We start from the raw sequence: 57,671 nt of genomic DNA, 5'->3' as shown, positions 1-57,671 counted from the left end.
GGCTTAACCACCACCGATCCTGATGGTAAAACTATTCCTGGTATGGCCGAAAGCTGGGAAAGCGCAGATAATAAAGTTTGGACCTTCAAAATTCGCGATGCGAAATGGTCAAATGGTGATCCAGTGACCGCCGAAGACTTTGTTTATAGCTTCCGTCGTTTGGTTGATCCTAACACCGCCTCACCTTATGCCAGCTACCTAGTCGACGCTAAAGTCGCCGGTGCCGATGCCATTTTAGAAGGCAAAGCAGGTACTGACGCCTTGGGCGTAAAAGCGATTGATGACAAAACTTTCCAGGTGACTCTTTCTGAGCCTGTTCCTTATTTCCCAGATACCCTAATCCACACTTCAGTTAAACCAGTTAACCAAAAAGTGGTAGAGCAGTTTGGTGAAAAATGGACGGATCCTGCCAATATCGTGGTGAACGGCCCTTACAAAATCAGTGAATGGAGGGTGAACGACAAAATCGTATTGGAGCGTAACGAAAGCTACTACGATAATGGCAATACCACGTTAAACAAAATCACTATGTTGGCCATTCCTTCAAGCACCACTGACGTGGCCCGTTATCAGTCAGGCGAGATTGATATTACCAATAATGAGATCCCACCAGAGCAGTTTGCTTCTTTAAAAGATCAGTTGGGTGATGAGTTAAGTGTATCGCCAATGCTTTGTACTTATTACTACGAATTTAACACGGTTAAACCGCCATTCAATGATGCTCGCGTTCGCCGTGCTTTAGCTCTTGCCTTAGATCGTGACACCATTACTGATAAAGTGATTGGTCAAGGTCAAACCGCTGCCTATCAATTGACTCCAGTAGCGACCAACGCTATGCAAAATAATTCTCCAGAGTGGGAAAATTGGGATCAAGCCAAGCGAGTAGAAGAGGCCAAAAAACTACTTAAAGAGGCAGGTTACAGTCAAAGTAATCCTCTAAAATTCGAGCTGTTATATAACACCAGTGACAACCACAAGAAGATTGCGGTAGCTGCCAGCTCGCTATGGAAGCAATCATTGGAATTTGTGGATGTGAGCTTGATTAACAAAGAGTGGAAAACTTACTTAGACACACGCCGCAATGGTAACTATCAAGTGGCCCGTGCAGGATGGTGTGGCGACTATAACGAGCCTTCTACTTTCCTAAATATCGTCAAGTCTGGCAACAGCAACAACCAAGGTAAATACTCAAGCGCTAAGTTTGACAGCATAATGGCGCAGACCTTAAAAGCGGGGGTAACGCCAGAGCAACGTGCTGAGCTTTATAAGCAAGCCGAAGCACAGCTTGATGCTGATATGCCTAATATCAACGTTTACCACTACGTTAGCCCTCGTCTAATTAAGCCATACGTAGTCGGTTTCTCAACCAAAGATCCTTTAGATAACTGGCAAGCTAAAGACCTAAAAGTGGCTAAGCACTAAGCTTAAAGCCATAACGTAAAACTATAAATACAAATTAGGTCTGTAAGCCCAAGAAGAAGGCCGCTAAGCAGGGTTGTAAAGCGCCTTCTTCTTATTGGGGCTTAGTGTTTTTTGTTAATACTGCTAAAAGTTAAGCTAGTTACTAGCCGTTAGTTAAATAACTTGTTGTTTATTTTTTATACAAGGACGTCTGTATGATTAAATTCCCGCGTGCTCGTTCGATGGCTCGATGGCCCGTTGCGCTAACTTTGAGCGCTTTATTAGGCTCAACCTTGATGGGCTGTACTGATAAAGAAGCAGTTGATAACAGCAGTAGTAAAGACAATAAGGCCGAAACTGCCCTTGCTGAAGAGCAAAGTATTGTCATCAATAATACTGCCGAACCTGAATCAATCGACCCTCATAAGGTGTCAGCGGTTCCTGAGGGCAATATCATTCGTCAAATGTTCATTGGTCTCGTAGACACCGACCGCGAAGGCAAGACAGTGCCGGGTATGGCTGAAAGCTGGGAGAGTACAGACAACAAAATCTGGATCTTTAAGCTACGTGATGCGAAATGGAGTAACGGAGAACCGGTCAGGCCAGAGGATTTCGTTTACAGTTGGCGTCGTTTGGTCGACCCAAATACCGCGTCTCCTTATGCCAGCTATCTAGCAGACGCTAAGGTGAGTGGGGCAGAGGCCATTATGGCCGGAGAGGCAGGCCTAGAAACTCTAGGTATCAAAGCTGTGGATGATAAGACACTGCAGGTTACCTTAACCGAATCGGTTCCTTATTTTCCAGACATGTTGATTCACACTTCAACCAAGCCAGTGCCCCAAAAAGCGATCGAGCAATTTGGCGATAAATGGACCGATGCCAATAACATTGTAGTCAATGGTCCTTATATCTTGAGTGAGTGGCGAGTTAACGACAAGATTGTGTTAAAGCGCAATCCTCAATATTTTGACGACGCCAATACCACCATAGATACCGTTACCATATTACCCATTTCATCGCCGACCACTGACGTGGCTCGCTATCAAGCCGGTGAGGTGGATGTGAGTGCTGAAGTACCCCCCGAACAATTTGACTCTATCAAAGAGGCTATGGGCAACGAGCTGCGTGTCGCTCCTCGACTATGCACTTACTATTATAAATACAATACCGTAAGACCCCCTTTCAATGATGTCCGCGTTCGCCGTGCCTTAGCGTTAGCCTTTGACCGTGATATTGTGGCAGAAAAAGTGATGGGCCAGGGGCAACAGCCGGCGTATCAGTTAACCCCACCATCTACCAATGGCATGAGCAACTTTACCCCGCAGTGGCAAAGCTGGAGCAAAGAGCAACGGATTAAAGAGGCCAACAGCTTATTACAGCAGGCCGGTTATAGTGCCAGCAATCCACTAAAGTTTGAATTGTTATACAACACCAGTGATAATCACAAAAAAATTGCAGTGGCCTTTAGCTCTATTATCAAAGACGCTTTAGGCGCAGACAAAGTACAAGTAGAGCTGGTCAACAAAGAGTGGAAAACCTATCTTGATACGCGTCGTACCGGTGATTATGACATCGCTCGCTCGAGCTGGTGTGGTGACTATAACGAACCTTCTTCGTTTTTGAACACCTTAAAGACTGATAACACCAATAACCATGGTAAGTATTCAAGTCCAAAGTTTGATGCTCTCTTGGACCAAACCTTATTACAAGGGGTGGATGTCAAACAGCGTGCTGAGCTTTATAAGCAAGCCGAAGCACAGCTAGATGCCGACATGCCAAACTTAAATATGTTCCATTACGTTGGGGTGCGTTTGGTGAAACCTTACGTCATAGGCTTCCCAGACAATGATCCGTTAGATGTGTGGCACATGAAAGACGTGTCGATTGCCAAGCATTAATTGCTGACAGCACTGTCTGTTTATTAACCATATCGTTATTAACCGTCCCATTATGCTAGTAGGATTACTTACAACAGAGGGTTTATGCTAAAGCTTATATTCCGGCGACTATTAGAAGCCATTCCAACTATGTTTATCCTCATTACCGTGTCATTTTTTATGATGCGGTTAGCGCCAGGTAGCCCTTTTAGTGGTGAGCGCAGTTTCTCACCTGCGGTTATGGCCAATATTGAAGCCAAGTATCATTTAAATGACCCCATGTGGCTGCAGTATGTGAACTATCTAAAGCAGATTATGATGGGCGATTTTGGTCCCTCCTTTAAGTATAAGGATTACACCGTTAATGAGCTGTTGGCGCAGGCCCTTCCTGTGTCCATTGAGCTGGGGCTTTATGCCTTTATTTTGGCAGTAGTATTGGGGCTTATCTTCGGAATTGTGGCGGCCTTAAAACAAAACTCTTGGATTGATTATATCGTCATGGCTTTTGCCAATATTGGGGTGGTTATTCCAAGCTTTGTTAAAGCGCCGCTATTGGTGCTTATTTTTGCCATTACCTTAAAGTGGTTACCAGGCGGTGGCTGGAATAATGGGGCAGTGCAAAACCTTATCTTACCGGTAACCGCCCTAGCATTGGCTTATACCGCCAGTATTGCGCGTATTATGCGTGGCTCTATGATTGAAGTGATGAACAGTCAATACATTCGCACCGCGCGCTCTAAGGGCTTGCCGATGCAGCGTATTGTATTAAAGCATGCGCTACGCCCAGCAATGCTGCCGGTTATCTCCTATTTAGGCCCTGCCTTTGTGGGTATTATTACCGGTTCTATTGTGATTGAGACCATCTTTGGTTTACCAGGTATCGGTCAGTTGTTCGTTAATGGGGCATTAAACCGTGACTATGGCATGGTGCTGAGCCTGACCATTTTAGTGGGGGTTTTAACCATTGCTTTTAACGCCATCGTCGATATTTTGTATGCAGTTATTGACCCACAAATTAAGTATTAGCTGTCGCTGAAGTGGTGGCTATAATTGATTATTGCCTCCTGCCCAGACGTGTAACTTAGACTTTCAAATACCCTAATTTAAAGTAACCTATTTAAGAACAAGGATGACTATGACTGTTATCACTGATAAGCCAATCAATTTAGTAACGCCTACGGCAGAAGCCATTAAAGGCCGCAGCCTCTGGCAGGATGCTTGGCGTCGTTTTTATCAAAACAAAGCGGCCATTGCCAGTTTGGTTATCTTGTTTTTGGTCACACTGTTTGTGATATTTGTGCCTATGTTGGCCCCTTTTGGCTATGCCGAAACAGATTGGGGCTATATGCAAGGTGCCCCCTCTTTTGAAAATAAGCACTACTTTGGTACCGACTCCTTAGGCCGCGATTTGTTAGTACGGACTGCCATTGGCGGCCGTATTTCGTTGTTGGTAGGTATTGCTGGAGCCACTGTAGCGGTATTATTCGGTACTGTTTATGGCGCCGCTTCTGGCTACTTAGGCGGTAAGATTGATGCGGTTATGATGCGCTTTTTGGAAATCCTAAACGCCTTTCCGTTTATGTTCTTCGTTATCTTACTAGTGACCATCTTTGGCCGTAACCTAATGCTTATCTTCGTCGCCATTGGTTTGGTGTCTTGGTTGGATGTGGCGCGTATCGTACGTGGTCAAACCTTGAGTTTGAAGAGCAAAGAGTTCATCGAAGCAGCGCACGTCGGCGGCGTCTCGGGCTATAACATTATTATGCGTCACATTGTGCCTAACGTCTTGGGTGTGGTGGTGGTTTATGCCTCACTGTTGGTACCGAGCATGATTTTATTTGAGTCCTTCTTAAGTTTCTTAGGCTTAGGGGTTCAAGAGCCAATGACCAGTTGGGGCGCCTTATTGCAAGAAGGGTCGCAAACCATGCAAGTAGCTCCCTGGCAGATTTTAATTCCTTCAGTATTCTTAGTGGTGACGCTATTTTGTTTTAACTTTATTGGTGATGGTCTGCGTGATGCGTTTGACCCCAAAGACCGTTAATAGCGAGCAATATTTTCAAACCGACAATCCTAATTATCTGATAGCCAGACAGCCAATACAGGTAGACTTATTATGACAGCAGGACACAACAACTTAGCACAAGACCCTCAAGAGGGCCGCGCTGTAACACAAGCGCCAACCTTGTTGCAGGTAAAAGATTTATCTGTGAAATTCAAAACTGAAGATGGAGAGGTTACCGCTGTAAACGGCCTGAACTTTGATTTACACCAAGGAGAAACCTTAGGTATTGTTGGAGAGTCAGGCTCCGGTAAATCGCAGACCGCTTTTGCTATTATGGGATTGTTGGCCAAAAACGGCCGTACTGATGGTTCAGTATTATTCCAAGGTAAAGAGCTACTGGGTCTAAGCGAAAAAGAGCTGAATAAACTACGCGCTGAGCAGGTATCGATGATCTTCCAAGATCCGATGACCTCCTTAAACCCGTATATGAAAATCGGCGATCAGTTGGCCGAAGTACTTATCTTGCATAAAGGCATGAGTAAAAAAGAGGCTTGGGAAGAAGCCATTAAAATGCTCGATGCAGTGAAGATTCCTGAAGCGCGTAAACGTATTGGCATGTATCCGCACGAGTTCTCAGGCGGTATGCGTCAACGGGTAATGATTGCTATGGCGCTGTTGTGTCGTCCCAAATTGCTTATTGCCGATGAGCCGACCACTGCCCTTGATGTGACAGTACAAGCGCAGATCATGACTTTAATGAATGAGCTAAAGCGTGACTTTGGCACCACCATTATTATGATTACCCATGACTTAGGCGTGGTGGCCGGTATCTGTGATCGCGTCTTAGTCATGTATGCCGGACGTACCATGGCGTATGGGGAAACTGAAGATATCTTCTACAACCCCACCCATCCTTATACCAAGGGTCTGCTACGGGCGATTCCGCGTTTGGACAATGAAAGCGGTAAGCTTGAAACCATTCCTGGTAGTCCGCCAAACTTATTGAGCTTGCCCCCAGGCTGTCCGTTCTATGAGCGCTGTCCTTATGCCATGGATATTTGTTATAGCGTGGCGCCACCTTTGGAGTTTTTGCCAAATGACCGTCAACGTGCTTGCCATTGGAAACCTGAGGATGTGGCCAATACAGAGCCGCAGGATGCGCAAGAACAGGTTCAGGAGTTGGGTGAAGAAAATATCATTCAAGACAAAACCATCACTGGGATAAAGGGGTAACTCATGCAACAGTCAAACGATAAAACTCGTAGTACTCGTATCGATGTGGTGAATGATACGCCTTTATTGCAAGTCAGAGAGGTAGTTACTAGCTTCGATATCAAACAAAAAGGCAGCTACTTCTGGCAGAAGCCTGCCACCTTAAAAGCAGTTAATGGGGTTTCTTTTGACCTGTATGCTGGCGAGACCTTAGGAGTGGTAGGAGAGTCGGGCTGTGGTAAATCGACTTTGGCTCGGACCATTATCGGCTTAGTTAAAGCCCGTTCAGGCAGTATTAAGTTTAAGGGTCAAGAAATCATGGGCGCCTCAAAAAAACAGATGCGTCTGACCCGAAAAGACATTCAAATGATTTTCCAAGACCCTTTAGCGTCGTTGAATCCACGTATGACTGTGGGCGATATTATCGCTGAGCCACTGCGCACTTATTATCCAAAAAAACCTAAGGCAGAAGTTGAGCAAGAAGTACGGGCAATGATGACCAAAGTTGGTCTGTTAGCCAACCAGGTAAACCGTTACCCACACGAATTCTCTGGCGGTCAGTGCCAGCGTATTGGTATTGCTCGAGCGCTTATCTTAAGGCCAAAACTTATTATTTGTGATGAGCCGGTGTCTGCCCTAGACGTATCAATTCAGGCTCAGGTAATCAACCTCTTGCAAGAAGTGCAACAAGAAATGGGCTTGGCGTTAATCTTTATTGCCCACGACTTATCGGTGGTTAAGCACATCTCAGATCGGGTAATGGTAATGTACTTGGGTAATGCGGTTGAATTGGGAACGGACAAAGCCATTTATGGTCATCCGACTCATCCTTATACCCAAGCGCTAATGTCCGCGGTACCCATTCCTGATCCACATATTGAGCGCAACAAAACCATTCAGTTATTAGAAGGGGATTTGCCCAGCCCAATAAATCCGCCTTCAGGCTGTGTGTTCCGTACTCGTTGTCCTATCGCTGATGATGGCTGTGCCCAAACCAAGCCTGTGCTAGAGGGCAGGGCAGATCATCAAGTGGCGTGTCTAAAAAACAAAGTCCCCAGTAGCAGGGGTGAAGTAGCCTAGTGGCTAAGTGGCTAGGCTGTAGGGAACTGTTAACGTTCAATAAAAGCAGCCAAATAATATCAAGCTGCGGCATTGAATAAATATAGTCAAGTGAAGAGTAAGCGGTTAAGATAGATGTTAGATTCACTAAATAGCATTAATTTAGAGACTGAATTAAGTATCAAGTTAACCCTAAGCTAGAGGTTAGATTCAGTATTACAGCAGCTTAATCGATACAAGGAAGCTTCTATGAAAAAACTTAGTAAATATCAACAGGGTAGTGTTTTAAGTTCGAGTATGGCAAAGACCGCACTGGGCGCCACAGGTCTAGCGATGCTGCTGCTAACTTCAGGGTGTGCTACTACTGAATTAATGGAATCTAGTAGCAGTCAAAGTAGCCGTAGCTCAGCCAAGCAGGTGTTGGTTGAGGATCAATTGGTGGCCTTCGGTCGTCCGGCTCAAGCGCTGCCTAATATGCCGGCGAGTAGTGTGGTTATTGTCGGTGAAAAAAACAGCTATGTGCTTAGCCAAGGCGGTCCTGAAATGGTCAGTATTTTGACCAACTTGACCCCAAAGAACATCCAAGTGGACAGTGATATGGCTTTCTATTCACCCCGCAACGATGGCTACTTTCAGGGTGAAATGAAAATGTCGTATGCCAAGCTGAAAGATGAGTTTAAGCGCAGTGACTTCCAGTTCTTTTTGCAAAATGGCGGTAAAGAATGTACCGATGCCAGTGACCAGAGAATTGGGGCCCAGCGCTTCTGCTTTACTGTACCTATTAAAGGGGCTGTTTATCCGGCAGTCAGTAATCTAAGTTTGATTCAATCCAAATACAATGCTTTAACTAAGCCATACCCAGTCACTATTTATACCCAGTCCCAAACCGCAGCTCGCGGTGGTAAAAATGCCGCTGAAAAGCTGGTGTTACTGCCTTTCGCCTTAGCTTTTGATGTGGTGACTTTCCCCATTCAGCTTATTGGTGCGATGTCAGAGTAAGTGGTGATTTAGTTTAATAAAAATTAACATCAAGTTTGATGATAAAAATTAGCCTCTTGTGACTCAGTCATAAGGGGCTTTTTTTGATGGGGCGATATTTAACAACTAATTAAATTAGATGCATTTAAGCGGTTAGCGATCTCCTAAGGTTAATAAATCAAACATCAAACTTTCATATTGCTTTATTAATATGAGCGAAGGCACTGCCTTGATTGTGATATCTGAATCGGCAATCCAAAAGCAGGTATCACAATACATAAGGCTTCAACTCAAGCTTAGATTAACAAAGGATAAAGCATGTCTGTTAACCGTCGTGATTTTTTGAAGTTGTCCACTGTTGCAGGGGCGACCGCCATCAGTTCACCGTCCGTATTTGCCATTGGTAAAGATCGTCCTTTAATGCCTTACGGGGTTCAATCTGGGGATATTATGAATGGTAGAGGCATCGTATGGAGTCGGACCAATCGCCCAGCCCGTATGATAGTAGAGTGGTCAACTACCCCCAAATTTGAGAATGTAAAGCGAGTAATGGGGCCAGCAGCATTACCAGAGAACGACTTTACCACGACTGTCGATTTACAAAATCTACCCGCCGGGCAACACATCTTTTATCGAGTCAGTTATCGAGATTTAGCCAGTGTTAACAATGAAAGCCATGCCGTATTAGGTCATTTTAAAACTGCGCCGAACTCAAAGCAGGACATTCGCTTTCAGTGGTCAGGTGATACTGTGGGGCAAGGTTGGGGCATAAATGAAGATATCGGCGGCATGACAATCTATCAGACAATGGCAAAAAGCCGTCCAGACTTCTTTATCCATAGTGGCGATAATATCTATGCTGATGGCCCCATCCAAAGCAAGGTTGAATTAGCGGATGGGAGTGTCTGGCGTAACGTAGTGACAGAAGCAAAAAGTAAAGTGGCTGAAACTCTAGATGAGTATCGCGGCAATTATACCTATAACTTGATGGACAAAAATGTGCGCCACTTTAACTCTCAAGTTCCTATTATCTCGCAGTGGGACGATCACGAAACCGTAAATAACTGGTACCCAAATGAAATATTAGAAAACGATGATCGTTACACAGTAAAAAGTGTGGCGTTATTGGCGGCCCGTGCCAAAAAGGCCTTTATGGAGTATATGCCGATGCGACGCTCGGTAGATGAAAGTGAGCGTATTTATCGTAAGATTCCTTATGGACCCTCATTGGATGTCTTTGTAGTGGATATGAGGAGTTACCGCGGTGATAACTCACCCAATCGTCAAGCTAAGCCCAGTGCCGAAACTGCTTATATGGGGCGTGAGCAAATCGCCTGGCTAAAACAAGGTCTTAAAGACTCAAAGGCTACATGGAAAGTGATAGCGGCTGATATGCCTATCGGACTTATAGTCAGAGATGGGGAGAATTTTGAAAACTCATCGAATGGTGATGGCCCTGTGTTAGGTCGTGAGCATGAGATCGCAGATTTATTGAGTTTTATTAAGCACAATAATGTTAATAATACGGTGTGGCTGACAGCCGATGTGCATTATACGGCCGCCCATTATTACAACCCTGATAAGGCACAATTTAAAGACTTTAATGGTTTTTGGGAGTTTGTTTCAGGGCCATTAAATGCCGGCACATTTGGCCCCAATGAGCTGGATAATACTTTCGGTCCTGAGCTTAGATATGTCAAAGCTCCTAAAGAGGGCGAGTCAAATTTACCACCGAGTGCGGGCATGCAGTTCTATGGTGAGGTAGAAATTGACGGCAGAACTGAGGCGATGAAAGTGATGCTAAAAGATATGTTTGGCCGTACGTTATTTACCCAAAACCTTGATCCCGTAGTTTAATTATTTGTCAGAGCTGTGGGAGTATAAGCGTTATTTCAACCTGATGATTTAATTTAATAAAAATCAATATGACTCAGCACATGAGTCTGGATGACATAGGCACAGAGGTAAGCGCTGGGCCACGCGAAGACAAAGGCCAACTTCCACGAGCTTAGCAGATGGTCAAAGAAAAGATCGGTATAGCCTTCTTTGACCAATATTAGCGCTGCTGAGATAATTAAAGACATGAGTAGCGCCATAAGTCCGGTGAAGATTAGGCGATAAAACTTAATACTCATGCGTATTTTTGCGGGCTTGCGAGCTGTTTTAGTTGACTTTGTCATGGGGCTCTCCCTACAGCGGATTAACTTTGGGCGTTAATTAGGACAATCGCTTTTATGGTAGATTACTCTGAATACTACGCATTATATAACCGTTATTTTAAATACCTGAATTAACTAGATTAGATTGATTCAACTCAAGTCAAATCAAATCTATAGAGGCTACGCAGTCGCCTATGCTGATCTATTGCGTGCTTTCCTCTATCCTCTAACCTCTATGTAATTAACCTCACCGATGCTTTGCCGATTTATAACAGTAATACTAATTAAAAGTGGTACTATTAACCTAATAATTTAATAACTTATTTTACCAAGAGGCAATAATGACATTATTAAAAAAAGGGCTTGCGGCAGTGTTGGCTTTGTCCGTCATCGGCTGTACCACGCCAAACTCGGTAACAGTCGCCACTACCCAAAAGCTAGTACAGTACGAACGCAACAAGGCTGACTTAGCGATTAAATCTCATAAGTTGTCGACAGGTGAGACGTTGGTTTATGCAGAAAATGAAAACACCTCGGGTGAGCCGTTGTTATTGATTCACGGTTTTGGGGCTAATAAAGACAACTTTATCTTTATCGCGAAAGAGTTTAAAGACTATCACGTGATTATCCCTGATTTGCTAGGCTTTGGTGAGTCTGACAAACCTATGGATGCAGATTATCAAGCTAAAGCGCAAGCTGAGCGTTTGCATGAGTTGATGCAAGCCAAAGGTATGGCATCCAACCTACATGTCGGTGGTAACTCAATGGGGGGAACGATCAGTACCGCCTATGCAAGCTTGTATCCAGAAGAAGTTAAAAGCTTATGGTTAATCGACACAGGGGGATTTTTGTCAGTGGGTCTAGCCGATGCTCTGCAAAGTGGTACATTGGATGACAACCCATTATTGGTAAAAGACTATGAAGATTTTGAAAACATGATGCAGTTGGTCATGAATAAACCCCCTTATCTTCCAAAAACATTTAAAGCGATAATGGCACAAGAAAGAATAGACAACCAACAATTAGAGGCCAAAATATTAAAACAAATCGTTGTCGATAGTATGGAAGACGAGGCTAAGATTATCGCGGAACATAACATACCGACCTTAGTCGTATGGGGCGAAAAAGACCAAGTCATTAAACCCGAGACGGCTGATTACATAGCGAAGCTGATCCCACAAGCCAAGGTTATTATGATGCCAGAGATAGGGCATGCGCCGATGGTAGAAGCTGTGAAACAGACAGCCGATGACTATAAAGCCTTTCGAGAGTCGCTAAAGCAAAAGCCAAAGCAGTAATGAAATAAGGCGCATTAAAAGGTAGATTAAGGCTAACAGAAGCGGGTTTCTGTTAGCCTTTTTTGTTTGAGCATACAACGGTTAGATTTTAAGCGGTTAGATTTTAAGCGGTTTAGTCTTAAGACAGTTATCTATCAGTTATTTGCCCTGCAACTATTTAGCTTTCAGCCGTTAACCTTTGTAGCAAAGATTCAGCTGGCTCTTGTCGTACTTGGTTGACCCCTTGCCCTGCCCATAACGATAGATATTCACTATTGCCTTGTTTGCCAGCAGCAGCCCGCATCGGTTTGGTCATGGCATTTAATTGTGGATAGGCGGGTAGGGTATCGTTGTCATATTCTGCATACTTGGTTAGATAGTCGTTGACCAAGCCTCGCGCTTGTTTACCCGAAAATAGACGAGTTAAACGGGTTAGATTACTGCGCTCACCACGGGATACTTTTAATAGCTCAGCTTTGTAAGCAGGGTTGATACCACTCTCAAACGTGGTTAAAAAGGCGGTACCAAGCTGCGCCAATTGAGCACCAGCACTTTGTATCGCTCGAATGTCTTGAGCGTTCATAATCCCACCAGCAGCGATTAAAGGTATCTCAGTAACGGCTTTGGTCTGGCTGATTAAGGTCAATAAGCCGAGCGGATCTTGCTCACTTTGAGGCAACCAACCGCCTCTATGTCCTCCTGCCTCATATCCTTGGACACATACCGCATCGGCGCCGATATCGGCCCAAGCTTTGGCTTCCAGCGGGTGGTTAGCAGTACCGATAACTTTAGTCCCTACTGCCTGTAGTGCCTGTATTTGCTCAGCGCTGATAATACCAAAAGTAAAACTTGCTACCGGTACTGGGTTATCTAACAGCACTTGTAACTGTTGTTTAAAGGACTGAGCCGGCTTATCGGGTAATAGTAGCTCAATACCTTGCTCATCATAATATTGCTGTAACCAATCAGGAACTGGCGTATCGAGGGTGCTGGACTGTTGCTCACTCAGCACCATAAGGTTTACCGCAAAGGCTTTATTGGTTAAAGCTTTGACTTGATTGATTTGTTGATTCAGGGTATCGGGCGCGGTCATACCTGCCCCAAGACTACCTAATCCGCCGAAGTTACTGACTGCTGCGATTAGTTCAGGAGTGGTTGCTCCGCCAGCCATTGGTGCTTGTACTATTGGGCAGGTTAGATTTAGGGTTTTAAGTAGGGTCATGGTGGTGTCCTTTTTATTGTTTTTTAGCTCTTTGTTTGAATCTCTGGGTGAACCACATGACTTACTTTATCAAATAATAGAGGCGGACTTATGTAATGGGGACTATTTAGTTGTTGAATGGGGTAGTTGATTAGGCTGGTTTGGGTATAGACCCTAATATAAAAGGTAGGGGAAGGCGAGCGATGCTTTGTGTGAATAAATTTATAATAAAACTAAGTGTCGGTAATTAATATACAATCATAGAGGATAAAGAAAAGCATTTACTGTGTATCCAAAATACTAGCAACAACGCGCATTAAACCAGTTGGATTAAGCCATGCCACTCAAGAAATTCATGCTAGTTTTTATACCGTATATAGCATTCTATATTGGTTATCTCATCTATGAGGTCACCATTGGCAATAACGTGGATGTCAAAGACTGGTGGCCCTTAGCACTAACCTTCATATTGCTTTTTCATTTTGTGGTCACCGTAGTCTATTGCGTCATTGATAAACTTTATCCGTCGTCTTATCGATATACGGTTATATATGGCTTATTACTTGCCTTACCTTTGGCGATAAGTCTGCTGATTAACGAAGTTTTTTATCCGATTGATTGGTATGCGGTCAATACAGGACAGGTTGAATTGACTGCGCTACAAGCGCTATTTAACAGTGATTTATTGATGCAGATTATGACAGGATTGATTTTATTGAGTCATTTTTTATTTAGGTATTCGCAGCGTTTGAAAAGTGGTCGATAGGATATAGTAAGGATGGAGTTAACATGATTTTTAGTTCAAAAATTGATTTATGGATGCATATAGTCTTCATCGGCACTACGCTTGTTATCACCTCCCTGCCTTATATGTATTACAAGACCAAGAAAGATGTTTCCTTAATTCAAAGTCTATTGGTGATGTTGTTGCCAATGCTGTTTAGCCTGCTGATGCTATTGCCCAGTTATTTATATACTTATTACCAGGTTGATGACCATCAGCTGTTGGTTAAGAGTGGCTTATTTTCATGGAAGATACCCTTATCTGAGATAGAAAGTATCGAGCCGACACATAGCTTTTTGTCAGCGCCAGCTTTATCTCTTGATCGATTGGCTATTCACTATAGTGATGGCAAACGTGTTGTTGTTTCGCCTAAGGATAAACAGGGGTTTATGGAGGCTATCTATCAGCGTGAAGTTGATAATAAATAGTGTGTTTTAACTAATTGTTTTTTAATAATAAATCCTTTACTTGTTCCATAAACTTTTGGTAAGCCTTCCAGTCTGACTATAGATACCTACTTGATCGATAAAGGCTTCGAAGTCGCTGTTTTCTTCAACAATACGATTGACTGACAACCAATCGATATTGGTTCTTTCTCTAGCAGGGATTAAGATTTGACTATCAAACAAAGATTGCTGGTTTAGTAGTAAAACGCCGACGCCATGTAGCCCCGATAGCATTTGCAATTCGGCTTCTACAGCAGAGTCTAAGTTTGCAGTCACTAAGTAAGCGAAGTTTGCCCAACTTGAGTTGGAGACAGCCTGGAAAAAGCTTTTGCGGACATTGCTTCTATTTAAGGTCTTTTTTACCTCGAAAGACCAAAGCCTAAATACCGCATCATTACTCCCTCGAACACAAGCTCGGACAACATCACTCCACCCTTTATCCAGAGTCTCTAATGCAACAATATCAGGATGTAGCCAGTGATTACCCCCTGAGCCGCGCATATTTCTAGATTTACGTTCATCGATTCTACGACAGTTCAGTCCCAAATCTTCTGACAAATAGGAGATGAGCAAAGGATACAAATCATGTTCGGTAAAAGAAGCTAAATTAGAAGGTAGGTTTTCAATAGGTTCGTCGAGATCATCAGACTCTTCCTCAACCATAAAGTGAGGTTGTTCAGGTATCGCTTGCCAATAATACTTTCTAGGTCTGGGTTTATCTTGAGTGGCTACATTAGGGCACAAACGTTTTGCTGTTTCGGTTCGCTCACCGCCAATCTCTGCCGCAAGCTGCACGATGAGGTCCTCTAAGGTTTTATAACGAGGGTTATTTCTCTTTTCCTCTAAGTCTTCAGGGTAGCGCTCGATGAACAGTTCCGCTAGCTCCCTTGCGGTAAATCTTTGGTCTGGATGATCCCGTAAAGTTTCTATTATCATCTGTACACGAGTGGTCATATTATCTTCCTAGTAATGAATCCATAATAGAGTCTATCCACTTATGTTAGCAGAAATTTGTATTTGAGCCATTAAAGACGCTTTGCTTCACGTGCAACCCAGTAAGTAAGATAAATTATATAAATTAGGTTGTAATAAGTTTGAAGTAATTAATAATACGGATGCTAAAAGAATGGTTAATTTATAAAAACTCATAAAAAAAGAGCTATCAAATAAATGATAGCTCTTTTTTAGTTAAGACAATGATACCCCAATCAAGAACGACGAGGAACAACCTCCCGCTCCTCTGAACGCTCCCAAGAAGTAGTGGGAGTAATATCACGACACGACGCACTACAGCTTCCTTGAGCACGGTAGCCTTCAGTGATTTGAGCAGCCTCTTTGGGAGGTAAAACCTTACCTTTGCGCCAGCCACCCTGTAGATACAGCCCTACACCCATTACAGCGGTCGCCACCATGCCCGCTGGAAATGATAGCCAAAGGGCATCGGCACCAAGCTTTGAATAAAACCCGAACGCAAAGCCTAGACGCACCGGATACATAGAGATTACCATAACCATTAAGGGCCAAATCACATAGCCATTTGCCCGCATGGTGCCAAATAGTACCTGTGCTACCCCGAAGAATAAGAAACCCCATGTCGCCATAAGCTGAATATGAGTACCAATAGCTACTGCTGGACTGTCGCTACCAAGGAACAGGCCTAAGGCAGCTTCATCAAAAATGGTTAGAACCCCAATTAGTAATCCGGTCAATATCACATTAAAGATAAGCCCCCAGCGGGTGATCGCTGACACTCTATCCCACTGGTTGGCTCCGATATTCTGGGCCACCATCGCACTGGCTGCAGCACTTAACGCCATAGCTGGCATCTGCACGTAGGTCCAAAGCTGCTGGGTCGCGCTATAAGCGGCTGTGGTCTGGACCCCTTCACGGTTAATTAGCGATAGCATGGTCAAAGCTGCTGAGGAGATGACCACCATTTGTAGTCCCATCGGCAATCCTTTAGAGAACATGGAGGAGAGGATTTTTTTATCGGGTCGTAAAAAGTGCAGCTCTGATTTATTGAGGGTTAAGATAGACCGACGCAGATATAAAGTGATGCCCATGCCAATAAGTGCCACAGTGTTGGCCATCGCTGTTGCAAAGGCTGAGCCAAAGATTCCCCACTCCGGGAAAGGTCCTACCCCAGTAATAAGCATCGGTGTCAAAACCAAATCTATCGCCACCGACAAGGCTATGAACCAAAGCGGAGTCGTAGAGTCGCCCGTTCCGCGCAGGGCCATTGTCATCAAAGTAAAAGTGAGGGTAACTGGCATTGCCAGAAAAATCATGCGCAAATAAGTCAAAGCCAGGTCAAAAGCACTTGTTGGTGTGCCTAAAAGCTCGAGCAACAGCGGTGACGACACCCAGCCCACGGCAGCCAATAACACGGTTATGGGAATGATACTGCCTAACGCGGTTCCTATGGTTCTTTTAACCATAGTATGATCACGTTGTCCCATGGCTTGACCAATCAAAATGGTAGATGCCATACCGAAACCAAAAACGAAAGAGATCAGTATAAACATTAGAATGTTACCATTCGCGGTTGCCGCAAGCGCTTCTTCACCCAAGAATCGACCTACCCAAACGGCATTAATCGAACCGTTTAACGACTGCAGTATCGACGATCCAAGGGTGGGTAGGGCAAATAAGAGCATTGTTTTGGCAATCGACCCTTCGGTCAGGTCACGTTGTTTGCCAGTAGAAGCTGTATCACTCAATGTTTTTCCTCTCGTATCTTTTAGGGGCTAATTGATTCAAAAAGCCTATCATAGACGATAAAGCTTGTAGCGTCTTTATTAGAGCTGTAATCATAGCTACCAACTAAACGGTTTGGGATACAATGGATAATATGTCGGTAATAATACTCAGGGATACGCAGTAGGATTAACTAAAACTATATCAATAAAAAGAGAGCTTACCGGTTTGGGTAAGCTCTCTTTTTTGACAGCAAAAGTATAGGGGCATCATTATTTTGCTACTACTTAATCAGCCTTTTTAAGCGTGGCACTCGAGATATCACTAAAAAGTCGAGTAAGGCAATGGCAACGATGGCAATGATAGCTGTAGGGAAAATCACAGCTACTATTAACAATATTATCACCAAGCCCCATGGGATATTGCCTTTAGCCGGCGGTGGGTTTAAACCTACTTTGCGGGATGAATTAGCGTTAAGTTTACTTGGACGGCGCTGCCACCACATAACATAACCGCTAATACAAATTGCGATAACAGATAAGCAAAATAAAACATTAGCCAATAAGCTCCACAGCCCCAAAGTACCCATATGTAAAGCAATACTCACGGCCATAAACTTACCGAAAGCGTTGTAATCTGCATAGTGAATATCAGCCAAAACATTGCCCGAATAACGGTCTATATGCAGGGTGCGATCTGCGGTCGGACTGGGCATATCATAACTCATAGAGTCTTGGCTAAGTGTCCAAACCCCGGTCTCATCCTGCGGCACATTAAGCTGATAACGTCCCTGAAATCCACTTTCACGAGCGAATTTATCCACTGTATCAATAGTTATAGGAGAAGAGGGACTAATACCCTTGTCGCCTAATGTCGAACCTGATGTAGGCATGGGTGTTAATTCGAGAATCCAAGGCACTTCGTTAACACTGCCACTATTTAAGGCTTCACCATGTGTCGGTGCAATCACCGAGGTTGGCATGGGCCCATTGCCCCATTTACCAGCAGGAAACTGACTCCAGGCTTGCACGATTTTACCACCCCAAATACCGGCCCAAGCCATTCCTGACACACAAAATAGCAGTAATAAAATTGACAACCAGGTGCCTAACGTTGCGTGTAAGGTGACAAAGACTGAGCGTTTATTGGCTTGTTTGCTACTTGGAATCAGCATAGATTTGATTGACTTACGTCTGTACCACCACAGGTAGCAGCCGGTCAATATCAGTAATACAGTCAAAGAAGCCGCGGTTTCTAACAGATAATCGCCTGTTTTTCCCAGCAGTAAATCTGCATGAATATTATTAAAAGTGTGGTAGAGATTGCTATTACTCGGAGCGCTTGTTATTACCTCAGCAGTATAGGGATCGACAGCGACCATATACTCATTATCTGCAGAGCCAACTCTGAACAATGCGACGTTATCCTCACTTTTAGGGGCAATGTATTGCTTGAGCGTGCTATCTGGCAGGGTAGCCAGTGCGCTTTGAGCCTGAACCGATATAGGGGTGGCTGAGCTTTGTTTGGAGACCGTTAGCAGCTCATTATTAGGCCCCACGGTATTTGCTATAAATAACATGCCTAAGGCCGATAATGACAATATGATAAGCAAAGGAGCGATCAATATTCCGGCATAAAAATGCCAACGCCAAATGATTGAGTATTTATTATTATTTATACGATTTTTATCTGATTTATTGTTATTGCCAGTACTGTTTGAAGCAATGTGAGTTTGATTTGACCTATTATTTGCATAGCCCATAGGCAGTTACTCCGATATTCTGCATCATATATAAAAGCTGCTAACTAAAAGTTAGCGTAGCAGAGCGGGCGCTTATTCTACACCTCACAAGCCTATTTTTATCACTTGGATTTAAATTCTCTTCTTTTAGAACAATGCTGTTTGATGATGATCATTCAACAGGATTTATTTGACATCCCTCTTTGATATTCATCTATGACATCCTTGTTCGATATCCATAACTGATATCAAAGCTATCCAGTTGATAAAGCTTAAATAGAGAGGGTCAACTTATAGGCATAAAAATAGGGCTCACATTATATGAACCCTATTGCTGAATTGGTTTTAAGCAGTTTGTGCTTTTAAAAGCTTACATTTTAGGTGGCCAAGGACGATCAGAGTCACTCTCAATCCATTCTGCCACATAGCCTGTGGGCGGCATTTCCCAGTCAGACTTACCCAATGCCTCAAGTACCTTTTGGGTTTCGACTACGCGTCCCCCTTTAGTAATACCGGTACGCAATAAAACGGTAGAGCAAGGTTTACCCTTAACCCACATAGACTGCTCCACATAAATCCAGCGCTCATCAATAGCGGCAATACGGGTCTTAATAGTGACCAGATCGAAGGCACGGATGCGCTTACGGTATTGAATAGTACTGCCGGCGACTACTAGGCCCCAACGGTTTTTGAGTAGTTTTTCACCCAGTCCAGAACGAATGGCAAAATCGGTGCGGCCGAAGTCATATAGGGTTAACACACGACCATTATTCATCTCAAAGAAGTTGTCGATATCGGTTAAGCTACAGCGGAATGTCATCTCTGCGGTATCGGTCAGATCAACCGTATCGCCTTTTTTATGAGCAGAAATCGCTTTGACAATAGACTTGGTATAACGATAAAAAGGGTACATTTCACAGTCTCACAAATTAGATTAGACCATCGATTATGCTGAAAATAGTTTTTATTGCAAAGCAGCAGACGTGCCTAGACCGTCACAGAAAGGCTACGGTTACTCAATTGATTGGCCTTATGACTGGTTTGCTATACCAATAAATTTAAAATAGTTCACTACAGTTTCAGGAATCCAATTAATGTCGAACTTCTTTTGATCTGCCAGATAGCGTAGATAACCAATATGACCACCATGATCGGTGTCGATGAGAGTCACCGACTTGGAGACATCTTCTTTGGTGGCAGTGAAACCAATAAAGGGATCGTCCATGGCACTGATTAATAGCAGCGGTTTTGCCACATCGATTAGATAGGGCAGGGCAGAAGCACGGCGATAATAATCGTTATTTGAGCGGTAGCCATGGCGGGGAGCTGTAAAAATGTGGTCAAAGTCACTGATACGATCGACCTTTTTTATGGCCTCAATTTCTTCATCACTAATTTCATTTTTTAATGCTTTTTTGATAATGGGATTCAGCAAGTAAGGGGTATAAATCTTTTGACCTAAGAAGCTTTGCATGTTCATTGCTGCTGACGACATGTCCACCGGAGAGGAGATGGCCACAGCGCCTTTACAACATACCTCTGTAGCATATTCGCCCATATATTTTGCCAAAGCATTGCCGCCAAGCGATACGCCAACGGTATAGATGTTTTCATATTTTTGGTTTAGCGTTTGTAGCATGTGGTGTACCTCATCGGTATCCCCTGCGTTATAAAATACACGGCCGCTGGCCGGAATTCCGCCACAGCTACGGAAGTGAGCCACCACGAAGTGCCAGCCTTGAGCATGGATTTGATGCGCCAAAGCACGGGCATAGTGGCTGTCACTGCTGCCCTCCATACCATGAAACAGCACTACCAACGGGGTTTGTTCCAGTTGCCCCTGACTGTTGTCTAGCGGATGCGCATCATAGAAGTCATAAGCCACATCGCTTTCATCTAGTGAATCGCGAATAATTTCACGTCTATAAGTCGGTGCTTTTGGGGCAAAAAACTTGGGCAAAATGGTTTGTAGATGGGGATTGGTTAGCCAAAAAGGGGGATTGAAAGGGGTAGGCGTAAAGCTGGCCCCTTCGGTGTTATTTGTGCTGACTTTAGTCTGAGAGTTGGCTTTATTGGTAGTGTTTGAGCTAATTTCAGGGGAGTCAAAGCCAGCTTTTGATTTAGGGGTTAGTTTTTGTTTTAACTGAGACAGCATAAGGAGGCACTCTGAATATTGTTAGGATTAACGTTGTTAGATTAATGCCCTTATGATGGACTCAAAGTAAACAAAAACCAACTATTTTCAGTGAACGGTTGGTTACTGAGATTTGTTGTATTATGCTAATCCTCATTGGTTTCCTTTTCTGGTTCGTCAAGCACCCTGCCGTCCATTCCCAATCTTTCTTTGAGAGTTTCTATTTCAGCTTCAGGCAGGTTAACGGTTAGGGTCACCGCCTTACTGTAAGTAACCTCGCCAATCTCACCGCCCATGTCTTCCACCACATAACGCACTTGTGATTCGTTGGCAAAATCAGCTTCAATCTGCACTTGAGCCATTGGCACATAAGGAGTCAGTACCATTTCATCTACCGCCGCTTGTGCAGAGCCAGCGTAAGCTCTGGTTAAGCCGCCAGCTCCTAATTTAATGCCGCCAAAGTAACGGACTACGATCACAATAACGTTACCGATACTTTTGTGCTGCAACACATTTAAGATAGGGCGCCCTGCAGTGCCATTGGGTTCACCGTCATCATCAAAGCCGGCACTGGTAGTGTTATTGGGGTCACCAATAATATAGGCCCAACAGTGGTGACGCGCATCAGGGTACTTTTCACGCAACTGTTCCACGTGAAACATAGCTTTTTCACGGCTGTGTACCGGATAGGCATAAGTGATAAATTCTGACTTCTTGATGTCAAGTCGGGTAGTAACAGGGGCGGCTAAAGTTTGATAAGTCATAAAGGCTAACTCTTATTAAAAGAGACTGGTATTAAAAGGGAGCGGAATAAAAAGTATGGGATTAAAAAAAGTCATCAATTTTACAGACAGTGGGTGTGGTAAACTGGTCACCATACAATCTACATCTGTAGTAACACAAAAATATTTATAACCCGGTACAGTGTCATTTAAGCAAAGGTATATATAACCAAATTATATCTAGCATAACTATATCAGTTATAAAGCCAAGGATAACATAAATGCGTTTAGACAAATTTATCAGTAAGGCCACCGAGCTGTCGCGTAAAGAAGCCAAAAAAGTGCTGCATGCCAGTGAGATTACGGTCAATGATGAAGTGGTAAAAGATGGTAGTGTGCATGTTGATGTGCTCAACGATGAAGTGATGTGGGCGGGTGAGCCTTTATCCGTTGCCACCGGCAGTCGTTATTTACTGCTGTATAAGCCTGAAGGCTTTGAGTGTACTCTAAAACCGAAAGAGTATCCCATGGTGACCGAGCTTATCGCCATACCTGAGCTGGGTAGCTTGCGAATTGCGGGTCGTTTAGATGTCGATACCACAGGGGCGTTACTGTTAAGCGACGACGGCAGCTGGCTACATCGTGTGACCAGTCCGCGTCATTTGCATGAAAAAGTATATGAGCTGACCCTAGCGGACCCAATGGATGAAGCAGAGCAAGCCCATGCGATTAAGAAAGTAGCTCAAGGTATCTTATTAGATGGGGATTATGAGCCGACTAAGCCGGCGACATTAGAGTTTATCGATGATACTCATGCTCGTCTTATCTTAACCGAAGGCAAATATCATCAGGTAAAACGGATGATGGGTTACTTCGGCAATAAAGTGATTGAGCTACACCGGGCCAGTATTGGCGGCATTACTTTAGAAGGTCTGGAGAAAGGGGAGAGCCGCTTCTTGACCGAAGATGAAGTAAATAGCTTCTAATTGATAGTAAGTTTAGTTAGTTTTTTATTGAAATGGGCGCTTTAGGTGCCCGTTTTTTTGTCTATTATTTGATGCCTTGTATTGATAGTATTGCTATAAACAGCTTAATAAAAAAAGAAAAATAATCATAAATATAGCAAAAAGGAGTAAGGGAGAATGACTTCAATAATTAAACCAATATTGGGTGCCAGTTTTGGTGTTTTTTTATTGGTGAGTTTAATAGGATGCCAGAGTGCAGGCATTGCTGACAGTAGTGAAAATGCGAATTCTCAATTGCCCATAATAAAAACAGAACCATCCAGTTATGGCGATGATTTATTTTACAGCTATCCCTTTAAGACTTCAGACTTGTATCAAGTTAGAACAATGAAAGCACAAGGAGGCAAGCTGGTTTACCGTAATGGTTGTTTGGCATTATTTAATGGTTCTAAATACGTGACTCCGGTCTTTCCCAATGCAGTAACTGTCTTTGATAAACGGAATCAAACCTTAGAGATGCTACAGGTTAAATTTAATATGCAGGACATGATTATGGCAGGTGGCTTTGAGCAGTCGGCTGAAGATTATCTAAAGCAGAATCAGACAGTGACACAAGCCCCTGATCGCTGTTTACTCGATGAGGTGATGGTGTTAGACGGGGTCCCAGACAATTTGGGTAGAGTGTATGATGGGCTAGATGATTAGTGCATTGAGATAGATAGCCGAGATAGATAGTGAGCGTCTAACAAAAAGTAACGAATAGAGTCATCTGAGTAAGATAGATAAGATATTATTATTATATAAATTTCTATAGTTAATTGATGTCTATTTAGGAGCTTTTATGCCACACTTTTCAAATAAGCCAAGTGCAACAAGGAATAAGTTTTTGGCTTTGTCGTTACTGGCGTCTATCACGCTGTCCCCTTTTGCCGTAATGTCCTCGGCTCAGGCTGATATTGAAGTATTTAATAACGCTTATGACAAGATAGCCGCAAACAGCAATACTCCCCTAAAAGCACCAAGTGAGCAGCAAAAGCAGAGCATCAAACAACTGCTTCAGGGGGCAGGCATGACCGCTCCAATCACCTCAATTACGCCCTCAAAACTGCCTTCTATGTATCAAGTTACGCTAGCTCAACCTGCAGGGGCAGAACCACAGCCACCGCTGCATATTACCGCCGATGGCAACTATATCTTGCAGGGTGAGTTAAATGCCAACCCTAGTCCAAAAAAATCTACCCCGCCAAAAGAAGCACCGAGCAAAACACTTAGCGGTATGCCAGTTAGCAAAGAGTTGCGAGCTTCTATATTGGCCAATAGCAGTTTATTAAAAAACATTACTCCTGAGGTAGCGCTATATCACACAGCAGTACCCGGAGTTATTTGGGGCATTACCTTAAAGGGACAACCTTTTATTACCAATAATGAGGCTAGCGTATTTACCAGTGGTGAAATTTCAGTCATCAAAAATGGTCAATTTGCCGGTTTAGATACCGACTTTGAACAAAAGAAAAACCTGCATGTGCTGTCACAATTGGATGAGGATAACTTGGTCATCTATCCTGCTAGCAGCAAAGAGCAAGCGGTGATCTATGTCGCCACCGATATTAACTGTCCCTATTGCCGAGTCATGCACCAAGACATGGCCAATCTAAATGCCAAAGGCATTACGGTAAAGGTTATTGGCTATCCTTATTATGATGAGTCACCAGAGCAAATGCGTCAAATCTGGTGTGAGACTGATAAGAAAGCTCGTCGCCAAGCCTTAGATAAAGCAATGGCAGGGGAGGCGGTAGCTAACACTTGTGCCAATACTACGGTGAATCATATGAAGGATAATCACATGAAAGCGGCCGGCCTTGCGGTGTTTGCGACACCGGCCATTTATCGTGAAGATGGGGTGCAATTCAATGCGCCTTACCAAGATCCTCGTTTTTTACCCTTTTTAGGGGTGCAATAGTCTTTAGAGGCTTAGAAACAAGGTAATTTATCGGCCAGTTAAGCTCATACATGATGGGCTTTTATGGCAATACTACATCGACCACCTTCCAGCCCAGTAACCCTTGACGCTGCATCTCTAACGTCAATGGATATCCCTTTACTTGGCCTGAGATGGTGAAACAGTTCATACCACAATAAGACAGCTGAGGTTTGTCGCTGTCTTTCCCGCTTTCTACATGACTTTGTAGCTCATTCGACTGCTGCTGCATCACCTTTTTTGTCTGGTTCTGGATCACGGCTTGGATATCACCGCGCTGGATAATAAGATCTTGCACTAACAGTTTTAGATCCACTTTGTTGCTAGCAATGGCCCAAGCAGCTGCCAGCTCTTTGGTAGCTTGATTGGCTTGGCCTTGGGTGTCAATTAGAGCGCTTATATTGTCAGCCGTAACCGCTTTATTCACTGACTGAACAATAAAGTCATCCGCAGCCTGAATCAAGGCATCACCGCCCAACTGCGCTACCAAAGGATACTGCTGCAAAGTGTTGCTGAATTTGGTGGTTAGTTGATTTTGAATATTGGGCTGCAGCTGATCAAAATCTATATGGCTGACTAAAGCGGCACCGTCATTGGCATCATAAGCTTTTTTTAGCTGATAAGCCGTGTAATAAGGCGATCCGGCGAACAAGGCGACGGCCACAACGAGCAAAGTAACTAAGAATAATTTTAATGATTTCATAAAGTGAAGTCGCTAACTGTGCCAAATTATAAGGATAATGCAGTGATTTTAGCATAACCGCTTGATAATTGAGGTGTTTGTCACCATTAAACAGGCAAAGTATTATTTAATTTTTTGATTTATTTAAATCCTTAGTGGGTTATAACGAATTTAATGCCATTGGTTACCGTGAATAGATATGTTTCACGTGAAACCTTATGGGCATACTGATAGGAGCCTCCATGAGTAAGCGAGATTTTTACGAAGTTTTGGGCGTTGATAGAAACGCAGATGAGCGAGAGATTAAAAGGGCCTACCGCAAGCTGGCCATGAAGTACCACCCTGACCGTAACCCTGATGATCCAGAGGCTGAAGAGAAGTTCAAAGAAGCCTCAATGGCTTATGAAGTATTGAATGATAAAGACAAACGTGCTGCTTATGATCGTATGGGACACGCAGCGTTTGAGAGTGGTATGGGCGGCGGTGGCTTCGGCGGTGCTGGGGCCGGTAACTTCCAAGACATCTTTGGCGATATCTTCGGTAACTTCGGCGACATCTTTGGTCAGTCTCGTGGGGGCGGTCGTCAACGTCGTGGCTCAGACTTACGTTACGTCATTGAGCTTACCTTAGAAGAGGCGGTACGTGGTTGTAAAAAAGAGATCAGCTTTACCGCTCCTGCCCCTTGTGAGACTTGTGATGGTAAGGGTGCCAAAAACGCTTCTGATATTCAAACCTGTAGCACCTGTGGTGGTCATGGCCAAGTGCGTATGCAGCAAGGCTTCTTTGCGGTACAGCAAACTTGTCCAAACTGTGGCGGCACAGGTCAAGAGATTAAGAACCCTTGTAACGACTGTCATGGTAGCGGCGTAAAAGACAAGTCACGTACCCTAGAGGTTTCTATCCCAGCTGGGGTAGATGATGGCGACAGAGTCCGCTTAGCAGGTGAGGGCGAAGCTGGCGGGGCAGGTGTTGAGAATGGCGACTTATACGTTGAGGTTCGCGTCAAAGAGCACCCAGTATTTAAGCGTCAAGGCGCGGATCTGTATATGGACGTACCGGTTAGTATCACCGATGCAGCCTTAGGTAAAGAGGTAGAAATCCCAACCTTAGATGGCAAAGTAAAACTAAAAGTAGCAGAGGGTACCCAAAGCGGCAAGCTGTTACGTGTGCGTGGTAAAGGGGTAACTCCAGTTCGCACCACGATGAAAGGCGACTTGATCTGCCGCATCATGGTAGAGACTCCAGTGAACTTAACCCGAGAACAAAAAGATCTATTACGTCAGTTCCAAGATACGCTAGACGGTGACAGTAAGCACCATCAGTCGCCAAAGAAAAAGTCTTTTTTTGAAAAGTTAGGCGATTTATTTGACTAATAATAAGGGCAATTTAGTAGGGCCAATTCCGCTCTATCTTTTCTCTCTATATTCTTTATATATGGTCAAGTCAGATTGATTGTCAGCCTCCCGATTCATTAGAGTCGGGAGGCTTTTTTAGGTAATAAATAAAATTTTGTTGCGACAAAGCAGATTTCAAGGTTAACAAATTCAGCGTACTTAGCAATCATGCTATTATTATTCATCGCATTAATTTGGTTATCATAAATAGCAGTTAACTAATAACTAAGGAAAATAAAAATGACAGACTCAAGCTCAGCACCTATTAAAGTAGGCATTATTGGCGCCGGTGGGCGTATGGGACGGATGTTAATTGAAGCGGTTACCCAAAATCCGCAAACTCAGTTAGCCGCTGCTGTTGAGCGTAGTGGTTCAAGCCTTGTGGGTGTCGATGCCGGCGAGCTGGTGGGGTTAGAAAAAAATGGCGTGGCATTGAGTGACAATTTAGAGGCAGAACTTAGCAAAATTGATGTGCTAATTGACTTTAGCTTGCCAGACTCTACGGAGAAAAACGTACAGCTATGTGCTCAGCATAAGGTGGCTATGGTTATTGGTACCACAGGGCTGAGTGAGGCACAGCAGCAGGCTTTAGACAGTGCTTGTGAGCAAATCCCAGTGGTATATGCGGGGAACTACTCAACTGGGGTTAATGTGTCCTTAAAGCTGATCGAAATGGCGGCCAAAGCCTTTGGCAATACCGCAGATATCGAGGTAATTGAAGCTCACCATAAGCACAAAGTCGATGCGCCTTCAGGGACAGCGTTTATGATGGCCAATGCAGCTGCAGAAGCCCGTGGTCAGAACCTAAAAGAAGTGGCTATTTATGGCCGTGAAGGACACACAGGTGAGCGTAAGCCAGGCTCGATTGGTATTCATGCCATCCGTGGTGGTGAAATTATTGGCGATCACAGTGTGATGTTGATTGCAGATGGTGAGATGGTAGAGATTAAGCACCATGCTCGTGAGCGTATGACGTTCGCCGCAGGGGCAGTACGTGCTGCAACTTGGATTGTCAGCCAACAACCAGGGCGTTATGACATGCAAGATGTACTGGGCTTAAAGTAATTAACACCTGCCAAAAAAACACCCTTTGGCCATAGGGTCAAAGGGTGCTCTTTATAAGATTCGCCTGATAAGGTCTGCTCGATAAAGTTATCGATAACACTAATTAAGCTTTTGATTTCTCAAGCTGTTTTTCACGGGCTTTTAGGTATTTGCGTACTTTATCACGGGCCCGAGTCTGTTTTAAGCTCGAAAGATAATCCACAAAAAGAACCCCGTTTAAATGGTCCATCTCGTGTTGAATACATACTGCCAACAAGCCTTCTGCCACCTCTTCAAAGGCATTGCCCTCACCATCTAAGGCTTCGATTTTTACTTTAACAGGACGCTCTACTGAGTCATAGACATCGGGCACAGACAAGCAGCCCTCTTCATACGGCTTCTTATCTTCGACCAAAGGGGTAATCTTGGGGTTAATAAACACCCTCGGCGAGTCGTTGTTTTCAGATAAATCCATGACGATAAGCTGAATATGACGGTCAACCTGGGTGGCGGCCAGTCCAATACCTTTGGCATCGTACATGGTTTCAATCATATCTGCGATAAGCTGTTTGATATCGGCATCAACGCTTTTAACCGGCTCAGCGATGGTACGTAGACGAGGGTCTGGATAACTCAAAATAGGTAATATGGCCATAGGAAATCACATAGGTATCAATTAAAGTTAAATTACAGCATTAAGCTATTATACCTAACTAAATGAGGGGTGAAGAGATAAATATCAAGGGGTTAAGGCCAAAAAAAGCGGACTTATCACTAAGTCCGCCAAGGTAAAACTAGGCATAAAGCCTCGAATATACTTTATATTTTATCTTTTCTTTAGTCTTTAAATAACTATGGATAGCTATATCTCTATCAAGCTTAAGATGAAGTCTTACTGACAATCAGCTCATAGATAAATAATAAAATAATAGCACCAATGACTGAGAAGGCTAGGCTGATAAAGTTACCATCACTAGTTACCCCAATGGCACTGGCGATAAAGCCCCCTACAAAAGAGCCGGCAATACCTAAAACAATGGTCATAATCCAGCCCATTGCATCATTACCTGGTTTGATGGCTCGTGCTAGTAGACCCGCTACTAATCCAATAATAATTGTCCAAATCATGATTAACCTTCCTTAATTTATAATGTTACAGACTTTACGTCTCAAAATGATATCTTAGCAGGGATTGTAATCAATATTGTCGAGCACTGGTAAGGCGGAATTGTTAACCATGTACTAGCTCTGTGATAATAGTAAGCAAATTGAAAAGAAGTAGCTATATTTGGTTAACTAATTGTAAGACTTATATAGGCTTTTGTTGAAACTTATGTTTTAGAGCTTAAGTCTTTCGCAAACTAAAAGCCGGTACTAAATAAAAAACCCCTTACTCTGTATGCAGAGTAAGAGGATAATAATTTTGCCTTAACTAAATACGTTTAAGAGCCATTAATAGCATCAATAGCCATTATTTTGACCCAGCTTGTAAGGCCGATAATAAGCGTTGATGAATGCCTTCAAAGCCGCCGTTTGACATGATAATAACCGCATCTTCTGTACCTGCTTGACCCAGTTGAGACACTAGGTGGTCAATGATCGCTTGCGTATCATTCATCACGTACTGTTTATTACTGATATTGGTGGCAGTTTCTACCACATCAGTTAGACCCCACTCCAAGCCTGCAGGCTCATACCAGATAACTTCATCCGCCAGTTGTGCAGAGGCAGCTAAGCTGTCTTTATGAACCCCAAGTTTCATGGTGTTACTACGGGGCTCGATAATGGCCCAAATTTTGGCTGCTTTAAGTTTCTTTTTGGCGCCATCTAAGGTAGTAGTAATCGCGGTGGGGTGGTGGGCAAAGTCATCAAACACTTTTACCTTATGGGTAGCAGAAAGCTGTAGATCTGCAATCAGCTCCATGCGGCGCTTAATGCCGGAGAACTGAGACAAGGCTTCACAAGCCTGTTCTACACTGATGCCGATATTGAAAGCGGCCGCCACGGCAACCATAGCGTTTTCTACATTATGACGACCGCTCATGCCCCAATGTACTTCGCCACTGAGCGGCTTGGCACTCTTAGCATCATGATAATGCACCTTGAACTCACTGCCGTCATCCGCAATCAGCTCAGCTTGCCAGTTACAGTCGCCGCTTCTGTCCGCCTGAGCGTTATCGGTAATTTCAGTACGCCAGATAGGAGTCCAGCAGCCTTTATCAATAGTAGATTCAAGGCTAGGCGTGTGACCTGGCATAATGATTTGACCACTGCTTGGAATCATACGAATCATATGATGGAACTGGGTTTGAATGGCGTCTAAGTCTTTGAAAATGTCGGCATGGTCAAATTCAAGATTGTTCAAAATAGCGGTACGCGGACGGTAATGGACAAATTTTGAGCGTTTATCAAAGAAAGCTGAGTCGTACTCATCGGCTTCAATAACGAAGTAACCGCGTTCACCTTGAGCATTTTTATCTGCACCCAAGTAGCTACTGTGAGCAAAAGCTTTGGTCAATTTCTCATCTTCACTGTCCACCAAAGGTACGCCACCGATTAAGAAGCCGGCGTCAATACCACAGTAGTGCAGGATCCAAGCCAACATAGTGGTGGTTGTGGTCTTGCCATGAGTTCCAGCAACCGCCAAAACGTGACGGTTCTGTAATACTTGCTCTGACAAAAACTGCGGGCCTGAAGTATAAGGGATGCCTTCATCTAGCATATATTCCACCGCTTCAATCCCACGTTTCATGGCGTTACCCACAATAACCAAGTCAGGCGCAGGCTGTAGGTGACTGGCATGATACCCTTCTTGGATAGCAACTCCAGCGCGTTCAAGTTGAGTGGACATCGGCGGATAAATGTTTGCATCTGATCCAGTGACGGTATGACCCAGGTCACGAGCCAATAATGCCAGTGAGCCCATAAATGTGCCACAGATACCTAAAATATGAACGTGCATGGAACCTCTTATTTTTATCTACATAAATGAAAGTGGGGAAGCCGGCTGTATGGCAACGGCTTTGCTAATCATAGCCTTAGTTAACAAGAACTTTTGAAAACAATAAATAGCCTTTATTAATAAGGGTCTTGGGTCAGGGCTTAGCTTGAGCCATTAAGCGGTTTTATTTTTGATAATACGCCATAAAACCAGTAGATTAACCAAAATTAAAGCACTAAACAAGATAAGGGCTTGCTCTGGGATAGAGAGCCCTAAGAAGCGCCAACTGATTTCAGCACATTCCCCTGAACCGGACAGTACTTGGTTAATCACCTGCTTCATGGGCAAAGCTTCTAACCAGTAGTCTAGACCTGGGCCACACGAAGGCACCTGATCAGGCGGTAGATGCTGTAGCCACACATGACGCGCCGCCACACCTGCTGACCAAAGGATACCGGCCATTGAACCTAACCATAATAATAGCTGTATGGCCTTGGTTTTCGGATTGCCAATGGCAGCAATGAGTGCGAAAACACCCATTACCATGAGCCCAATCCGCTGAAAGACACACAGCGGGCAAGGCTCAAGCCCCTTATAGTTTTGTAAAAACAAAATGGCAAAAGCCATGCCTATGACAGCGAATAAAACCAAGACAAAATTAAGAGCACGGTAAGTTAGTAAGCGTGTCATGCAGGGTGTTCCTTGGCAATGGTTAATAGTAAAAATGTCCAAACTTTAATGGTAGTGACAGCCAAGCCGTTGTAATAATTTTAAGCACAAATCATTAGCGGTATTGCTGGATATAATCATAGAAGTCTTGGGTTTCATTTTTTTCAAGATCATGCTGCTGTATCCAAGATTTCTCCGCCAATACTTCATAGTGAGCCTGTGTGTTTGGGCTTAAAGAGCTGCGCATAATAGACTCACGATGCTGTAGAGCTAGAGCATGACCAAGACTCCAAGTGCTGCCTAGCTTCTCGGTATCGGCCAACACCTGAGCAGACAAGGTTGCATCTGGATAGACGGCTTTACCTAACATCAATGTCACTGCCACGCGGTAATTATTACCGCCATATTCTGTATCTAGTAAGGTGGCTAGAGGCAACATGGCTTCTAGATGCTTTCTCATCCACTCACTGAGCGCCACTTCGCCCTCACAAGTTTTAATGGTTAAGCCCGGTTCGCGGCCATTGTTGACCACTCTTTCCACGTTTTCTGCCAGAAGCTCATCTTCTTCTGGTAGTAAATCTGGTGAGTCAGTTAATAAGCAATACAGCGCCAATACTTCCAAGAAACAGGCGGTCGATAGGCGGATACCAATATCGCTATATGGGTCTAGGTCAACGGCTCTAAACTCAACGTAGGCGATACCGCGGGCTTCTAATGCGTGACTTGGGGTCTCTTCGGACTCTGCAATTTGCTTCGGACGAATAGGGCTATAGTATTCATTCTCAATTTGCAAGATATGGTCATTGATCTGAATTGGGTTGCCTTGCTCATCATCTAACCCAAGCTCACTAAAGCCTGAGAACGGGGTATTGATCGCTTTACGTAATCCAGCGACATATTCCGGCAGATTGTTATAACGAATATCCAGCTGGTCTTGAACACTATTGGTATAGCCAAGCTTACTCATACGTAAGCTGGTTGCTTTTGGCTTATAGTAAGTGGTTTTATTCATCAGCTCTAAATCATGCTCGCGTCCGGTAAGGAAGCAAGGACATACTGAAGGACTGGCGCCAGTTAAATACAATACCAAGCTACTCATGCGCTTGAAGTTACGGATAAGGCCTAAATACTTGATGTTCTTAAACTCGGTCAACGACTCGGCCTGCTCTTGTTGTGGTAAGCTGTCGCGCCAAGCTGTGAATAAGTCATCACCAAAAGATAGGTTGTAATGCAGTCCGGCAATGGTTTGCATTCGGCGGCCATAGCGAATACCTAGACCGCTACGATATAGGGTCTTTAAACGGCCCACATTAGAGCTACCGTATTCTGCTAAAGGAATGTCATTATCATCAGAGGACAGCATACAAGGCATGGACAGAGGCCACATCAGCTCCCCCTCTTCAAGCGAGTGATACACCAATACATGCAGCTCACGTAGCATATTTAAAGTTTCGGCCACCGTTGGCTTTGGAGAGGTAATAAGCTCTAGCAGGCTCTCCGAGTAGTCGGTAGTAATGTAAGGGTGAGTTAACTTTGAGCCTAGTGATTTAGGATGCGGTGTTTGGGCCAAAAAGCCATCCGACTGCATTCTTAGCCCTTCTTTTTCAATACCGCGCAGCATACTTGATAGATGCTTGCTTGATAGCCAGGAAGGAATAAGTGAGGGGCGGTTTGGGTTAATTGAATTGTCGGTTACATCAGTCATACTATGTCTCAAAATCAAATAAGCACCCCACGACTCATTAATTTAGATGAATTAACAAAGCTTAGGTGGGATAAAGTAGTTTTTTATAGGCCTAATTGGGCCACTTATATATCGATTTAGTGTAGCTTAAACCTATTAAAAAATCATGCGCGTTTTACAAATGACAGCTAAACAACAGCTAAATGACAGCCAAAAGCTAGTCAAATGTCAGATTAATACTCAGCCAAACTTCAATAGAGTAAGCACTGGAAGTTTTTCTAAAATTTAATAAAAAAATAACCGCTACAATACTAAACTAGAGCTTGTAGCGGCCAAGGCAATGCTTTTTATTTTATTACTGTAACGGTTATTTATGGCTTTAATGGGGTTAGAACCAAAAGAGCCTTTAGATAGAGAACGAGGAGCCACAGCCACAAGTGGTCGTTGCATTAGGGTTAGTCACCACAAAGCGTGCGCCTTCTAATCCTTCCGTGTAATCTACCGTTGAGCCTTGCAGATATTGGTAACTGAGTGAGTCTACCAGTAAAGTAACATCATCGTTTTCAAAGCTGGCATCATCTTCGCCTTCTTCTTCAGCGAAGTTAAAGCCATATGAAAACCCCGAACAGCCGCCACCAGTGACATACACTCGTAGCATAAGGTTTTGATCGCCTTCTTCTTCACGTAATTTGCGAACTTTATTAGCCGCACTGTCAGTTAAGGTAATGGTAGTCATAGTATCCTCGTAAAGTGTAAAACTTCACTTAACGTAAAATCAAAATCTGGGTTAGTACTGGGTCCGATAATAAAGCGACTGTTTTTATGAAGACGGTCTTTTATAAAGCTAACTTACTATAAAGATGAGGGTAAATTTTTTACAATGGGCGTGCATCAATAACAGATCACTTTTATCTGGGCCGTTAACAGGTCATGTGTTGAACTGATTTTACGATTATTTAAATAATTAGTCATTCAGTATAACATAATGAGGCATAATGCTTTATTTTCAATGCCTTTTAACAGATAAACTGTGTTTTTTTTTGCATGTTTTTTTTATGAGCATCGCCCCTAAGCCGTAAGTTGCCTATCCCGCTTAGCATTAACCAAAAAGTGATTAATATCCATGATTGAATTTAACAAAGTCAGTGTCCGCCGTGATGGCAGAATCCTATTCTCAGACGCCACTTTCCAGATCCACCCCGGCCAAAAAGTGGGACTAACCGGCAACAATGGTACCGGTAAATCTACTCTATTTGGGGTGATTCTGACCTATATGGGGGAGCAGACTACTGATGAGTTAACCGTGGATGCCGGTAATATTAGCATTCCCAGTGGTTGGGAGGTGGCGCACATGGCACAGGAAGTCGAAGGCAGCAGTCAACCTGCCATCGATTACGTATTAAGCGGCGACAAAGAGTGGTACCAACTGAATCAAAAAATGATGGCGCCGGACAGTTTAAGCGATGCCGAGATTGCCCAGCTGTATCAACGCTTCGATGACATCGATGGTTATCGAACCCCCACCACAGCGGCACAGATTATGGCTGGCCTAGGATTTAAGCCCAATCAACACGAGCTACCTGTAAATGATTTCTCTGGGGGCTGGCGTATGCGCCTGAATTTGGCGAAAACCTTGATGAGCCGTGCCGACCTGCTGTTACTCGATGAGCCCACCAACCACTTAGACTTAGATGCTATCTTATGGTTAGAAGAGTGGATTGCCAAATTTGATGGCACGGTACTGCTTATCTCGCATGATCAAACCTTCTTGGATGCCACCATTAGCTATATTCTTCATGTCGAAAATCAGCGTTTGACGCTGTACACCGGCAACTATTCACAGTTTGTGCGCACCCGTAGTGAGCGTCTGGCACAGCAGCAGCAGGCTTATGAAAAGCAAGAGACCACCCGCGCGCATTTAGAGGACTTCGTGCGCCGCTTTCGTGCCAAAGCCTCTAAAGCTAAGCAAGCGCAAAGCCGCTTAAAGCAGCTAGAGCGTATGGCGGATCTTTCTCCGGTCATGGCAGACAACCCCTTCACCTTCCAGTTTTATGAGCCTAGCCACATGAGCTCGCCGCTGATTTCGCTGAAGTCAGCCGATATTGGCTATAGTGAAACACCCATTCTAAAAGACGTCAGCTTACAGATTACCCCTGACACCCGCATTGGCCTATTGGGAATGAATGGGGCGGGTAAATCCACCTTAATTAAAGCTTTAGTCGGAGAGCTTGAACCGCTGACGGGCAGTTATAAGGTTTCAGACACGCTACATATCGGCTACTTTAACCAACATCAAATGGACAGCTTGGATGCCGAGGCCACGCCGATGATTATGATGCGCCGTATTGCTGGCAAGACCTCTGACGCTGAGCTGCGTTCATTTTTAGGCAGCTTTGATTTCCGTGGTGATCGTATTGATACACCAAGTAAGCTGTTCTCAGGCGGTGAGCGGGCGCGTCTGACCTTGGCATTAATTGTGTGGCAAAAGCCAAACGTATTGGTGCTAGATGAGCCCACCAACCACTTAGATTTGCAAATGCGCCAAGCGTTGACCATGGCACTGCAAGGGTTCGCCGGTGCAGTGGTGTTGGTATCGCATGACCGCGAACTTATTGCCAACGTCTGTGATGAGCTGTATCTGGTGCATGACGGTAAGCTACAAGAGTTTGAAGGCGACGTCTCAGACTATGGAAAATGGTTGTCTGATCAGCGTAAATCAGATGCCAAAGAAGCAGCAAAAGAGTCTCGTGATGCCAAAGCGGCCGCCAACCAAGCAGCGATACAGGCAGAAGAAGACAGAAAAGCAGCGGAAGCTAAAGCGAAGGCAGAAGAGCCACAGCTGAGCAAAGAAGAGCGCCGCAAACTGGCTGCAGAGCAGCGCAAGTTAACGGCGCCAATCCGAAAACGTATCGAGCAAGCTGAGAAAAAACTAGATAAAGTGGTCGATGGCTTAGCAGATTTAGAATTAAAGCTAGCCGATACCACGCTTTATGAGGAGGCTCGTAAAGACGAGCTGTTAAAGCTACTAGATGAACAGGCTTCCTTGCAGCAGCAACAGGCACAGCTTGAAGAGGAGATGTTGATGGCCATGACTGAGCTTGAGCAGTATGAACAGTAGCATGAGCGTGATACAGTTGAAGCGCTCTGTGGCTATAAATTCAACAAACTTGGCTTGATGGAAGGTGAAATATTCATTAACAGCCCTTATATATAACCCTAAGAGCTGGTTTTTTTAGATTAAAACGCTTAAAAGGAATAATAATAATGGCAGAAAAAAGTTTTTATGATGTTTTAGGTGTCAGTAAAGATGCCTCAGAAAACGATATTAAAAAGGCTTACCGAAAGTTGGTACGTAAATACCATCCCGATGTCAGTAAAGCCAAAGATGCTGATGAAAAAATAGCAGAAATTAATAACGCTTATGAGACCTTACGTGATCCTGAAAAGCGCGCACAATATGATGCGATGCAGGATAACCCCTTCGCAGGAGCCGGCGGCTTTGGTGGCTCAGGCGGCTTTGGTGGCTCAGGCGGTTTTGGCGGTGCAGGCGGGCAGGGTGGCTTTAGATGGGAGGACATCAAAGATCAATTTGGTGAAGGTGCTCCATTTGGCAGTGGTAGCTTCCGCTTTGATGATATCTTCTCAGCGTTCGGTGCAGGTAGAGGAGGGGCTAAGTCCTCTCATCAATCGGCGCAATCTGGCTTTGAAGGCTATGATCACTTTGGCAATGCGTTCCAACAAGCAGGACCTATGCCAGGCCAAGACCAACATGCAGAGATTAGCGTCAGTTTAGACTCGGTCTATAAGGGTGATGACTATAGTATTAAATTGAATGTCCCCACTCGTCAGTCAGACGGTACGGTAAGTCATGAACAAAAAACCTTGAAAATCAAAATCCCCAAAGGTATCACCGAAGGCAAGCAAATTCGCCTAAGTGGTCAAGGGGCAGCCAGCTATGGGGGTGGCAAAAATGGTGACTTATTCTTAAAGGTGATAATTGAGCATGATGACAACATTCGCTTAGAAGGCACTGATGTCTATCAAACGGTCAATATTACCCCTTGGGAGGCAGCGTTAGGTGAGAAGATTAATGTCAGTACCCCAGCCGGAACTTTTGGGGTGACCATACCCAAAAATAGTAAATCCGGTAGTCACCTAAGGGTTAAGGGTAAAGGTATTCCAGCCAAGCAGGCAGGAGACCTATACCTTACTTTAAATATTGTTAACCCGGAGGTTAGTACCGAAGCGCAGCAGCAAGCGTATGAAGCCTTAAAACAAAGCTTCGCTGATATCACTATAAAGCGCTAAAAATATAACTATAAGAGGGACGGTTATCATGAAACATTCTAATGAGTTTAACGATATTATCATGACCTTAGATGAGCTCGTTGCCGCTTGTGGGGCTGAGCGTAATTGGGTAATGGCGTTAATAGAAGAAAATGTCATCGAATATGATGTGCCAGAAACCCAGCAATTCACCGGTTATCAATTGGCGACAGTGCGCCGAGCATCACGCTTAAGTCGTGATTTCGACGCCAGTATTCCGGCCATTGGGCTGATTTTGGAGCTGTTAGATGAAGTAGAGCAGCTACGTCAGTTTAAGCGTCAGCAGCTAGCTTCAATGCAGCCGGTACATACCATTGAGGTCGAAATAAAGTCGCAGTAATTGGCTTTATTCTTTCGCTAAGTTATTGCTAATAGCTATATTTAGCACCGAACAATTTTAGAACCGAACAGTTTTAGAATTGGACAATTTTATTTAGGATTGAACAACTACCAAAAAAGAGGCCCCAACAGTGTTGAGGCCTCTTTTTTTAATGCTATTTAGTTGGCTTAGTTTAGTAGCTTAGCGCTTTGGTTGATTTCACGCTTAAGCAGTTTTGTTTTTCATGACTGGGTCAGCGGCTGCGGTAAATAATACGTCAGTTGACGAGTTAAGCGCCGTTTCTGCCGAGTCTTGAACCACACCAATGATAAAGCCAATGGCCACAACCTGCATCGCAATATCATTAGGAATATTAAATAAGCTACAAGCCAGTGGAATAAGTAGTAAGGATCCGCCTGCCACGCCTGAAGCACCAGTCGCAGAGATGGTAGCTACCACACTAAGCAATAAGGCCGAGCCGAAGTCCACCGATATCCCCAAGGTATGAGCGGCAGCTAAGGTCAGCACGTTAATGGTGATGGCGGCCCCTGCCATATTAATGGTTGCGCCCAAAGGTAGAGTCACTGAGTAAGTGTCTTCATGTAAGCCGAGCTTTTTGGCTAAGTTCATGTTGACCGGAATGTTAGCCGCCGATGAGCGGGTAAAGAACGCAGTAATCCCTGACTCACGTAAGCAGGTAAATACCAGAGGATAAGGGTTTCTACGAATACTAAAGGCCACAATAAGGGGGTTAACCACTAAGGCAATGAACAGCATAGAGCCCAGCAGGACTGCTAGCAGACGGCCATAGCTTGCTAAGACCCCAAAGCCTGTTTCAGCAATGGTATTAGCCACTAAGCCTAAGATACCAATAGGAGCAAAGGCGATAACAAAACGCACCACATTAGAGATGGCCTCTGATAAGTCAGCGACCATAGTGCGAGTGGTAGCAGAGGCTTTACGTAGCGCAAAACCAATGATTAAGGCCCAAGCCAAAATACCCATGTAGTTGGCACTGGCGATGGCATTAACTGGATTGTCGACTAAGTTCATAAGTAGCGTAGTCAACACTTCTTTTAACCCAGAAGGAGGGGCTTGGTCAGTAACCGCTTCAATGGTATTTAGGCCAATCAGCTCAGTTGGGAAGGTAAAGCTTGCTATCACAGCAGTTAAGGCTGCCAAGAAAGTGCCGAAAATGTACATGATCAACACTGGTTTGACATGAACTTGGCTTTGACCTTGGTGCTGACTGACTGCCGCCATTACCAAAATGAATACCAAAATAGGCGCCACAGCCTTTAGCGCGCCCACAAATAAGGTACCAAGTAAGCCTAACGCGATACCCACTGAAGGCAATAACCAGCCTATTAAGATACCAATTACTAGCCCAATAATAATTAGAGGCACCAAGCCGATGCGTTGGTACATGTCAATAAGGGCTCTCATAAGCTCTCCAAATAAATGCTAACTGAAGTAGGGTCAGCACTAAAATAAAAAATAAAAGTATACAGTGCATAAGCTTCACGCCCATGCCCAGATATAATTAAGGTAGATGATTTGATTGAAAGATAGAGTTTTAAGAGCCATTGACAGTGAAATTATAGTAAACGTTACTCCGCTAAGCTCTATCACATAATCAGATTATGCCCTGATTATACAAAACTTGAACTGGTCTGCAACAAATAACTATAAATTGGCTTTAATAATAAATACAAAAAAAGCCAGCTAAAAGCCGGTTTCTGTCTAAGGTTAAACAGACAATAGGGGGAAAAAAGGGAGTAAGGAAGGCTAATTAATAGGGTAGTAGATAAGCTCAAAGCCTAAGTCGCGATAGGCTCGGTATTTATCACGGCCTTGTTGCTTACTGACTTCATCAGGGGTGATAATTTCCAAAATCCGATCAGGTAGCGTGCCGTTTTGGGATAAAGTAAGGGCAGAAGGAGCTAGATTTAGGACTACGCCATCGAAGTTTGGTGGCAATGACGAAAGTAGGGTCACTGGGGCAGTAAGTTTTTCTGCAGTGATTTGTTCATCAGAGATCAGGGTATGCGGAATAAAGCTAGTGGCATCAAATGACCACAGTTGCTCATCTAACGCTTGGAGTCGATCTCTTTGATCATCAACGATAACTAAGCTGTGTTCGCTTTTATTCAATACGGTCTGAGTTAATCGACATACAAAGTTGAGCACCGCCTCAGCATCAACGGCTGAGACGGTACTTGCAGCGGTGGCGTCTTGCTTCATATAACGCTCACCGAGGACATAAAAACTAATTTGCATAAGCAGCTTTGATACGTCTGGCAGTCAAATTACTGCTGAGACATATTTTTTAGATACTGCATGAATAAAGGAACAGGACGGCCTGTTGCACCTTTATCTTTACCTGAATTCCAGGCAGTGCCTGCGATGTCTAAGTGAGCCCATGCTTGACCTTCTTCGATGAAGCGAGACAAGAAGCAAGCGGCAGTTACTGCCCCAGCGGCACGGCCACCAATGTTTTGGATATCGGCAATAGGAGAATCCAACTGGCTCTGATATTCATCATCAAGAGGCATGTGCCAGATTAGGTCACCTGACTGATCACTGGCGTTTTCTAACTCAAACAATACGTCTTCATCGTTACTAAATACCGCTGAACGTACATGCCCTAAAGCAATCACACAAGCGCCTGTTAAAGTGGCTACATCGATAATGGCACGTGGGTTATAACGCTGAACGTAGCATAGAGTATCGGCTAGCACCAAACGACCTTCGGCGTCAGTGTTTAGAATTTCAACGTTCATGCCGTTCATCGCTTTTACGATATCACCTGGGCGAGTCGCTTCACCTGAAGGCATATTCTCTGCACAAGCTAAGGCACCCACTACGTTAATAGGCAGACGGGCTTCACATAAAGCTTTTATGGTACCTAACACAGAAGCTGAGCCGCCCATATCGAACTTCATCTCATCCATAGCAGCGCCTGGTTTGATTGAGATACCGCCTGAGTCAAAAGTTACACCTTTACCCACTAATACAATAGGGGCATCGAAGTTTTGCTCTACAGATTCAGCATCGGCTTCTGCCTTTTTAGCTTTGGTGGCTTTTTTCGGCAGTTTATCGGCCACAGCTTTAATATTGCTGGCTAAGGTATCAGCGAAGCTTGAGTTAGTAGTAGCTTGTTTTTGGCCCTGATATTCAAGAATTACCAATTGACCCTCACGCACCGAGCCACGAGACACAGATAAGAAGCAGTTCATGCCCAGCTCTTCCATTTCTCTTTCACCCAATACCGTTACTTTCAATAGGTCAGGGTAGGCTTTGGCCAGTTCTTTGGCTTGATCAGCCATATAAACTGGGAAGCAAATGTTACCTGGCTCATTGGCCACATCGCGTGCTAAGGTTTGACCACTGTGAACCGCTGCTACATAGTCGATGGTTTCTTGTGATACGCTGTCTGAAACCAAGGTAACTGCAGCCAGTTTTGGCTCAGTGGTTTCAGATTTATATTTTTCAAAGCGGTAGCTGGCGTTTAGTAATTCCAACGCCAACTGTTGTAAGCTTTCATCAGATAGGTCATCACCGATAGCCACGGCTAAATTGGTCACTCGTTTGTGACTGTTTTTATAAAGAGCTGTGGCAATCTTCTGCATAGAGCTTGAGTTGATTTTCTCAGGTTTACCTATGCCTACTAATAAAAGTTGTAACGGCGCTTTTTTGGCATCGGCTGCTAGAGCAAAGTCTGCTACTGTTTCGCCAAGCTTACCACTGAAGTCAGAGACAGCGATTAAATCTTCAATACGTTGTTGATAGGCTTCCAACCCTTTGAAGTTACCTATTAGGTTGGCTTCATCGTCGACCAATACCGCCAAACAATGGCTTTGGATGTCGTTGTTAGCGGGCGCCTTTTTTAGTAGTTTTTTTGAGGCCAGCTTTGGTAAAGTTTTAGATACTGAAAGAGTTAAGCTCATAATCATTCCTATGTGTTATGTGATGAGTTTGTTTTTATAGTATGTTTAGACAGTGACTCAGGGCTTTAAAAAGTGCTCTTGGGTAAGCAGTTTTAGCCATGACCCTAAGTGTTACTGTTATTTTAATTTTAAATTTATTAAGGCTATCAACCAATAATGGCTAACTGAAATGGCTAATTATTTGGCTCACGCTATAGGTATTGAGCCTATCGCATAGTCTAACATATTGCCCTAGAGTATGGGCAGCTAGGTCGATATTGCCACTCTAAAAATGTCAGAATCATGCTAGGATAGACAGGGTGCTCCAGACTTTGTACGCTCTGTTGAAGGTCCAAAGCCCACTGACTATTTAATGTCACTTTTTAATTTAATGTTACTTTTTAATGTCACTTTCTTAGATTTGGTCTAGACTTATTCTGGATATAGCCTAGATTTCAGTCTAACCATTACAGCGACTACCCTCACTATGGGTATTACGATTATAATACGCCTTGGTTGTCAGTGTTTTATTGCCAAACGATACTCTATGACCCTTTGATGTATGTGCTTTGTTAATGAAGACTAATATATTTCCTAATTTCTAGCATAATCCTTTATGATTTGCTGAAATAATGGCGGTCATAATATTTCCCGTTATGTTTAGCCCTATTATTTATAGCTGTTATTTATAGCTGTGTACGGGGTTAAGCCGTTGTTTTATTCCTCTAATATAATTTGAGTTTGCCTGTGATTTTACGCCGATACATGACCCGACAAGTTGCCTCAACGACCGCCTTGGTGTTGGGGTTTTTGGTAGTATTGCTGCTGGGTGGAAGAATGATCCGCTACTTTGGTATTGCTGCTGAAGGGCGCCTTGATGTGGGTTTGTTGTTTGCCATTATTGGCTATAACCTGCCTTATTTCTTAGAGTTGGTGTTACCTCTGTCCTTTTTTATTGGCTTGATGCTGGTGTTCGGTCGACTGTATGTGGACCAAGAGATGGCAGTGTTAAACAGTAGCGGTATCTCGCGAGGCCGCTTGGCCCGATTGATGATTCCCTTTATTTTATTATTGTTTGTTTTGGAGGCAGGCCTGTCTTTATACGGCAAACCTTGGGGGGTTAGAAACTCAGACAATATCTGGCAGCAGCAGTCTTTAAGCAGTGCCTTTGATCTGATTCGGCCGCAGTCTTTTATTAGCAGTAACGACTACCACTTATATGTGGGTAGCATGAACGAAGACCGTACCGAATTACAAGACGTGATACTGGTGCAAACCGGAGAACAAAATGAGGGGGCGAAACCTAACTTGCCTGCCGATAATCAAACCGCTACCGATGAGACAGAAGATAGCCAAGCGGCAACCCCTGAGTTGTCTCCCAAAGCTGATAGAACCATCACTGAATTGACTAGGCCAGTGGCTTCAGCAGAAACCGATAGTGGTGAAGCTGAACGGGATGTAATTGTATTAGCAAAACGGGCAATACAAGTTGTGGGTAACGATCAAGCAGATAGCACCCAACTAGATTTATTCCAAGGCCGACGTTATGAAGTGGGAGCGGATAGCTTGGTGTATAACCAAGTCAGTTTTGAGCGCTATCGTATCAGTATTAATCAGCCGCCAAAAGACATCATCACCGATGACAATGTCGCCACTCAAACTTTGCCAGTATTGTGGCAAGCCGCCACAGGTAAAGCAGCGCCAGTCATTGATTTAAATGCAGACTCTAACGAGGCGGCACCTGTGACTACTCAAAAGCCAGATCAACAACAAATCATAGCGGCTCAAGCAGAGCTAGGCTATCGCTTATCTTTACCTTGGTTGATTATTTTGGCACCAATGTTGGCGGTCCCTCTAGCTCAAGTTAGGCCTAGACAAGGGCGTTGGTTAAGGTTATTACCGGCGATTATCATTTATGCCAGTTGTGCCTTGGTTATTATTTCACTGAAGAACTCAGTGACCAAAGGTTCTCTCTCAGTTTGGAGTTATCCTGTGGCTATTATCAGTTTTATGCTACTGGCACTGTATCTGAACTGGGCGAGTCGTATTAATCACCGAGTGCGCTTTAGACTGGGTCAACGCAAGCTGGCCTCTAAACCTAACAACACTTTTGATAATGGAGGCCGATCATGAGTTTTATGAAGTCTGGTGACTCCAAGACGACATTAACCGGTGTAAAATCTGGCAAAATTATCTCGCGTTATGTCAAAAAAAATGCCCTATTTGCCATGCTATTTGCGGTAATAGGCTTGTGGGCATTGCAGATCATCTTTGCTTACTTGGCTGAGTTAGAGGACATCTCAGAGAGCTACACTTACTTTGATGCCTTGACCTATATTTTTTATAAATCGCCGTACTTTTTAGAGCAGTTTACTCCGACAGGTGCCTTATTAGGGGCTGTGGTGGGGCTGGGCCTATTGGCCAATAACTCTGAACTCATTGTGATGAGGGCCGCAGGATTAAGTATTAACCGTATTGTCAGCTGGGTGTTACAGCCGGCCTTTATCTTTGTCATATTGGCTCTGGCGATTAACCAGTATGTGCTGCCTGAGTCTAATTTGAAAGCGAACCAAATTCGCAAGCCTGATACCGCTTTGCTCGCTTCGGTTAATGGTTATTGGACCATACAAAAAGCCCCTGCTGTCGGTGAAAATGCGCAGCAAGAGGGGACGGGTCAAAACATTATCTATATCGACTACGCGGATGCCAATGGCAATATTGGTAAAGTAAAGCGTTGGCACTTGGATGAAAACAACAACTTAACGGCGGTGTCTAAAGCGTCTAGCGGCATCTATCTGCCTAAGGCCAATGAGCAGAATCAAGCCGGCTTAAAAAATTTAACGCAAGCAGAAAAAGAGCTTATTAACTATCAGTGGGAATTAGAGGACGTTACTACCTTGAAGCTGGCAGAGCGGGCGGCCATTACCCAAGCCGAGGAGATAGTTCCAAAACAAGCTGTGTCTGAGGCACAGAACAATCCCGGATCGAGCAAGGTGCTTTCGAGTAATGTCAGACAGTCACAGGAAATTGTGTTAAATAATGAGCCTTTGGTATCCAAACAAAATCAAGCAGATGATGTGATTAATTTGCCGATATCCCCCAGCTCAGTGTATTTATTGACCCGTCGTGCTGAAGATTTGTCACTGACCCAGTTGTATGACCATAAGCGTTTTAATGCTTCGCAAGGCACCCGCTCATTAGAACATGAAGTGGCTTTTTGGCAAAAATTGCTATCGCCTTTTGCTATTTTATCGCTAGTGATTGTGGCCTGCTCCTTTGTGTTTGGCTCGCTGCGGACGCATAGCTTAGGCCTGCGTATTGTGGTGGCCTTAATTTTTGGTTTGCTGTTTAGCTATATCCAAGATTTAACCAGCTTTGTGGCCTTAGCCACTGGCGCATCACCGTTATTGATGGTGTTATTGCCCATCATTGGCAGTGCCGCCTTGGGCTTTTATTTAATTAAACGTCAGGGTTAAATTCAGGGTTAAATTAAATACAGCGGCTGTTGTTTATTTAATAATAAATACAAAAGCCTAACAAAAATAAAAGCCCCGACTTGCATCCAAGTTGGGGCTTTTTTAATGGGCTTGAATCAAACTAAAAGTAGAGACAGTTGCGGTTATTCTTTAATCGCGCGAGTAATGGTATAGGTTTTGCCTTGTTTTACTTTATCAGCATTACCAAAAACTTCAGTGAAAGCGCGCTTCATAAACTGACGTAGACCGTTAATGGTCACCACATAAAAGCGGCCGCCGCTACGCATTTTGCTATAAGCATCTAATAGGTATAAATAATGCTGCTCTTTGCCCACTTTGGCCGGCAGATTAGACATCACTAGACTGAAGTCTTTATTGGGATCAACATGATTAAAGCCATTCGATAAATGGACGTCCACATTGGTTAGGCCATTTTTTTCACAGTTACGGCGCGCATACTCCACCGCCATGAAGTCTTTATCAATAAGGGTGTGTTGGCCTTGAGGACATTCTCTGGCTGCAGCCATACCCAGCACCCCATAACCGCACCCCAAGTCAATTGAGTCATCATCCACTTGAAAGTCCACATGATCAAGTAGCATCAAGCTGCCAGCATCCAGCTTCTCTGGAGAGAAGATGCCCCAAGTGGTGGTGAAGTGCATCGGTGCGCCGAGTACGTCTTGGGTAAAAGCAATGTCTTCGCGCCAATGTTTGGCTTTTTGTATTAAATCAGCAGAAGGGGTGTGGGTCATGGAGTTGCCTTAAGGTTAATAGGGTTGCGGAGTCATGTTAGAGCCTTTGAGCTACTTATGACTAGGTGTATTCAGTGATCACCCAATCTACCAAGCTCTGGAAGTCATCAAAGGCTACCGTTGGTTTTAGCTCACGAATATCTTCGCCGTAATTATAACCGTAAGACAAGCCTATTGTGTCAATATTGGCGTTTTGACCGGCAAAAATATCATTTTTTGAGTCGCCAATCATCACCGCATTCTCAGGAGCAACCTGTAAAGTACGGCAAACATGACGTAGCGGCTCTGGATCTGGTTTTTTAACTGGTAAGCTGTCGCCACCAAGCACTTCAGTAAATAGCTCGCTCCAGCCAAAAGTCTGTAGAATTTTTGGCACAAACTGGATAGGTTTATTAGTAATCAATGCTAGGGTAAAGCCCGCTTGCTTTAGTTTTTTTAGACCCTCGGTCACATCAGGGTAGGCAACAGTGTTGTCCCCACTTACTTTGGCATATGCATCGAAGAATACCTTTTCAGCGTGGTCAGCCTCCTCTTTGCTTAATTGACCCTCTGCGACCTCTACCGAGCCCACTAGCGCACGTTCTACCAACATGCGTGACCCATTACCCACCCAATTGCGAATGGTATCAATAGGATAGGTGGATTTGCCTAATGTGCTCAGCATATCGTTTGTGGCTTGTGCCAAATCAGGCACACTGTCGATTAAGGTGCCATCAAGATCAAAAATAAGTAATTCTTTTTTTACAGCAGTCATAGTCATCTCATAAAGCTAAAAGGTTATAAATATAGAAAGTTATAAATAAGGGGTAAATTAATCTATGTCTTTGTATTTTTCTCGGTGTGCTTTTTTCATCTCAAGATAAGTGTCGTTGGCTCGGCATAAATCCCATTTTTGTTTAAATATTCTAGCCGACTCGGCTTTGATCGGATCTTCTGCATCCCGAGGCAGCTCTTCTCGGCCGTGCGCGCCACTTTGACCTTTTTTATCATCAGGAACTGGGCCTTTGTATTTCTTGCCGCCCTTATGATTGGCATAACGGCGGGCACGGGTATAGCCCATTTGCAAGAACTTGCGCGCCATATCGGCACCCACAAAATCACCTTGGTCTAAATAATCGAGGAACATCTGATAGATTTTATCACTGCTCTCGGTAGCAACATCAGGGGTGGCAAAGCGCCAATGTGGTAGGATTTCGGATTTATAAGGCTCAACCAACAGCACACCTTGCTCACCACGGCCCACGCGGTATAGCTCTGGGTGCTCGCGTAAGTTTAGCGATTTATAGTCTAGGCTGTAGTCAAATTCACGCATAACGACATCCACATTCCAGCTTTGTAGATAGCAGATTTGCAAACAAAAGTAGGAGGCTCATTTAAACAGTATAGCTGCCAAAAGCCAGCAGTAAATACCGACTCTGTAACCTGAGTGCTAACAAAGGGCTAAATGATGAGGTTGCTAGGGGTGGGTATTAACAAAAAGGCGGGTAGGTGAGTTAACACAAGGGTTAATCTGTTTTTGTCACTCATAGCCGGCTTAGGTGATAAGGTGCAACCATAAAAAATTATAACCATAATAAATTACAAGCATAAAAAACCCCTCAAACTAATTTAGCTTGAGGGTTTTTTATGCTATTAAGCAATATTCGGTATAAAGATGGTGGCTCGAGGCAGAATCGAACTGCCGACACAAGGATTTTCAATCCTTTGCTCTACCAACTGAGCTATCGAGCCGTCTTTATGAGGTCGCTATTAAACTAAATATTTGATGACGTGTCAACCCTTTTTGTAAAAATAAATCAAAATAGTTGAAAATGATATGAAAAAAGGTCGGATATTTAGATTTAGAGCCTATTTTACCCGAATTAATTCATACTCGCTCATAATTCTATGAACTTGCTCGTCAACGGGCATAAATTGACGAACCCCTTTTTTAATTTCTTTATCGTATACCATTTTAATAAACTTGGCATCGATGCCTCGATTAACGTTTTCAGGATGCATTGCTAAATACTGCAGGCGCTTGGTATCGGTTTGACCATCATCAAAGCAGCCAATAACGGCAATGGGCTTGTCATTAAACATACCCACATACATCAGAGCACCGCGTTTAAAAGCTGTCTCAAAAAGAGTCAGAACCGCTTCGCTGTCTCCTAACTCCCCTATATTGGCATTTTCAGCGCTATAGAGCTTAGCAATACGCTCACGCAGTTCACCGTCATGAGTGGTCTCACGCATAATAGGGGCATCAAAAGAGTTAATGGCAACGGCTTCTAATGGCATATTTAATTTCCCAGAGGTTGAATGGTGATTTTGGATATTGAATAGTTTGGATAAATAATTTGGTTAAATAAACGATCTTGAGTTAAGTTTATGGCAGTATTTTAGCAAACTATGTGAGTTTATAGGGGCCATATATGGCTTAAAAGTACTACCTTTGCTATCATCAAGTGACTTTTGTTGTTTTTATCTCTATTTAGCGACTGTTAACGGGTATTGTTTTTTTTATTAACTTACCAATTATTAACGAGCCAATTATTTATTAGTGAGCCTTACTGCCATGACTACTGCAATAAATTCAAATCCAGCCAATCGTCCTAATCGTGTTGCCAGCGTAGAGCGTAATACTGCTGAGACTCAAGTGAGTGTGACTGTCAACCTAGATGGAACAGGTCAGGGTAAAATTGACACTGGTGTGCCTTTTTTAGATCACATGCTAGATCAAATCAAACGTCACGGACTTTTTGATTTGGACATCACTTGTAAAGGCGATACTTATATTGATGACCACCACAGTGTGGAAGATACCGGAATTACTCTGGGTCAGGCCTTTGCTAAAGCCTTAGGTGACAAAAAGGGCATCCGCCGTTATGGCCACTTCTACGCACCACTAGATGAGTCACTGACCCGTGCTGTGGTAGACATATCTGGTCGCCCAGGTCTGCACATGGACATTCCTTTTACCCGCTCACACGTGGGCAGCTTTGATGTGGACTTATTTAGCGAATTCTTCTTTGGTTTTGTGAACCACGCTTGGATGACCGTACACTTAGACAACTTAAAAGGCAAAAACAGCCACCACCAAATTGAGTGTACTTTCAAGGCTTTTGCCCGTGCATTACGTATGGCATGTGAATACGATGAGCGTGCGCTAAATACACTGCCTTCTACCAAAGAAGCGCTGTAATTTGTTTTGTAACTTGTAATTTGCTTCGCAAAAAGCTAACTAGTTATAATGTGAGAGATCGAGACTGGAGGCGTAAAGCTTCCGGTCTTTTTTTATGGCAAGCAAATTTAGTCCCCCAAAGTGATAAAAGCCGTTTATAATTTATTGAGTTATATAGTAAAAACCAATAAGCCAAAGAGACCAATTTATGACCAAAATCGCACTTTTAGACTATGGCATGGGCAACCTGCATTCAGCCAGTAAAGCGTTATCTGCAGTGGGGGCTGAGGTGTCTATTACCAATGATCCCAAAATCATTCGTGCGGCGGATAAAATCGTATTTCCAGGTGTAGGAGCAATGCGCGACTGTATGGCACAAATGCGCGAGCAGGGCATCGATAAGGTGGTGCAAGAAGCCGTGTTTAACAAGCCGGTCATGGCCATTTGTGTCGGTATGCAGGCTCTATTTACTGAGTCATTAGAATTTGAGCATACTCAGTGCTTAGACATCGTTTCTGGTCAGGTCAAAAAGTTTGAGCCAAATTGGACAGATGAGCAGGGAGCTGCCATCAAAATTCCGCATATGGGCTGGAACACCATCTCTGGTATGGAGCGTAGTCACTCGCTTTGGCGGGGCATTGATGAGCATGCTCATTTCTACTTTGTACACAGCTATTACTGTGCCCCTGAAGATACTTCGGTAACGGCTGCCGTCTGTGATTATGGCCAGCCCTTTTGTGCCAGCATCATCAAAGACAACTTATTTGCTACTCAGTTTCACCCTGAAAAAAGCCACAAAGATGGTTTACAACTGCTTAAAAACTTTGTTGAGTGGCAGATTTAGCAGATTTGGATCGACCGCTTATAATGTTTACTAGTGTATTACTTGCTTTTTAATCATATTTTTAGTGCCTAGGTTTAAGGGCTATAACTCAGATTCAAAGGCTAAAAACTAAGCGAAGAGCTATTAGATAGTACTAGAAGGTTTTACTTGGTATTTAAAGTTGGTTAAGTGGAAATAGAAAACTCCAACAAATCATAACCCATATTTTTGAGGTTAATCTTATACTAAGCTTCTTATCGATGTATTTAAATAATCTAATAGTTATGGAAAATATAGTGATTGGGTTTCAACAATTTAAAGTATATGTCACTGATTTTACGGGTCTAGATCGGGACTCTCTGCATATATATGTCGGGATAGGGGTGTTTTTATTTAGTCTAGTGGTGACACGCCCCTGGGTGCAGCGCCACCTAACCCGGCTCAATATCGGGCTATTGGTGACCACCTTCTTTGCTTTTTTGGGGGAATATTTAGACCTAAGTCATAATTACCCAAATATTACTGGCGAACATCTACGGCTGAGTATTCACGATATTATTAATACCTGCTTTTGGCCGTATGTGCTATATGCGGTGAACCGCTGGACTTCCTTGTTCGATAAGCATAATTAACTAAGCAGAACTAACTAAGCATAGTAGGTCTCAAAAAATAGCGGTTTAATTTAAGCGCTAAATCCTATACTTTAAAGGGAGCTTCTTTTATTTTAAGAAGCTTTTTTGTATTGTAAGAGTTTTTCTTAAAATAATATATCAAGGATGAGATATGACACAGCAAACCGCAACAAATACTTTAGCCACCACGCAACCTGAACCTTTAGTTATCCGCCAAGACAGCAACGATAATAGTGGCGTGGTAACCCTCACCCTAAATAACCCCAAACAGTTCAATGCTTTATCGGTAGCATTGCTTACAGCTCTGCAAAAAGAGCTTGATGTAATTGCAAAAGATAAATCTATCCGAGTGGTAGTGATTGCGGCAGAAGGCAAAGCCTTTTGTGCCGGTCACAACCTAAAAGAGATGCGTGCCCATTCTGATAGAGCCTTCCATCAGTCCCTCTTTAATCAGTGCAGTCAGATGATGCTGACTCTTAACCGCATGCCGCAAGTTGTTATTGCCAAAGTACAGGGCATTGCTACCGCAGCAGGGTGCCAATTGGTGGCCTCCTGTGATTTAGCTGTGGCCTCGACTACGGCGAAATTTGCCACATCAGGTATTAATGTGGGGCTGTTTTGTTCCACGCCTGCAGTAGCAGTCAGTCGAAATTTATCAGCCAAACAGGCTTTTGAAATGCTGATTACCGGTGAGTTTATAGATGCGGAGACAGCGGCAGCACAAGGTTTAATTAACCGAGTGGCAGAGCCCGAGCAGCTAGACAATGAACTGCAGGCATTGATTGAAACCATTATTAGCAAGTCCCCTGTGGCCACAGCCACCGGTAAGCAGATGTTTTATAACCAGCTTGGCATGAGTTTGCCTGACGCTTATGATTATGCCAGTCATGTTATGGTCGATAATATGATGGCAGATGATGTGGCTGAGGGCATCGATGCTTTTATTGAGAAGCGCCAAGCGGTGTGGACAGGCCAATAAGTAGCCGACTACTCAGTGAGATAAACTAAACTAGGCTAATGCTTTGGTTAGACTGGCACACTTCTATTATTCTATTATTCAAGTATTGCTTAATAAGCACCCCAAAAAAATGCCCGACCAATTGGTCGGGCATTTTTCATATTACCAGTTATAAGCTGCACTTTATAAAGCAAATTAAGCTTTTTGTGCGGCTAACTCACGTAGTACGTAATGTAATACACCGCCATGACGCACATACTCACGCTCTTTTGGCGTCTGTAGCATCACATTCACCTCAAAGCTTTCGCTACTACCATCAGCACGGGTGGCTGTAACGGTTGCAGTTTTGCTTTCACCATTGTTTAGACCAGTAATACTTAATACTTCTGACCCATCTAGGTTGTAAGTGTCTGCATTTTCGCCTTCTTTAAAGGTTAACGGCAGCACGCCCATACCAACTAGGTTTGAACGGTGAATACGCTCGAACGATCCAGCCAGTACCGCTTTCACGCCTAGTAGGATAGTACCTTTAGCAGCCCAGTCACGGCTTGAGCCAGTACCATACTGCTCACCACCTAGTACCACTAGAGTACGGCCGTCTTCTTTATACTTCATCGCTGCATCATAGATGGCCATCTCTTCGCCGTCTTGTAAGGTTGCTTTGTCGTCTTTGAAGTAGTAAGTATAGCCACCTTCTTTGCCATCCATCATCAAGTTTTTGATGCGGATATTAGCAAATGTACCACGGGTCATGACTGCATCGTTACCACGACGAGAGCCATAGCTGTTGAAGTCCTCTTCCATTACGCCGCGCTCTTGCAGGTATTTGCCTGCTGGCGAGTTGGCGTCGATGTTACCTGCTGGAGAGATGTGGTCAGTGGTAATTGAGTCACCAAATAAGCCTAAAATACGGGCATTTTCAATATCCTGAATGCCTGCGGGCTCCATGGTCATGCCCTCGAAGAACGGTGGGTTTTTAATGTAAGTAGATGCTTCATCCCAAGGATATAGCTGGCTATCTGCTGAAGTAATGGCATTCCATTCTGAGCTACCATTAAATACTTCACCATAGTTTTTAAGGAACATATCCGCATTAATGTTTTGCGTGATTAACTCATCGATTTGAGCGGTAGTTGGCCAGATATCTTTTAGGAACACATCGTTGCCATCTTGGTCTTGACCGATAGGATCTTTGGTTAGGTCAATATCTACCGTACCTGCTAGTGCATAAGCGACAACCAATGGTGGCGAAGCCAGATAGTTGGTTTTCACGTGTGAGTGAATACGACCTTCAAAGTTACGGTTACCTGATAGTACTGAGGCCACTACTAGGTCTTTTTCCTCGATGCCTTTTTCGATGCTCTCAAGTAAAGGACCAGAGTTACCGATACAAGTTGTACAGCCATAACCCACTAAGTAGAACCCAACTTTCTCAAGCTCGTCCATTAGCTTGGTTTTCTCTAAATAGTCGGTCACAACCTTAGAGCCAGGCGCTAATGATGTTTTAACCCAAGGCTTAGCTTTTAAGCCTTTGGCAGCAGCATTCTTCGCGACCAAACCTGCCCCAATCATAACCGCAGGGTTAGAGGTGTTGGTACATGAAGTGATGGCAGCAATGACTACTGAACCATCATGTAGTTTATGCTCAGCATCATTGATGTTGATGGTAGAGTAAATATTTGGCTTGGCGGATAGTCTATCAGCTTGCTCTTGTTCACCGCCTTCTTCTTCAAAGCGCTCTTTTTGTTCTTCTGCTTTTTCTGCACGACGACCTTGCGTCATGACATCCAAGGTTTCTTGGAATTTGTCATACATATCAGACAAGGCGATACGCTGATGCGGAAGTTTAGGACCCGCAAGTGAAGGTTCTACGGTGCTTAAATCTAACTGTAAATTGCTTGAGTATACCGCATCCGCAGTATTGGCATCATGCCATAAGCCTTGGGCTTTGGCGTATTGCTCAACCAGTTCAATCTGTGTTTCATCACGACCTGATAGGCGCAAGTAGTCTACAGCGACTTGGTCAATTGGGAAAATACCACAAGTTGCACCATACTCAGGGGCCATGTTAGCAATAGTGGCACGGTCAGCAAGCGGTAAGCTTTGCAGGCCTTCTCCATAAAACTCAACGAATTTACCCACTACACCATGAGCACGCAACATTTCAACCACGCGCAGTACGAGGTCAGTAGCAGTGACGCCTTCAGATAATTTACCCGTTAGCTCAAAGCCCACTACTTCTGGGATAAGCATGGAGGAGGGCTGTCCTAACATGGCAGCTTCGGCTTCAATACCACCGACACCCCAACCTAATACGCCAACACCGTTAATCATAGTGGTGTGGCTGTCGGTACCAAATACCGTATCTGGATAAGCAGTCAGCTCGCCATTTTGCTCACTGGCCATGACAACACGGGCCAAGTACTCTAAGTTCACTTGGTGCACGATACCCGTTGCTGGTGGCACAACAACGAAGTTCTCAAACGCATTTTTACCCCAGTGTAGAAACTCATAACGCTCATTGTTACGTTTAAACTCGATCTTTTTGTTTAAATCAAGAGCGTCTGCACGGCCATAGACATCGACCTGTACCGAGTGGTCGACAACTAGCTCACTTGGTATGAATGGGTTAATTTGTTCTGCATTACCGCCTAGTTTAACGATAGCATCACGCATTGCGGCCAAGTCGACCACCGAGGGTACACCAGTGAAGTCTTGTAGTACCACGCGGGCTGGCATGAAAGCAATTTCTTTTGAAGGGGTTGCTTTTGCATCCCAATTGGCAACGGCTTCAATGTGGTTTTTACCCACAGATTGACCGCCGTCTTCGTTACGTAATAAGTTCTCCAGCACAATCTTCATGCTGTAAGGTAGGGTATTAATATTAGGGTATTTTTCAGCAAGCTTGGGCAGGCTGTAATAGGCATGTTCTTTGCCAGCTACCGATAACTTGTCTTTTACATTAAAAATATCGCTCATAGTGGCTTCCTTTTCTATTTATTAACTTCGATTGTACTAAAAGTTATTATTGATTTAGGTGGCTAGTAATTCGTTCGCAGTTGAGTTGAGAGTAGGGCTGTGTCTTAAAAAGCCCCAACATAACTCAACGCTGAATAGCTTTCGAGCTCTTGTTTTGGCTCTTTTGATTGGAATCAATCAATTTCATAAAAAATATTTTATTAAAGACAGGCTATCCCCTTAGCTATTCTTTTGGTTAGCTTTTAGAGGGATATTGATAAAGTTAAACCTAAAACTTTATCACCTCTATTACCATAACAAAGATTGTGCTATTTATTAAGGTTTGCACGTAGTTTCCTCGTGTGAAAATCGTAACAGATAACGATGAATTGCGTGCTATTAACAGCTATTGGGTGGCTAAAGTAATGGGTAGCAGCTTCAAAAGCTCTTTAGGTTAGGATGAAATATAGATTAACTAAAGATATCAGTGCTAAAGAAATAACTGACACCACTCATTAGCCTTCATAGTTAGCCATAAAATTGACTTCAGGAACTACCACAGAATTAATGGCTTTTTTAGCATTCATTTAAGGTTTCTTTTAAACATATTCTACTAATGGAATGTCTAACTAGCTAAATGCACTTCATCGGAAATCCCTATGGAAATTGAAGTAACACCGTTAGCAAAAAATTCATATCAGGATTTATTCAAATTCGAACAAGATAATTGGGATTATTTTGCACAAATAGTTGGCGCAAGGCCTGATAGTTATCGAAACTATGATAGCTTTGTACGTACTCAAAACGATATTCTGCAACAGCAAGCAAAGGGGGACATTGCCTTCTATTTGATATATCAACAAAGTAAATTGGTAGGACGAATTAACTTACGCGATATTAGAAGCGCTGAAGCTAATTTAGGCTATCGCATTTGCCAATCAGCAGGCGGGAAAGGTATTGCAACTCTCGCTGTCGATAAAATTATAAATATTGCTCCACAGCTAGAAATAAAGCGAATTAATGCCATAGTTTCAGAAACAAACCCTGCCTCAGAAAAAGTATTATTAAAAAACGGATTTGAGTATTCGCAAACTGAAAATGAGGCTGTAAGCCTGAATGATACTATGATCAACATTAAGCATTTCTATAAGCTGTTAGCAACCTGAAAGTTATAACTAGACTAAAATTAATAATAAAAAAATCCGAGCTAGGTAATAGCTCGGATTTTTTTATTGTCATGATTACTTGAAGCTATAAATTAATTGGTAACTTATTTTTACTTATATCTTTCCTTTTATATGTGTCTTATAGATGGCTAAATTTAACTGGATTTATGGTTTAACAGTATCAGTATATGACTGATATACCGTCTTGCTTTAGATGGCCTTAGTTCATTTTGATACGAAAAGGTAGGTTAAGCTTATTGAATAGTAGATTGCTTACAAATTAGATACATTCCTGTGATTACCTTTAACAATGGTCTTTAAGTAAGTTTTTATTTATATATAACTGATAGTTAAGTATATGGATGATGTTGTTAGTTTTTTTAAAATCTATCTTATTCTTTATTTATATCTATTAATTAGATTTGTTTAATTGAGTTTTAGTTTAATTTAACTATAATTATTTTACATAATCTTATCTAATATTTTAGATATTTTAATTAAAAGATGTATTAAACGAACAATAACCGTTTTAAAGGAAATCATTCATGAAAGAAATGCAAGTTAAAAAGCCCTTAAAAAATAGCGCATTAGTGACATCTGTATTAGTTGCTATGTTAGGACTTAGTCACACAGCTGCAGCAGAAGACGCTATGCGACATAAAGACCATATTACATGGACTAAATCAGCCAATACTCCATTTGTTGCCATTAACCCAAACACATTGGCTGCTAATGAAGCGAATCTTTTCTTTATTCGTCCATTAGACAAAGACGGGCTGCAAACCAGTGCAAATATCGGTATTGATGGACGTTTTCAAGTTAGTCTTCAGCCAGGACACTACTCACAAGTAAGCTACTGTAGTGGTCAACATAATATTAGCGTAGCTCCGACCGGTCTAAAAACTAACGATTTAAGCAATGCCTTTAGTCATATAGTTGAGTTTGCTCCACAGCAAAACCATTACATCTACGTTGATATCGATAATTCAACAGGTCAGCCAAGTCTGAGTAAGCTTGAAGAGGCAGATGCCAAAAAGCTACTTAGCACCCAATTAAAACAAACCCACCAAATCAGTCGTGTTGTCGCGAACTGTCCAGAAATTGTTGAGCCTGAACCAGCAATCAAAGTTGAAATAGACAAACCAATCAACCTAGAGGTGTTGTTTGAGTTTGATAAAGCCGTTGTTCAGCCAGTATTCAATCAATACATTGAAGCAGTTGCTAACTTCATGCACAAATATCCTGAGACTACTACAGTAATTGAAGGTCATACAGACAGCAAAGGCTCAGACAGTTACAACATGAAGCTATCACAGCGCCGTGCTGAAGCAGTTAAGCAGGAGTTAGTCGTTAAATATGGCATCGCGCCAAACCGCTTACGCACTGTAGGCTATGGCGAAACTCGCCCTGTAGATACTAATGCGACAGCCACAGGTCGTCATAACAATCGACGTGTTGTTGCAATGGTTAGTGCGACTCAAAAATAACACACCTTAAAAAACTAAAAGTTACAGGGAAAGTCAGATGAAGTCAGTAATTATAAAAGTAAATGACACCGTACAAACCATAGCTGAGCATCAAGTTATCACTAAAGATGGACAGCCCACAGTAATTAAAGCAGTCAATCGTGTTAATTATGAATTAATAGACCAAGCGACTGGTAGAGCACCAGACCATATTGTTACCAAGCGTGTGGGTAAAGACTTACATATCTCAATAGAAAAAGGTAATGAAAGTGACCTAATTATTGAAGGTTATTATAATGAAGTAGATAGTGCTTTAATTGGCTTGGCCGAAGATGGTAGCTACTACTACTATATTCCCGACACTGGTGAAGTTGCTGACTTTGTTACTGAATTAGCACCAGGTGATATCGAAGGACAGGCTTTAGGCGGTAATGCACAACCGACACCATGGTGGGTAGGTGCTACTGATGAAGGTTTTGTATGGCTACCTTGGTTAGTAGGTCTTGCAGGACTGGGTGCAATTGCTGCTCTTGCAGGTAATGACGATGATGCCGATAATACAGACACCACAGCCCCCACCAAACCAGCTACCCCGGTTGTTAGCGATGATGTAGGCGACGTAAAAGGTCCACTAGCAGATGGTGATACAACAGATG

The 57,671-nt window shown here is 43.5% G+C and carries 51 protein-coding genes and 1 tRNA gene (1 of these 52 running past the window's edge); 28 read left to right on the top strand and 24 right to left on the bottom strand.

The window, feature by feature from the left end:
• From G561_RS0100270 to G561_RS0100235, 8 genes are all read left to right on the top strand, one after another.
• Positions 1 to 1,422, top strand: the 3' portion of a protein-coding gene (locus G561_RS0100270; protein ID WP_115343038.1) for an ABC transporter substrate-binding protein. Its footprint begins 180 nt before the window's first position; 1,422 of the gene's 1,602 nt are visible here — the last part of the coding sequence; its start codon lies off the left edge, out of view; it ends in the stop codon at positions 1,420 to 1,422.
• A gap of 194 nt (positions 1,423 to 1,616) precedes the next feature.
• Positions 1,617 to 3,299, top strand: a complete 1,683-nt coding sequence (locus G561_RS0100265; protein WP_051584271.1) for an ABC transporter substrate-binding protein — start codon at positions 1,617 to 1,619, stop codon at positions 3,297 to 3,299.
• Between the two features lie 84 nt (positions 3,300 to 3,383).
• A complete protein-coding gene (gene oppB, locus G561_RS0100260) occupies positions 3,384 to 4,304 on the top strand; it encodes an oligopeptide ABC transporter permease OppB (RefSeq protein WP_028857745.1) in 921 nt (306 codons plus the stop codon).
• 109 nt (positions 4,305 to 4,413) lie between these two features.
• Positions 4,414 to 5,319, top strand: coding sequence for an oligopeptide ABC transporter permease OppC (gene oppC / locus G561_RS0100255; RefSeq protein WP_115342995.1), 906 nt, complete (start codon positions 4,414 to 4,416; stop codon positions 5,317 to 5,319).
• Positions 5,320 to 5,391: 72 nt separating this feature from the next.
• Positions 5,392 to 6,513 (top strand): ABC transporter ATP-binding protein, encoded by a 1,122-nt coding sequence (oppD, locus tag G561_RS13655; protein WP_028857743.1) that lies wholly within the window; start codon positions 5,392 to 5,394, stop codon positions 6,511 to 6,513.
• 3 nt (positions 6,514 to 6,516) lie between these two features.
• On the top strand, positions 6,517 to 7,572 hold the full coding sequence (gene oppF, locus G561_RS13650) for a murein tripeptide/oligopeptide ABC transporter ATP binding protein OppF (protein WP_051584269.1): 1,056 nt from the start codon (positions 6,517 to 6,519) through the stop codon (positions 7,570 to 7,572).
• 228 nt (positions 7,573 to 7,800) lie between these two features.
• Positions 7,801 to 8,550 (top strand): YidX family protein, encoded by a 750-nt coding sequence (locus G561_RS0100240; RefSeq protein WP_406947901.1) that lies wholly within the window; start codon positions 7,801 to 7,803, stop codon positions 8,548 to 8,550.
• A gap of 297 nt (positions 8,551 to 8,847) precedes the next feature.
• Positions 8,848 to 10,386, top strand: a complete 1,539-nt coding sequence (locus G561_RS0100235) for an alkaline phosphatase D family protein (protein WP_028857741.1) — start codon at positions 8,848 to 8,850, stop codon at positions 10,384 to 10,386.
• A 53-nt stretch (positions 10,387 to 10,439) separates the two neighbouring features.
• Here G561_RS0100235 and G561_RS0100230 read toward each other — a convergent pair whose 3' ends face one another.
• Positions 10,440 to 10,709, bottom strand: a complete 270-nt coding sequence (locus G561_RS0100230) for a DUF2798 domain-containing protein (protein WP_028857740.1) — start codon at positions 10,707 to 10,709, stop codon at positions 10,440 to 10,442.
• Positions 10,710 to 11,029: 320 nt separating this feature from the next.
• On the opposite strand from G561_RS0100230, the gene G561_RS0100225 reads away from it, so the two are divergent.
• A complete protein-coding gene (locus tag G561_RS0100225) occupies positions 11,030 to 11,986 on the top strand; it encodes an alpha/beta fold hydrolase (protein WP_028857739.1) in 957 nt (318 codons plus the stop codon).
• Positions 11,987 to 12,143: 157 nt separating this feature from the next.
• Here G561_RS0100225 and G561_RS0100220 read toward each other — a convergent pair whose 3' ends face one another.
• Entirely contained in the window at positions 12,144 to 13,187 is a 1,044-nt protein-coding gene (locus G561_RS0100220) for an NAD(P)H-dependent flavin oxidoreductase (protein WP_028857738.1), read from the bottom strand.
• Between the two features lie 316 nt (positions 13,188 to 13,503).
• Here G561_RS0100220 and G561_RS0100215 point away from each other — a divergent pair, with 316 nt between their 5' ends.
• Both G561_RS0100215 and G561_RS0100210 read left to right on the top strand, forming a co-directional pair.
• On the top strand, positions 13,504 to 13,932 hold the full coding sequence (locus tag G561_RS0100215) for a hypothetical protein (protein ID WP_028857737.1): 429 nt from the start codon (positions 13,504 to 13,506) through the stop codon (positions 13,930 to 13,932).
• 23 nt (positions 13,933 to 13,955) lie between these two features.
• Positions 13,956 to 14,378 (top strand): PH domain-containing protein, encoded by a 423-nt coding sequence (locus tag G561_RS0100210; RefSeq protein WP_028857736.1) that lies wholly within the window; start codon positions 13,956 to 13,958, stop codon positions 14,376 to 14,378.
• A gap of 36 nt (positions 14,379 to 14,414) precedes the next feature.
• Here the strand turns inward: G561_RS0100210 and G561_RS0100205 are convergent, their stop codons facing one another.
• From G561_RS0100205 to G561_RS0100180, 6 genes are all read right to left on the bottom strand, one after another.
• On the bottom strand, positions 14,415 to 15,350 hold the full coding sequence (locus tag G561_RS0100205; RefSeq protein ID WP_028857735.1) for a COG2958 family protein: 936 nt from the start codon (positions 15,348 to 15,350) through the stop codon (positions 14,415 to 14,417).
• Between the two features lie 254 nt (positions 15,351 to 15,604).
• Complete coding sequence (locus G561_RS0100200) at positions 15,605 to 17,116, bottom strand: MATE family efflux transporter (protein ID WP_028857734.1); 1,512 nt, start codon at positions 17,114 to 17,116, stop codon at positions 15,605 to 15,607.
• A 260-nt stretch (positions 17,117 to 17,376) separates the two neighbouring features.
• On the bottom strand, positions 17,377 to 18,855 hold the full coding sequence (locus tag G561_RS0100195; protein ID WP_081794324.1) for a PepSY-associated TM helix domain-containing protein: 1,479 nt from the start codon (positions 18,853 to 18,855) through the stop codon (positions 17,377 to 17,379).
• A 349-nt stretch (positions 18,856 to 19,204) separates the two neighbouring features.
• Positions 19,205 to 19,747: an acyl-CoA thioesterase gene (locus G561_RS0100190; RefSeq protein WP_028857732.1), complete on the bottom strand. Its 543-nt coding sequence runs from the start codon at positions 19,745 to 19,747 to the stop codon at positions 19,205 to 19,207.
• Positions 19,748 to 19,864: 117 nt separating this feature from the next.
• Positions 19,865 to 20,989: a YheT family hydrolase gene (locus G561_RS13645; protein WP_037031420.1), complete on the bottom strand. Its 1,125-nt coding sequence runs from the start codon at positions 20,987 to 20,989 to the stop codon at positions 19,865 to 19,867.
• A gap of 125 nt (positions 20,990 to 21,114) precedes the next feature.
• A complete protein-coding gene (locus G561_RS0100180) occupies positions 21,115 to 21,732 on the bottom strand; it encodes a YigZ family protein (protein WP_028857731.1) in 618 nt (205 codons plus the stop codon).
• A 239-nt stretch (positions 21,733 to 21,971) separates the two neighbouring features.
• On the opposite strand from G561_RS0100180, the gene G561_RS0100175 reads away from it, so the two are divergent.
• The 3 genes from G561_RS0100175 to G561_RS0100165 all read left to right on the top strand — a co-directional run bounded on the left by G561_RS0100175 (position 21,972) and on the right by G561_RS0100165 (position 24,615).
• The gene (locus tag G561_RS0100175; RefSeq protein ID WP_028857730.1) at positions 21,972 to 22,676 is read left to right on the top strand and encodes a pseudouridine synthase; all 705 of its coding nucleotides are present in this window, start codon (positions 21,972 to 21,974) and stop codon (positions 22,674 to 22,676) included.
• 156 nt (positions 22,677 to 22,832) lie between these two features.
• Complete coding sequence (locus G561_RS0100170; protein ID WP_028857729.1) at positions 22,833 to 23,360, top strand: hypothetical protein; 528 nt, start codon at positions 22,833 to 22,835, stop codon at positions 23,358 to 23,360.
• A 136-nt stretch (positions 23,361 to 23,496) separates the two neighbouring features.
• Positions 23,497 to 24,615, top strand: a complete 1,119-nt coding sequence (locus G561_RS0100165; RefSeq protein WP_227673996.1) for a thioredoxin fold domain-containing protein — start codon at positions 23,497 to 23,499, stop codon at positions 24,613 to 24,615.
• Positions 24,616 to 24,676: 61 nt separating this feature from the next.
• On the opposite strand, the gene G561_RS0100160 is transcribed toward G561_RS0100165, so the two are convergent.
• Positions 24,677 to 25,336: a DUF2939 domain-containing protein gene (locus tag G561_RS0100160; protein WP_028857727.1), complete on the bottom strand. Its 660-nt coding sequence runs from the start codon at positions 25,334 to 25,336 to the stop codon at positions 24,677 to 24,679.
• Positions 25,337 to 25,557: 221 nt separating this feature from the next.
• Between G561_RS0100160 and dnaJ the strand changes: the two genes are divergently transcribed.
• Both dnaJ and dapB read left to right on the top strand, forming a co-directional pair.
• On the top strand, positions 25,558 to 26,688 hold the full coding sequence (gene dnaJ / locus G561_RS0100155) for a molecular chaperone DnaJ (RefSeq protein WP_028857726.1): 1,131 nt from the start codon (positions 25,558 to 25,560) through the stop codon (positions 26,686 to 26,688).
• Positions 26,689 to 26,949: 261 nt separating this feature from the next.
• Positions 26,950 to 27,774: a 4-hydroxy-tetrahydrodipicolinate reductase gene (gene dapB / locus G561_RS0100150; RefSeq protein ID WP_028857725.1), complete on the top strand. Its 825-nt coding sequence runs from the start codon at positions 26,950 to 26,952 to the stop codon at positions 27,772 to 27,774.
• Between the two features lie 103 nt (positions 27,775 to 27,877).
• Here the strand turns inward: dapB and def are convergent, their stop codons facing one another.
• From def to erpA, 6 genes are all read right to left on the bottom strand, one after another.
• The gene (gene def, locus G561_RS0100145; RefSeq protein WP_028857724.1) at positions 27,878 to 28,408 is read right to left on the bottom strand and encodes a peptide deformylase; all 531 of its coding nucleotides are present in this window, start codon (positions 28,406 to 28,408) and stop codon (positions 27,878 to 27,880) included.
• Between the two features lie 224 nt (positions 28,409 to 28,632).
• Complete coding sequence (locus G561_RS0100140; protein WP_028857723.1) at positions 28,633 to 28,881, bottom strand: GlsB/YeaQ/YmgE family stress response membrane protein; 249 nt, start codon at positions 28,879 to 28,881, stop codon at positions 28,633 to 28,635.
• A 343-nt stretch (positions 28,882 to 29,224) separates the two neighbouring features.
• Positions 29,225 to 30,715 carry a UDP-N-acetylmuramate:L-alanyl-gamma-D-glutamyl-meso-diaminopimelate ligase gene (mpl, locus tag G561_RS0100135; protein WP_028857722.1) on the bottom strand — a complete coding sequence of 497 codons (1,491 nt, stop codon included), beginning with the start codon at positions 30,713 to 30,715 and terminating at the stop codon, positions 29,225 to 29,227.
• A 153-nt stretch (positions 30,716 to 30,868) separates the two neighbouring features.
• Positions 30,869 to 31,384, bottom strand: coding sequence for a disulfide bond formation protein B (locus G561_RS0100125; protein WP_028857721.1), 516 nt, complete (start codon positions 31,382 to 31,384; stop codon positions 30,869 to 30,871).
• 94 nt (positions 31,385 to 31,478) lie between these two features.
• On the bottom strand, positions 31,479 to 33,068 hold the full coding sequence (gene gshA / locus G561_RS0100120; protein ID WP_028857720.1) for a glutamate--cysteine ligase: 1,590 nt from the start codon (positions 33,066 to 33,068) through the stop codon (positions 31,479 to 31,481).
• A 385-nt stretch (positions 33,069 to 33,453) separates the two neighbouring features.
• On the bottom strand, positions 33,454 to 33,783 hold the full coding sequence (erpA, locus tag G561_RS0100115; RefSeq protein ID WP_028857719.1) for an iron-sulfur cluster insertion protein ErpA: 330 nt from the start codon (positions 33,781 to 33,783) through the stop codon (positions 33,454 to 33,456).
• A 387-nt stretch (positions 33,784 to 34,170) separates the two neighbouring features.
• Here erpA and G561_RS0100110 point away from each other — a divergent pair, with 387 nt between their 5' ends.
• The 3 genes from G561_RS0100110 to G561_RS0100100 all read left to right on the top strand — a co-directional run bounded on the left by G561_RS0100110 (position 34,171) and on the right by G561_RS0100100 (position 37,713).
• The gene (locus G561_RS0100110) at positions 34,171 to 36,165 is read left to right on the top strand and encodes an ABC-F family ATP-binding cassette domain-containing protein (RefSeq protein ID WP_028857718.1); all 1,995 of its coding nucleotides are present in this window, start codon (positions 34,171 to 34,173) and stop codon (positions 36,163 to 36,165) included.
• A 146-nt stretch (positions 36,166 to 36,311) separates the two neighbouring features.
• Positions 36,312 to 37,355: a DnaJ C-terminal domain-containing protein gene (locus G561_RS0100105; RefSeq protein WP_028857717.1), complete on the top strand. Its 1,044-nt coding sequence runs from the start codon at positions 36,312 to 36,314 to the stop codon at positions 37,353 to 37,355.
• A gap of 28 nt (positions 37,356 to 37,383) precedes the next feature.
• The gene (locus tag G561_RS0100100; RefSeq protein ID WP_028857716.1) at positions 37,384 to 37,713 is read left to right on the top strand and encodes a chaperone modulator CbpM; all 330 of its coding nucleotides are present in this window, start codon (positions 37,384 to 37,386) and stop codon (positions 37,711 to 37,713) included.
• Between the two features lie 204 nt (positions 37,714 to 37,917).
• Here the strand turns inward: G561_RS0100100 and sstT are convergent, their stop codons facing one another.
• The 3 genes from sstT to G561_RS0100085 all read right to left on the bottom strand — a co-directional run bounded on the left by sstT (position 37,918) and on the right by G561_RS0100085 (position 41,642).
• Positions 37,918 to 39,138: a serine/threonine transporter SstT gene (gene sstT / locus G561_RS0100095; protein WP_028857715.1), complete on the bottom strand. Its 1,221-nt coding sequence runs from the start codon at positions 39,136 to 39,138 to the stop codon at positions 37,918 to 37,920.
• 342 nt (positions 39,139 to 39,480) lie between these two features.
• Positions 39,481 to 39,972: a DNA polymerase III subunit chi gene (locus G561_RS0100090; protein WP_028857714.1), complete on the bottom strand. Its 492-nt coding sequence runs from the start codon at positions 39,970 to 39,972 to the stop codon at positions 39,481 to 39,483.
• A gap of 29 nt (positions 39,973 to 40,001) precedes the next feature.
• Positions 40,002 to 41,642, bottom strand: a complete 1,641-nt coding sequence (locus G561_RS0100085; protein ID WP_028857713.1) for a leucyl aminopeptidase — start codon at positions 41,640 to 41,642, stop codon at positions 40,002 to 40,004.
• A gap of 744 nt (positions 41,643 to 42,386) precedes the next feature.
• Between G561_RS0100085 and G561_RS0100080 the strand changes: the two genes are divergently transcribed.
• Positions 42,387 to 43,754, top strand: a complete 1,368-nt coding sequence (locus tag G561_RS0100080; RefSeq protein WP_028857712.1) for an LPS export ABC transporter permease LptF — start codon at positions 42,387 to 42,389, stop codon at positions 43,752 to 43,754.
• A complete protein-coding gene (locus G561_RS0100075) occupies positions 43,751 to 45,097 on the top strand; it encodes an LptF/LptG family permease (protein WP_051584268.1) in 1,347 nt (448 codons plus the stop codon). Before G561_RS0100080 ends, G561_RS0100075 begins: the two co-directional genes overlap by 4 nt.
• 143 nt (positions 45,098 to 45,240) lie before the next feature.
• Here the strand turns inward: G561_RS0100075 and G561_RS0100070 are convergent, their stop codons facing one another.
• The 5 genes from G561_RS0100070 to G561_RS0100050 form a co-directional block, all read right to left on the bottom strand.
• Positions 45,241 to 45,849: a class I SAM-dependent methyltransferase gene (locus tag G561_RS0100070; RefSeq protein ID WP_028857710.1), complete on the bottom strand. Its 609-nt coding sequence runs from the start codon at positions 45,847 to 45,849 to the stop codon at positions 45,241 to 45,243.
• A 61-nt stretch (positions 45,850 to 45,910) separates the two neighbouring features.
• The gene (locus tag G561_RS0100065; RefSeq protein WP_373277670.1) at positions 45,911 to 46,609 is read right to left on the bottom strand and encodes a phosphoglycolate phosphatase; all 699 of its coding nucleotides are present in this window, start codon (positions 46,607 to 46,609) and stop codon (positions 45,911 to 45,913) included.
• A 51-nt stretch (positions 46,610 to 46,660) separates the two neighbouring features.
• Positions 46,661 to 47,161 carry a DUF4385 domain-containing protein gene (locus G561_RS0100060; protein WP_028857708.1) on the bottom strand — a complete coding sequence of 167 codons (501 nt, stop codon included), beginning with the start codon at positions 47,159 to 47,161 and terminating at the stop codon, positions 46,661 to 46,663.
• A 343-nt stretch (positions 47,162 to 47,504) separates the two neighbouring features.
• Positions 47,505 to 47,580: transfer RNA gene (locus G561_RS0100055), tRNA-Phe, on the bottom strand.
• Positions 47,581 to 47,697: 117 nt separating this feature from the next.
• Positions 47,698 to 48,129 carry a hypothetical protein gene (locus G561_RS0100050; protein ID WP_028857707.1) on the bottom strand — a complete coding sequence of 144 codons (432 nt, stop codon included), beginning with the start codon at positions 48,127 to 48,129 and terminating at the stop codon, positions 47,698 to 47,700.
• Positions 48,130 to 48,406: 277 nt separating this feature from the next.
• On the opposite strand from G561_RS0100050, the gene hisB reads away from it, so the two are divergent.
• From hisB to G561_RS0100030, 4 genes are all read left to right on the top strand, one after another.
• Complete coding sequence (gene hisB / locus G561_RS0100045; RefSeq protein ID WP_037031419.1) at positions 48,407 to 49,033, top strand: imidazoleglycerol-phosphate dehydratase HisB; 627 nt, start codon at positions 48,407 to 48,409, stop codon at positions 49,031 to 49,033.
• Between the two features lie 187 nt (positions 49,034 to 49,220).
• The gene (hisH, locus tag G561_RS0100040) at positions 49,221 to 49,856 is read left to right on the top strand and encodes an imidazole glycerol phosphate synthase subunit HisH (RefSeq protein WP_028857705.1); all 636 of its coding nucleotides are present in this window, start codon (positions 49,221 to 49,223) and stop codon (positions 49,854 to 49,856) included.
• Positions 49,857 to 50,131: 275 nt separating this feature from the next.
• Positions 50,132 to 50,467, top strand: coding sequence for a hypothetical protein (locus G561_RS0100035; protein WP_081794329.1), 336 nt, complete (start codon positions 50,132 to 50,134; stop codon positions 50,465 to 50,467).
• 151 nt (positions 50,468 to 50,618) lie between these two features.
• Positions 50,619 to 51,446, top strand: a complete 828-nt coding sequence (locus tag G561_RS0100030) for an enoyl-CoA hydratase (protein ID WP_028857703.1) — start codon at positions 50,619 to 50,621, stop codon at positions 51,444 to 51,446.
• A 174-nt stretch (positions 51,447 to 51,620) separates the two neighbouring features.
• On the opposite strand, the gene acnA is transcribed toward G561_RS0100030, so the two are convergent.
• Positions 51,621 to 54,404 (bottom strand): aconitate hydratase AcnA, encoded by a 2,784-nt coding sequence (acnA, locus tag G561_RS0100025; protein WP_028857702.1) that lies wholly within the window; start codon positions 54,402 to 54,404, stop codon positions 51,621 to 51,623.
• Positions 54,405 to 55,042: 638 nt separating this feature from the next.
• On the opposite strand from acnA, the gene G561_RS0100015 reads away from it, so the two are divergent.
• The 3 genes from G561_RS0100015 to G561_RS0100005 all read left to right on the top strand — a co-directional run.
• Positions 55,043 to 55,549: a GNAT family N-acetyltransferase gene (locus tag G561_RS0100015; protein WP_028857701.1), complete on the top strand. Its 507-nt coding sequence runs from the start codon at positions 55,043 to 55,045 to the stop codon at positions 55,547 to 55,549.
• A gap of 545 nt (positions 55,550 to 56,094) precedes the next feature.
• Positions 56,095 to 57,036, top strand: coding sequence for an OmpA family protein (locus G561_RS0100010; protein ID WP_227673997.1), 942 nt, complete (start codon positions 56,095 to 56,097; stop codon positions 57,034 to 57,036).
• 37 nt (positions 57,037 to 57,073) lie between these two features.
• On the top strand, positions 57,074 to 57,671 hold a 598-nt coding region (locus G561_RS0100005), incomplete at its 3' end, for a hypothetical protein (RefSeq protein WP_028857699.1).

Source organism: Psychrobacter phenylpyruvicus DSM 7000 = NBRC 102152 (assembly GCF_000685805.1).
Taxonomy (GTDB): Bacteria; Pseudomonadota; Gammaproteobacteria; order Pseudomonadales; family Moraxellaceae; genus Psychrobacter; species Psychrobacter phenylpyruvicus.
The sequence above is the reverse complement of the archived record's forward strand: the minus strand, read 5'-3'. Positions and strand labels throughout refer to the sequence as shown.

Bases quoted from the DNA above. Each gene is read 5' to 3' on its own strand.
- G561_RS0100265 (WP_051584271.1), top strand. From the start codon at position 1,617: ATGATTAAATTCCCGCGTGCTCGTTCGATGGCTCGATGGCCCGTTGCG.
- oppB (WP_028857745.1), top strand. From the start codon at position 3,384: ATGCTAAAGCTTATATTCCGGCGACTATTAGAAGCCATTCCAACTATG.
- oppC (WP_115342995.1), top strand. From the start codon at position 4,414: ATGACTGTTATCACTGATAAGCCAATCAATTTAGTAACGCCTACGGCA.
- oppD (WP_028857743.1), top strand. From the start codon at position 5,392: ATGACAGCAGGACACAACAACTTAGCACAAGACCCTCAAGAGGGCCGC.
- oppF (WP_051584269.1), top strand. From the start codon at position 6,517: ATGCAACAGTCAAACGATAAAACTCGTAGTACTCGTATCGATGTGGTG.
- G561_RS0100240 (WP_406947901.1), top strand. From the start codon at position 7,801: ATGAAAAAACTTAGTAAATATCAACAGGGTAGTGTTTTAAGTTCGAGT.
- G561_RS0100235 (WP_028857741.1), top strand. From the start codon at position 8,848: ATGTCTGTTAACCGTCGTGATTTTTTGAAGTTGTCCACTGTTGCAGGG.
- G561_RS0100230 (WP_028857740.1), bottom strand. From the start codon at position 10,709: ATGACAAAGTCAACTAAAACAGCTCGCAAGCCCGCAAAAATACGCATG.
- G561_RS0100225 (WP_028857739.1), top strand. From the start codon at position 11,030: ATGACATTATTAAAAAAAGGGCTTGCGGCAGTGTTGGCTTTGTCCGTC.
- G561_RS0100220 (WP_028857738.1), bottom strand. From the start codon at position 13,187: ATGACCCTACTTAAAACCCTAAATCTAACCTGCCCAATAGTACAAGCA.
- G561_RS0100215 (WP_028857737.1), top strand. From the start codon at position 13,504: ATGCCACTCAAGAAATTCATGCTAGTTTTTATACCGTATATAGCATTC.
- G561_RS0100210 (WP_028857736.1), top strand. From the start codon at position 13,956: ATGATTTTTAGTTCAAAAATTGATTTATGGATGCATATAGTCTTCATC.
- G561_RS0100205 (WP_028857735.1), bottom strand. From the start codon at position 15,350: ATGACCACTCGTGTACAGATGATAATAGAAACTTTACGGGATCATCCA.
- G561_RS0100195 (WP_081794324.1), bottom strand. From the start codon at position 18,855: ATGGGCTATGCAAATAATAGGTCAAATCAAACTCACATTGCTTCAAAC.
- G561_RS0100190 (WP_028857732.1), bottom strand. From the start codon at position 19,747: ATGTACCCTTTTTATCGTTATACCAAGTCTATTGTCAAAGCGATTTCT.
- G561_RS13645 (WP_037031420.1), bottom strand. From the start codon at position 20,989: ATGCTGTCTCAGTTAAAACAAAAACTAACCCCTAAATCAAAAGCTGGC.
- G561_RS0100180 (WP_028857731.1), bottom strand. From the start codon at position 21,732: ATGACTTATCAAACTTTAGCCGCCCCTGTTACTACCCGACTTGACATC.
- G561_RS0100175 (WP_028857730.1), top strand. From the start codon at position 21,972: ATGCGTTTAGACAAATTTATCAGTAAGGCCACCGAGCTGTCGCGTAAA.
- G561_RS0100170 (WP_028857729.1), top strand. From the start codon at position 22,833: ATGACTTCAATAATTAAACCAATATTGGGTGCCAGTTTTGGTGTTTTT.
- G561_RS0100165 (WP_227673996.1), top strand. From the start codon at position 23,497: ATGCCACACTTTTCAAATAAGCCAAGTGCAACAAGGAATAAGTTTTTG.
- G561_RS0100160 (WP_028857727.1), bottom strand. From the start codon at position 25,336: ATGAAATCATTAAAATTATTCTTAGTTACTTTGCTCGTTGTGGCCGTC.
- dnaJ (WP_028857726.1), top strand. From the start codon at position 25,558: ATGAGTAAGCGAGATTTTTACGAAGTTTTGGGCGTTGATAGAAACGCA.
- dapB (WP_028857725.1), top strand. From the start codon at position 26,950: ATGACAGACTCAAGCTCAGCACCTATTAAAGTAGGCATTATTGGCGCC.
- def (WP_028857724.1), bottom strand. From the start codon at position 28,408: ATGGCCATATTACCTATTTTGAGTTATCCAGACCCTCGTCTACGTACC.
- G561_RS0100140 (WP_028857723.1), bottom strand. From the start codon at position 28,881: ATGATTTGGACAATTATTATTGGATTAGTAGCGGGTCTACTAGCACGA.
- mpl (WP_028857722.1), bottom strand. From the start codon at position 30,715: ATGCACGTTCATATTTTAGGTATCTGTGGCACATTTATGGGCTCACTG.
- G561_RS0100125 (WP_028857721.1), bottom strand. From the start codon at position 31,384: ATGACACGCTTACTAACTTACCGTGCTCTTAATTTTGTCTTGGTTTTA.
- gshA (WP_028857720.1), bottom strand. From the start codon at position 33,068: ATGACTGATGTAACCGACAATTCAATTAACCCAAACCGCCCCTCACTT.
- erpA (WP_028857719.1), bottom strand. From the start codon at position 33,783: ATGACTACCATTACCTTAACTGACAGTGCGGCTAATAAAGTTCGCAAA.
- G561_RS0100110 (WP_028857718.1), top strand. From the start codon at position 34,171: ATGATTGAATTTAACAAAGTCAGTGTCCGCCGTGATGGCAGAATCCTA.
- G561_RS0100105 (WP_028857717.1), top strand. From the start codon at position 36,312: ATGGCAGAAAAAAGTTTTTATGATGTTTTAGGTGTCAGTAAAGATGCC.
- G561_RS0100100 (WP_028857716.1), top strand. From the start codon at position 37,384: ATGAAACATTCTAATGAGTTTAACGATATTATCATGACCTTAGATGAG.
- sstT (WP_028857715.1), bottom strand. From the start codon at position 39,138: ATGAGAGCCCTTATTGACATGTACCAACGCATCGGCTTGGTGCCTCTA.
- G561_RS0100090 (WP_028857714.1), bottom strand. From the start codon at position 39,972: ATGCAAATTAGTTTTTATGTCCTCGGTGAGCGTTATATGAAGCAAGAC.
- G561_RS0100085 (WP_028857713.1), bottom strand. From the start codon at position 41,642: ATGAGCTTAACTCTTTCAGTATCTAAAACTTTACCAAAGCTGGCCTCA.
- G561_RS0100080 (WP_028857712.1), top strand. From the start codon at position 42,387: ATGACCCGACAAGTTGCCTCAACGACCGCCTTGGTGTTGGGGTTTTTG.
- G561_RS0100075 (WP_051584268.1), top strand. From the start codon at position 43,751: ATGAGTTTTATGAAGTCTGGTGACTCCAAGACGACATTAACCGGTGTA.
- G561_RS0100070 (WP_028857710.1), bottom strand. From the start codon at position 45,849: ATGACCCACACCCCTTCTGCTGATTTAATACAAAAAGCCAAACATTGG.
- G561_RS0100065 (WP_373277670.1), bottom strand. From the start codon at position 46,609: ATGACTATGACTGCTGTAAAAAAAGAATTACTTATTTTTGATCTTGAT.
- G561_RS0100060 (WP_028857708.1), bottom strand. From the start codon at position 47,161: ATGCGTGAATTTGACTACAGCCTAGACTATAAATCGCTAAACTTACGC.
- G561_RS0100050 (WP_028857707.1), bottom strand. From the start codon at position 48,129: ATGCCATTAGAAGCCGTTGCCATTAACTCTTTTGATGCCCCTATTATG.
- hisB (WP_037031419.1), top strand. From the start codon at position 48,407: ATGACTACTGCAATAAATTCAAATCCAGCCAATCGTCCTAATCGTGTT.
- hisH (WP_028857705.1), top strand. From the start codon at position 49,221: ATGACCAAAATCGCACTTTTAGACTATGGCATGGGCAACCTGCATTCA.
- G561_RS0100030 (WP_028857703.1), top strand. From the start codon at position 50,619: ATGACACAGCAAACCGCAACAAATACTTTAGCCACCACGCAACCTGAA.
- acnA (WP_028857702.1), bottom strand. From the start codon at position 54,404: ATGAGCGATATTTTTAATGTAAAAGACAAGTTATCGGTAGCTGGCAAA.
- G561_RS0100015 (WP_028857701.1), top strand. From the start codon at position 55,043: ATGGAAATTGAAGTAACACCGTTAGCAAAAAATTCATATCAGGATTTA.
- G561_RS0100010 (WP_227673997.1), top strand. From the start codon at position 56,095: ATGAAAGAAATGCAAGTTAAAAAGCCCTTAAAAAATAGCGCATTAGTG.